The organism is Corallococcus exiguus (assembly GCF_009909105.1).
Classification (GTDB): Bacteria; Myxococcota; Myxococcia; order Myxococcales; family Myxococcaceae; genus Corallococcus; species Corallococcus exiguus.
Window position 1 is genome coordinate 57,672 of sequence record NZ_JAAAPK010000019.1, and the last position, 46,350, is coordinate 104,021.

Here is a 46,350-nt window from a genome sequence, read left to right on the forward strand (position 1 = left end):
TCCTGCCTCCGGACCTGGCGGACGCCATCCTGGGGACATTGGACAGCCGCCCCGCGCTGCTCATTGGACTGTCATTGCTGGCATGGCACCACCGCATGTTGTTGTCTCGGTTGTTCGGACGCCGGCCGCTCCCTCGCAAGAGCCTGGTGCTGCTGGAGCCCGGGGTTCATGAGGCGGAGTCTTGGAAGTCAGGCCGGGGCCTGCCCGCGGGCGCTGGCATCCAGGTGGTGCAGGCGGAAGCGGGCGCGGTCGCCGAGTCGCTCGGCACGGGGACGCAGGGAGGTTCGCGATGAACGGCCTGGTGAATCCCTTCCTCGGGCCGCAGCCCTACCGCGCGGCGGACCGCGAGCGCTTCTTCGGCCGCGAGACCGTGACGCAGCGGCTGGTGAATCGCATCCTCGCGCACCCGTGCCTCACGCTCTTTGGCCCCTCGGGCGCGGGGAAGTCGTCGGTGATGCAGGCCGGCGTGATTCCGCTGTTGGAGGAGGCGCACGAGTTCCGCACGGTGCGCATCGACGGGTGGCTCGCAGGGGAGGCTCCGCTGGCGCGGCTCGTGCGCACGATGCACGCGGAGCTGGAGCTGGGGCCACCACCGGAGCAGGCGGGGACGGTGGAGGCGCTGGACTCGGCGCTGGAGCTCGCGTCGCAACGCTCGGACCGGCCGGTGCTCATCTACCTGGACCAGTTGGAGCAGCTCTTCCTTCCGGGGCGCGACGTGGAGGCGACCGGCGCGCTGCTGAAGGGGCTGGACGCGCTGGCACGCAAGCCGGTGCGCGGGCTGCAGCTCGTGCTGGCGATGCGCGAGGACTACCTGGGGCGCTTCCGTGACCGCGTGCGGGGCCGGCGCGAATTGCTGGAGCAGGGCTTCCGGCTGGGGCCGCTCACCGTGGGCGAGATGGTGCGGGTGTCGTGCCGGCTGGCCGCCGAGAAGGGCCTGCCCGCGCAGCCATGGTCCGAGCAGGAGGTGCGCGCGCTGATGCGGCAGGTGCGCATGGCGGGACAGGGCGAGCAGGACGATGACGCCGAGGTGCAGGCCGCGTTCGCGCAGATCGTCTGCCGGGCGCTGTGGGACGAACGGGCGCGGGGCCAGGCCGTGGAGCCTGTCGCCGCGGAGCCGATGGTGCACCGCTACCTGGAGGCGACGCTGGATGCGCTCGGCTCCGACAAGAAACGGGCGGCGCGCCGGTTGCTGGAGCAGCACCTCATCGCGAGCGACGGCAGCCGAACCCTGCTGACGGAACAGGAGGCCCGCGCCGAGCTGCCACCCGAGCATGCGGACGAGGTGCTGACGCACCTGGAAGCGGCGGCGGTGCTGCACGCGGAGCAGCACCAGGGCAGCCGGTACTTCGAACTGGGACACGACTGGCTCGCGCGCAAGGTCTTCGACCTCAAGCAGCAGCGCATCGAGCGTGAGTCCGCGCAGCGACAGCGCCGGCGTGAAGCGGCCGAGCGGCGCAGGCTCATCATCCTGGCCTCGGTGGCGGTGGGCGTGGCGGCGCTGATGGCCCTGCTGCTCATCTGGGCCTGGACGGAGCGAACCCATGCGGAGCGGGCGAAGACGGCCGCGGATGGCGCGAAGCAGGAGGCCGTCAAGCAGGCGCGAGACGCGCGGGGATTGGCGTTGATGGCGGGGGCTCGCGACCTGCAGGGCCGCGGCTACGCCGCGATGGCCACGAAGCTGCTGCTCGAAGTGCCTGAGCCCGAGCAGGCGCGGTGGTGGACACAGTTGGCGCATGACGTCCTGAAGGAACCCCTCCCGGAGGTGACGTTCCAGGGAACGGCTCCGCTGAACGTCGCGGCGTTCAGCCCGGACGGCCTGCGGGTGGCGGCGGCCTCCCGGGAAGGGCCGGCGTGGGTATGGCGCGTGGACGGGACGGGCACCCCCGTGGCGTTGACGGGCCATGAGGGCATCGTCGACTCCATCGAGTTCAGCCCGGACGGGCAATGGGTCGCCACCGCCAGCCGGGACGCCACCGTCCGGGTGTGGCGGGCGGATGGGACGGGCACGCCCGAGGCGCTCTGGAAGTACGAGGACACCGTCCACTCCGCGAGGTTCAGTCCGGATGGCCAGTGGCTGGTGACGGCTTCGGCGGACATGAGCGTGCAGGTGCGGCGGGCGGATGGAACCGGCGAGCCCGTGATGCTGGGCGAACACCAGGCCTCGGTCCTGTCGGCGCGCTTCAGCCCGGAGGGGCGGCGCGTGGTGACCGCCTCCTGGGACAGGACGGCGCGGGTATGGCGGGCGGATGGGAAGGGCCCGCCCATCGTGCTCAAGGGGCACACGAAGCCCGTCTTCTCCGCCGAGTTCAGCCCGGATGGACAGTGGGTGGTGACGGCTTCCGAGGACAAGACGGCGCGCGTGTGGCGAGCGGATGGGAAGGGCTCGCCCGTCGTGCTCAACGGGCATGAGGGGAGCGTGAACTCCGCCACGTTCAGCCCCGATGGCCAGTGGGTGGTGACGGCTTCCGAGGACAAGACGGCGCGGGTGTGGAAGGCGGATGGGACGGGCTCTCCCACCGTCCTTAATGGCCATACAGACCCCATCACCTCCGCGGAGTTCAGCCCTGATGGCCAGTGGGTGGTGACCACGTCGTTCGACGGGACCGCAAGGGTGTGGAGGGCGGATGGAAGAGGCCCCCCCCGGGTGCTCCAGGGGCACCAGGGCTGGGTCGCGGACGCGCGATTCAGTCGGGACGGTCAGCGGATCATCACCGCGTCCAGTGATGGAGCCCTCCGGGTCTGGAAGGCGGGCGAGCCGGAGCTTCCCGTGGTGTTCCAGGGTCCCGGAGAGGCGGCCGACGCGGTCCGGTCCGCGCGGTTCAGCCCGGATGGGCAGCGGGTCGTCACGGCGGGCGCCGACGGAGCGGCACGCGTCTGGCGCACGGAGGGGACGGGCGCCCCCGTGGTGCTCGATGGGCGCGCGGGCCCCGTCTTGTCGGCCGCGTTCAGCCCGGATGGACACCAGTTGGTGACTGTCTTCGAGAACGGGAGTGCGCGGGTGTGGCGGACGGATGGGATGGGCCCTCCGGTGATGCTGAAGAATCCGCTCAGGCCCATCGGGTCCGCGGAGTTCAGTCCGGATGGCCAGTCGGTGTTGATCACGTCCGGGGGCGAGCCCCAGGTGTGGAGGGCGGACGGGAGCGGGACACCGCGGGTGCTGAAGTCCGACGATGCACGCTCCGCCCGGTTCAGCCGCGACGGTCAGTGGGTCGTGTCCGCGTTTGTCCGGGTCCCGAAGGTGCAGAGGACGGATGGAACCGGCACGCCCGTGCTGCTCCAGGGCCATGAGCGCCGCGTCCTCTCCGCCGAGTTCAGCCAGGACAGCCAGTGGGTGGTGACGGCGTCCGAGGACCAGACCGCGCGGGTGTGGAAGGCGGACGGGACGGGCACACCCGTCGTGCTCAAGGGGCATGGAGGTGACGTCTATTCCGCGAGCTTCAGCCCGGATGGCTTGTGGGTGGTGACAGCGTCCGCTGACAAGACCGCGCGGGTGTGGAGGGCGGACGGAACGGGCACGCCCGTCGTGCTCAAGGGACACCTGAACGTCGTCAATTCCGCGAGCTTCAGCCCGGATGGCCTGTGGGTGGTGACGACCTCGGTTGATCAGACCGCGCGGGTGTGGAGGGCGGACGGAACGGGCGTGCCCCTGGTGATCCAGGGCTGTGAGTCGGAGGTCGCATCCGCCGAGTTCAGTCCGGCCGGGCAACAGCAGGTCCTGACGGTGTGCGCCGATGGACAGGCACAGCTCTGGCCCCTGGATGTCTCGGAGCTCCAGCGGCGGCTTCGGGCCGTCAACAAGGACTGCCTTCCTCCGGACGTCCGTCGCAGCTACCTGGATGAAAGCGAGGAGCAGGCGCGCAGCGGCTATGCGGAATGTGAGCGGGCCCAGGGACGGGATCCGCTCGTGACGCCGCCCCCGACGCTACGGCTGCTGCCCTGAAAGCCTTGCAGCGGGGTCTCCGAGCAACACATAGCCGCGTAAGTCATTGCGCTGCATCCACTGATGACCCTGTCGCTTCGGGTCGACAGGATCCGGAATGCCATACACCTGCGCGTCCTGCCGCGCCCGGTAGCCCGCCAGCAGCGCGTCGTTGACGCCCCGGTACGCGCTCATCAGCGCGTCCAGGGCGACGCCCGCGCGGCTGCCGTTGGACAGGATCTGGAGCGCGGAGAGGACACGCGAGGCACGGCCGCGCGTCATGTCCTCCGAGTCCAGGAACCCGAGCGTCCACGCCAGGTCGCTGTGGCCGATGATGCCCAGCGGGCCGCGCGGATTCGCCAGCAGGGCCTGGGGCAGCGCCGCCACGAAGGGACGCTCCCCTGCCCTGGGCAGGCTGTGCAGCACGGAGTCAGGACGGCCCGCGAACCCGCCAGCCGCGGCGATCTGCGCGAGCCATGCATGGAACGCGCTGTCCGGTGGAGTCGCCGCGCCGAAGCACGCCACGCTGAACCACATGCCTCCGGGCAGGAAGGGCGTGTCCCTCAGCATTGCTCCCGTGAGCGGTGGGCCTCCGCCCAGCGTCAGCGCGCCCTGCATGGCCCGCTGCTCCCGGGCAGAAGCCCAGCCCTTCGAGGGCCGCCCCAACCCATGCGCCACCGTGAGCATCACCGCCGAGCGCGCACCGGCCGCGGCCTCCAGGAGCGCGTCCGCGTCCCCGTAGTCATAGGGAACCTCCTGGACCTTCAACGCGGGCCGCTTCTGCTTCCACCGCGTCTCCATGACCTGCCGGCAGGGCTCCACCAGCAGGTGGTGTCCGGAGGTCGTGGCCGTCGTCCCGTCCCTCGCCGTGTACAGGAGCATGTCGGGGGCCTCCGGAGGCGCGCCCTGCTTCTCGGCCGCGATCACCTTCCCCGCGTAGGACGTGTAGCCCGCGAGGTCTGGTTCACCGTCGGGCAGCCCCACGTGAAGCCGTCCCACGAACGCGCCATGCGCGAGCACGTGCTGCAACTCCATGGACACGTCGGGCAGGTCCCCGAGCAGCAGCAGGTACCTGGGACGCTCCTCCTCGGGGACGTCCTCGGCCCGGTGCACCGACTCCTTCCAGCGCACCGCCGCGTTCGCGTCCATGCCGGGAGGAACGCGGTAGCGCATCACCGCGGCGCCCTGCTCCTGCTCGCGGTGCTGGATGAGCGGCTCGATGGCGCGAAGCAGGGCGTCGCCCGCCGTGCCCAGGGGCGCGATGACACCCCAGCGCTGCGCGGGCAGGTCATTCGGGTTCGCGTCGGGCCGCTCCAGCGTCATGCCCTCGGCACGGCGAGGAAGCGGCGCGGGCCTGGGGGCATCCCGGGTGGAGTCCGCGGGAAGCCCGTCCTCCAGCACCGGCCGGCGGTCGTCAGCGCGCGCGAGCAGGAGCTGGAGTGATTCATCCTTCACGGGCTCGGGCATCTTTCGGCTCCCGGTGGGACCTGCGTTCTATTGATTCACGGCCCGCGGACGCGGCGGGGTACGGCCTTTTTTCGTCCAGATTCCGGAGACGGGTCCAGGAATTGGAAAACGGGCCCATCCTCGCTCGCCCCCCTCCCTTCCAATCCCTTGCAATGACTGGAATGGGCGTGTGACACCCTGCGCGGCACAACAGCTGCACTGTTGTTACGCCTGAAGCCAGGCTGATGGGTGGGATGGCCTCCGCCTGGCGGTCCGGAGGGCCCGAGCGCCCGAGCGGTGCGTCAATGCCGTGAAAACCCCGAGGGCCCTGGCTATCGAAGGGCTTTTCCGCCCCCGTGGCGCGAGGGTCCCCCCGATGATCCCCTTCTCCGTCCTCGACCTGTCCCCCGTCATCTCCGGGGGCGACGCCGGCCTCGCCCTCCACAACAGCCTGGACCTGGCCCGCCACGCGGAAGCCCTGGGTTACAAGCGCTTCTGGCTGGCCGAGCACCACAACATGACGGGCATCGCCAGCGCGGCCACGTCGGTGGTCATCGGGTACGTGGCGGGGGGCACGAAGACGATTCGCGTGGGCGCGGGCGGCGTCATGTTGCCCAACCACGCGCCGCTCATCATCGCGGAGCAGTTCGGCACGCTGGAGACGCTCTATCCCGGCCGCATCGACCTGGGCCTGGGCCGCGCGCCGGGGACGGATCAGCGCACCTCCGCCGCCCTGCGCCGGGGCCTGGGGGGGGCGGACAGCTTCCCGCAGGACGTGGTGGAGCTGCAGAACTACTTCAAGGACCCGGTGCCGGGACAGGCCGTGCGCGCGGTGCCGGGCGCGGGCCTGCACGTGCCTCTGTGGCTGTTGGGCTCCAGCACCTTCAGCGCGCAGCTGGCCGCGGCCCTGGGGTTGCCCTTCGCGTTCGCGTCGCACTTCGCGCCCGCGCAGATGATGAGCGCGCTGCACCTGTACCGCACGCAGTTCCGCCCGTCGGACGTGCTCCAGAAGCCGTACGCGATGATTGGCGTGAACGTCTTCGCCGCGGACACGGACAAGGAGGGGCAGCGCCTCTTCACGTCGCTGCTCCAGGCCTTCATCAACCTGCGCCGGGGCCGGCCGGGCCCGCTCTTGCCGCCGGTGGACAGCATGGACGGTCAGCTCAACGAGATGGAGCTGGCGGAGATCGAACACATGCTGGCGTGCACCGTGGTGGGCTCGCCGGACAGCGTGCGCGACGGCCTCCAGTCCCTCATCGAGCAGACCGGGGCCGACGAGCTGATGGTGACCGCGCAGATCTTCGACCACGCGGCGCGCCTGCGCTCCTACGAGATCGTCTCGCAGGTGCGCGACCAGCTCACGGCCGCTGACACGCGGCCCGCACCGTCCCCGCAAGCCGTGCGATGAGCTGGGCGTCGTGGCTGCCGAAGACGCGGCGCGAGCCGCCCGGCAGCCCCAGCACCAGGTAGTGGGTGTCCTCCACCACGAGCAGCGCGGCCATGGACGCGAAGAGGCCCAGGGCGGTGAGGACGAGCCCCGCCTCGTACGCGCCCCTCAGCGCCGTCACGCTGACGGACAGCCAGGACAGGAGCGGCAGCCCCAGCGCCCCGGCCAGGCCCACCGCGAGCAGGTAGGGCCACACCTTCGGGGTGCGGCGCGCGGTCTCCACCTGGAGCACGTCGCGCAGCGCCCAGCTCTGGCCGCCCACGACGAGCCGCTCGGCGGTGACGCGGACCTGGCCGGCCTGGAAGAGGGAGGGCTCCCCCGAGTCCAACACCGGAGCCACCGGGCGGCGCTCCACTTCACGCAAGGGGACAACGGGACGCAGCACGGTGACGACGGCCATCGGTTCACCCATGGGTGGTCTCCAACAGAGGAAAGTGCGAGCGCAGGAGGGCGCGAAGCTCATCGAGTGGGCTGCCCAGCGCGAAACATGCCCGGGCCCCCTGACACAGGGCGCGGGACACCAGGCGCTCGTCCGCGAAGGGCAGGAGGACGACGACGGGCGCGGTGGCGGCGCAGTCCCGAGCGCGCGTCATCACCGGGAGGATGGCCTCCCCGCGCTCCACGTGCGCCAGCACCAGGTCCGGCCGGGCCGCGTCCCCCGCGTCCAGGAACAGGGCGATGCCCAGGTCGCCCAGCACGTCCGCCAGCAGCGAGGCCAGGGACTCATCCGCACCGAGCAGCAAGGCCCGGGTTGTGCGCAGGGACACCACGGTCCCACGTCACAGCAAGCTACATGCCGGAACCACCGTCCCCCGGGGCCACCGAGTGATCACCCGTGGACCGTGGCAATCCGCCAGCCCCCCGTGGCGGATTGCCACGCGGGCCTAGTTCAGGGGGCTCGTGCCTGGAGCGTCGTGCGGCGGCGGGGAGACGTCCCAGGAGGAAGAGCCCGCCCGCGGCAGCTCGAACCAGAACGTGCTCCCCTTTCCGCGCGTGGACGTGACACCCACCCGGCCCCCGTGCCCTTCCACCAGCTTCTTGACGGTCGCGAGCCCCAGCCCGAGCCCTTCGGCGATGGCGCTGCTCCCCTTGACGCGGAAGTACGGCTCGAACAGGGAGGGCAGGAGCTCCGGCGTGATGCCCGGCCCCGTGTCGCTGACACGGGTGCGAATGAAGGCCCCCGTGTCCTCCACGCGGAGGGTGACCCGCCGGGTCGTCGCATCGCCCATGTACTTGATGGCGTTGCGGATCAGGTTGCCGAGCAGGCTCAGGTAGACGCCGGTGCTGCAAGCCACCAGGACCGGCGGAACGGGCTCGTGACGCAGCTCGATGCCGGCCTGCTCCGTCTCCGCCGCGAAGCCGCCCAGCAGGTCGGTGATGATCGCCCGGGGTTCGGCCCGGGCACCGGGATCCGGCCGGGCTCCGGAGCGGGCGAAGTCCAGGAGCGCGCCGGTGATGGCATCCGCCCGTGAGAGGCTCCGGATGATGCGCTTGAAGGGCGCGCGAGAGGACTCCTCCGGGGTCTTGCGCAAGCCGAGCTCGGCGGCCATCCGGGCCGAGGACAGCGGGTTGCGGATGTCGTGCGCGACGCGGCCCGCGAACTGCTCCAGCTCCTCCGCTCGCGCTTCGACGGACTTCGTGTACGCGTCCGCGAGCGCGCGGCGTCCTTGCAGCTCGCGATGGAGCAACCACGCCACCACCCCGGCCAGGATGCCGCACACCGCGTGGAGGCTCGCGCTCAGCCACACGGCTTCGCGGCGCGCTTCACGGATGCGCTCCGCCAGCTCCCGTCCCCTGACCGCGTTCCATTCGATGGAGCGCGTGATGTTCTCGAGGAGGTGCCGGGCCGGGGGTTCGACGTCCTGTTCGAACAGCGCCCCCTCCGCCCCCTCCCGCCTGGCTACCGCGTCCGCGCGGGCCTGCGTGACCGCGGCTTCGAAGCGCGACCACGACTCCTGCACGTCCTGCCTCACTGCCTGCTCGCCCGGGAGCGCCGTGAGGTCCAGGTACTCGCCAATTCCCGCCCTCGTCTCCGACAAGGCCGTCTCCAGCTCCCGGTCCAGCGCCCCCCGGTGCGTAGGCTCGTTGATGAACCGGGCAAGGACCAGCTCGGCCTCCAGCACGGACCTGCGGACGAGCGCGAGGTGCTCGATGCTCGGCGCCGAGTTGTAGATGATCTCCTTGGAGAGATCGCTGATGACCGCGGACGATCGCTGGACGATCAGGGTGGTCACGAAGAAGCTGCCCACGACGGCGGCGAAGGCGACGAGGAGCAGCTTCCACGACACTTCGGTCCCGGCGGGGCGTGGCGTGGGCATGCCCATTCCATGGTCTCCCGCTGCCCCCGCGGCAACGCGGCGGAGGCTGTCCCCCGGACGTTCGTGCGGCCGCCCGGATGTCAGCCCGCGCGAGGAGAAAGCCCGCTCACCGCTCCCTCTCGCGGCGATGGATGGTGGACACGTCGATGCCCAGCAGCTCCGCGGCCCGGGTCTTGTTCCCGCCGCAGTGCTGGACCATCCAGTGGATGTACTCCCCCTCCAGCTTGCGCAGGGTCCACACGCCCTCCCGAGCCTGGGCGAAGGGCGTGGCCTCCTCCGCCGAGGGCACCGGCGCGTGGGGCCGCAGGTCCTCCAGCGTCACCGTCTCCCGGGGGACGAGCACCGCCAGCCGCTCCACCAGGTTCTCCAGCTCGCGCACGTTGCCCGGCCAGGGCATGGCGCCCAGCGCGGCCACCACCTCTGGTGACAGCGACGTCACGCGCGAGCGCGGGTTGCGCGCGCGGGAGCGGGCGGTGAAGTGCTCCACCAGCTGGGGGATGTCCTCCCGGCGTTCCTTCAGTGATGGCACCCGCAGCGTGACGACGTTGAGCCGGTAGAAGAGGTCCGCGCGGAAGCGCCCTTCCCGCACGCGCGCCTCCAGGTCCTGGTGCGTGGCGGCCACCACGCGAACATCCACCGTGCGGCTGGCGTCCGAGCCCACCGCGCGCACCTCGCCGTCCTCCAGGATGCGCAACAGCCGCGCCTGGAGCTCCGTGGGCATGTCGCCAATCTCGTCCAGGAACAACGTGCCGCCGTGCGCCTCCACGAACAGGCCTCGCCGCACGGACGTGGCCCCGGTGAAGGCGCCCTTCACGTGGCCGAACAGCTCGCTCTCCAGCAGCGGCCCCGGCAGCGCGGTGCAGTTGACGGCCACGAAGGGGTTGGACGCGCGCGGTCCCTCGACATGGAGCGCGCGGGCCACCAGCTCCTTGCCGCTGCCGCTCTCGCCCCGGAGCAGCACCGGGGCCGCCGCGTGCGCCACCCGGTCGATGAGCTCGTACAGCCCGCGCATGGGTGCGCTCTTGCCCACCAGCGCGCCCAGGCCGGAGCGCTCCTGGGACGCCTGCTTCAGCGCCCGGTGCTCCGCGCGCAGGCGGCGGTCCTGCAGCGCGCGGCCCAGGTACAGCCGCACCTCGTCCAGGCGGAAGGGCTTGGTGAAGTAGTGGTACGCGCCCCGGCGCATCGCCTCCACCGCGCTCTCCACGCCTCCGAAGGCCGTCATCAGCAGCACGGGCAGCTCCGGGTCCACCGCGCGGGCGGCGTCCAGCACGTCCAGGCCGTCCACCTTCTCCATGCGCAGGTCGGTCAGCACCGCGTCGTACACGCGCGAGCGGATGAGCGTCAGCGCCTCCTGCCCTCCCGTGGCCAGGTCCACCGTCCAGCCCGCGTCGGCCAGCGGCTCCTGGAGCATGCGCCCCATCTCCACGTGGTCGTCCACCACGAGGATGCGCGCGTCAGACGGCAAGTCGCTCGGCATTTCGTTCCTCTGGGACAGCGCGGGCCACCGGCCACAGCACGGTGACGCGGGTGCCCTGCCCCGGTGTGCTCTCCAGCTCCACCCGTCCGCCGTGGTTGCGCACGACGTGGGCCACCATCGTCAGCCCCAGCCCCGTGCCCTGCCCGCGCTTCTTCGTCGTGAAGAACGGATCAAACACCTGGTTGAGGCGCTCCTTCGGAATCCCGCACCCGTCATCGCGCACCGTGAGCGCGACCAGGCCCCACGTGCCTTCCTCCGGGCCCACCAGCGCGGAAGCCGAGACCTCCACCTTGCCGCCCTCGCTGCACGCATCGCAGGCGTTGAGCGTGAGGTTGAGCATCACCTGCTGGAGCTGATCCGCGTCCGCCGCCAGCGCCGGCACCGACTCCGGCACGTCCACGCTCAAGCTCACCCGCCGCCGCTCCGCCTCCACCTGCAACAGTTCGTGCACGCTCCGGGCGAGCGGCCCCAGCGCCACCGGCCGCACCATCGCGGGCTGCAGGCGGGAGAAGTCCAGCAGCTGGCGCAGCGTGCGGCTCACCCGGTCGATCTGTTCGACGATGACGCCCAGCCCCGGCCCTTGCGGATGCGCTGGGCCCAGCTTGCTCTGCACGTACTCCGCCCGGCCGCGCACCACGCCCAGCGGCGTGCCGATTTCATGCGCGATGCCCGCGGCCAGCACACCCACCGTGGCCAGCTTCTCCGCGCGCAACAGCTGCGTCTCCAGCGCGCGCACGTCGCTCAGGTCCTCCACCACCAGGAGCGCGCGCGTCTCCTCCTTCGGGTCCTCCGCGGTCAGCGGCACCGCGTGCAGGTTGTACGTGCCCTCCTCGCCGAAGAGTGCCAGCGGTTCGCCCAGCAGGCTGAGCGGCCGGTCCTCCTGACGCGCGGACGCCACCAGCGCGGACAGCCGCTCCACCACCGGTGCCGGTGCGCTGGGGAACGCGGACGCCAGCGGCGCTCCTGTCACGTTGCCGGGCACGCGCGAGCGCAGGGCCTGGTTGACGGCGCTGATCCGCCCGTCCTCCGTCAGCGCGAGGACGCCCGTGGGCAGATGGTCCAATATCTTCCGCGTCCGGTCATGGAGCGCGGCGAGCTGGGCCGCGTGACGGCGGCTCTCCATCAGCGCCACCGCGCGCCGCCGCGCCAGCACCACGTACACCGCGAAGGCCACCAGGAAGAACGCCACCAGCGCGCCCGCGCCCAACAGCCGCACCACCAGCGACTGCTCGTGCGAACGCAGCGCCGCGGTGGACACCAGCGTCGCCACCGCCCAGTGGCTGCCGCCGCGCATGCGGATGGGCGTGTAGACGGCCACCACCTCCGAGCGCCCCAACCCCAGCCGCTCCGCCTCCTGTTCGGACAGGGGCAGCATGCCGCGCGCGCCGGCCTTCAGCCGGGACACCAGGAACGCGAAGCCCGGCACGCCCGAGTCCTTCTGGCTCGCGCGGCCGAACCACTCCGTCAGGGCCGGGTCGCTCGCAGGCGTGGGCTGACCGTGCGTGCCCACGAGCAGCATCCGCGCCTCCAGGTCCGACGTGACGATGCGCAGCGGCGCGAAGAACGACTCCGTGTCCACCAGCACCGCCACCGCGCCCTCGGGCTTGCCGTCCGTCGCGGGCAGCGCCGTGGCCAGGATGCGCAACCAACCGCCGTTGGCCGCGTCCAGGCTGGGCGACGTGGTGAGGTCGCCCGGCGGACGCTGCAACGCGCGGCGCGCCGTGTCGGCCATCTCCGCCACCAGCCCCTCGCGCGACACCTGCGCGTCCGGCTTGCGGTCCAACAGCAGCAGCCGCTCCGCGCCGTCGCCGTCGTACGCCGCGATGGCCTTGTACTGGCCCACCGCCTCCAGCAGCGCGCGCAGCTCCCGGCGGTGCTCCGCCAGGGTCCCCGGCTGGGACATCAGCTCACCGGCGAAGCGCAGGTTCTTGCCCACCTCCTCCAGCGAGTCCGTGACGCCGCCCACGGCCTCGTCCAACTGCTTCTGCCGGTCCCCCGCGAACTGCTCCACCAGGGTCGTCCGGCTGCGCTTCACGAGGGTCCAGACCCCCACCCCCACGCTCGCCAGCGCGGCGCACAAGAGGAGGATGGGCAGGAGCGTGGACCGCATGGGAGGCCCGCAACCTAACCCGTTGGGTGGTCCCAAGTCCTTGTTTCCAAAAGCCTTTATCCCACCAGCCCTCCGGTACTTGCCCGTTGACGGGCCGCGTCGCCGAGTGCTACCTACCGGTCGGTAGGTGAAGTGACCTACCGGTCGGTAGGTGGTTTCAGCCCGGCAGGAGCAGGCAGGCCGGCGAGGGAAGGCACGCATGACACCCACGGGGCGCAAACCGGACGAGGGCGAGCGGTACAGGGCCATCCTGGAGACGGCGGCGCGGCTCATCTGCGAGCGCGGCTACGAGGGCACGTCGATGCAGGAGATCGCCGCCGCGTGCCGGATGACCAAGGCGGGGCTCTACCACCACATCCAGAACAAGGAGCAGCTGCTCTTCGCCATCATGAACTACGGGATGGACGTGTTCGAGGAGCAGGTCCTCGCGCCCGTGCAGGCTGTAGCGGATCCGGTGGAGCGGCTGCGCCAGTGCATGCGGCAGAACATCCACCTGGTGACGAGCGGCCGCAGCAAGGAGGTCATCATCATCCTCCACGAGCACGCCACGCTCACCGGTGAAGCGCGCGAGTACATCGACCGGCGCAAGAAGCGCTACGTGCGCTTCCTGGAGGACGCGTTCGCGGAGGCCAACCGCCTGGGCCGCCTGCGCGGCGTGGTGGACCCCACGGTGGCGGCGTTCTCGTTCCTGGGGATGATCCTCTGGGTCTACAAGTGGTTCAAACCGGACGGGCGACTCACCGAGGAGCAGATCGCCGACGGCATGGTGGAGCTGCTCTTTCCCTCCGCCGCTTCGGCCGTGAGCGCCCCGGCCCCTTCGGCTGAAGACGCGCCCGCGCTGCGCATGGTGCCGCGCGCCGCTTCCGGTTCCAGCTCCGGTTCCGGAGGAGAGCCCCAGTGAACCGCGCCCGTTGGAGTTCCCTGTCGGAGGCGGTGGCCTCCATCCCGGACGGCGCGTCGATCGCGGCTGGCGGGTTCATGCTCGGCCGCGCGCCCATGGCGCTGGTGCTGGAGCTGGTGGCGCAGGAGAAGCGCGGTCTGCAGCTCATCTCCCTGCCCAACCCGTTGCCGGCGGAGTTCCTGGTCGCGGGCGGGTGCCTCAAGCGCGTGGAGCTGCCCTTCGGCGCGCTGGTGCTGGAGAACCGCGTGCGCCCCCTGCCCTGCCTCAAGCGGGCCATCGAGGCGGGCGAAATCGAATGGCGCGAGCACGACGGCTACCGCGTGGTGCAGCGGCTGCGCGCGGCGTCCATGGGGCTGCCCTTCATCCCCGCGCCGGACGCGGACGTGTCGGAGCTGGCGGAGGTGGACGCGCCGCGCACGGTGGAGGATCCGTTCACGGGCCGCCGCGTGCCGGTGGAGCCCGCGTACTACCCGGACGTGGCGCTCATCCACGCCCGGGCCGCGGACGACAAGGGCAACCTGCTGATCGAAGACCCCACCACGGACCTGCTCGTCGCGGGCGCGGCGAAGCGGATCATCGCCACGGTGGAGGAGCGCGTTCCGAAGCTGTCGCGCGTCACCATCCCCGCCTTCCAGGTGGAGCGCGTGGTGCTCGCCCCCGGCGGTGCGCTGCCCACGGGCTGCCTGGGCCAGTACCCGCATGACGACGCGATGCTCGCGGCCTACCTGGCCGCGGCGGATGCGGGCGACGCGAAGGGCTTCCTCATGTCGCTGCGCGCGACCCGGAGCGCGGCATGATGACGACGACGGTGGACGCGACGCCCGCGGAGACGGTGGTGTCGCTGCTGGCGCGGGAGATTGAAGACGGCTCGGTGGTGGCCACGGGTGTGGCGTCGCCGCTGGTCATCCTGGCCATCGCGGTGGCTCGGGCCACGCATGCTCCGGGCCTGACGTACCTGGCGTGTGTCGGTTCGTTGGACCCGGAGCTGCCGGAGCTGTACCCGTCGTCCGAGGACCTGCGCTACCTGGACGGCCGGTCCGCGGAGGTGAGCATCGCGGACCTGTTCGACCACGCCCGGCGAGGCCGGGTGGACACGGTCTTCTTTGGCGCGGCCGAGGTGGATCCGGCGGGCCGCACCAACATGACGGCGTCCGGCACCTTGGAGAAGCCGCGGACCAAGTTCCCCGGCGTCGCGGGCGCGGCCACGCTGCGCCAGTGGGTGAAGAACCCGGTGCTGCTGGTGCCCCGGCAGTCTCGGCGCAACCTCGTCCCGCAGGTCCAGGTGGCCACGACGCGCGACCCCAGCCGTCCGGTGCGGCTCATCTCCGACCTGGGCACGTATGAGCTGGGCGGGCCCCGTGGGGCGCGGCTGTTGGCGCGTCACCCCTGGGCCACGGTGGACGGCATCTCCGAGCGGACCGGCTTCGAGTTCGCGGTGCCGGACGCCCTGCCCGTCACCTCCCTTCCGGACGCGCGCACGGTGTCGGCCATCCGCGCGCTGGACCCCCGCAACCTGCGCGACGCGCTCGTCGGCGGCTGAAACACATCTCCCCCAATCTTCAAGCAACACGGAAAAGAGGCACCGCATGGAAGCTGTCGTTCTTCGCCAGTTCGGGAGTGCAGAGAACCTGCGTCTGGAGACCGTGCCGGTTCCCCGGCCGGGCAAGGGCGAGGTGCTGCTGAAGGTCCACGCGTGCGGCGTCTGCTACCACGACGTCATCAACCGCCGCGGCAACCTGCCACGCACGCACGTGCCCGCCATCCTGGGGCACGAGGCCGCGGGCGAGGTGGTGGAGGTGGGTCCGGACACGGTGGGCTGGAAGGTGGGCGACCGCGCGGCGACGCTGCAGCGCATGTCCTGCGGCGAGTGCGCGCTGTGCCTCTCCGGCCGCAACAGCCTGTGCAAGACGGACAACCGCTTCTTCGGCGAGGAGCTCCAGGGCGGCTACGCGCAGTTCATGGTCGCCCCGGTGCGAGGCCTCGGCCGCGTGCCGTCCGACCTGCCCTGGGCGGTGGCCGCGACGGTGTGCTGCACGCTGGGCACCGCCGTGCACACGCTGCGCACGCGGGCGAAGGTGAAGGCCGGTGAGACGGTGCTCATCACGGGCGCCAGCGGCGGCGTGGGTCTGGCGGCCGTGCAGCTGGCCAAGGTGGACGGGGCGCGCGTCATCGCCATCACGTCCGGCGAGGCGAAGGTCGCGGCCCTCAAGGAGGCCGGTGCGGACGAGGTGATTGTCTCGCGCGGCCTGGACTTCGGGTCGGAGGCGCGCAAGCGCACGCAGGGCCAGGGTGTGGACGTGGCGGTGGAGATCGTCGGCAGCGCCACCTTTGATCAGACGCTCAAGGCCATGGCGCCCGGTGGACGCGTGGTGGTGGTGGGCAACCTGGAGTCCGGGGTGGTGAACCTCAACCCGGGCCTGGTCATCGTAAAGGAGCTGGAGATTCTGGGCGCGTACGCGACCACGCGCGAGGAGCTGGACGAGTCGCTGCGGCTGACGGCCAAGGGCCTCGTCCGTCCCTTCGTGTCGGAAGAGGTGGCGCTGGCGGACGCGGGCCGCGCGCACTTCCGGCTGGAGAACCGGGAAGTGGCGGGCCGGCTGGTGCTGGTGCCCCCCGCGGCGTGAAGCCGTCTGGATTCGTGACCTTTTGATTTTGAGGAGTTCCCCATGAAGAAGCGGGTTGGAATCGAAGCGCTGGCGGTGGCGGTCCCCCGGCGGTACGTGGACATCGAGGACCTGGCGCGGGCGCGCGGCGTGGACCCGGCGAAGTTCACCGCGGGCCTGGGCGCGAAGGAGATGGCGGTCAACGACCCGGGTGAGGACTCCGTGTCGCTGGCGGCCACGGCGGCCGCGCGGCTCATCCAGCAGCAGGGCGTGGACACCTCCAAGCTGGGCATGCTGGTGGTGGGCACGGAGACGGGCGTGGACCACTCCAAGCCCATCGCGTCGCACGTGCACGGCCTGCTGAAGCTGCCGCGCGGCATGCGCACGTTCGACTCGCAGCACGCGTGCTACGGCGGCACGGCGGGTCTGATGGCGGCGGTGGAGTGGATTGCGTCCGGCGCGGCGGCGGGCCGCTCCGCGCTGGTGGTGTGCACGGACATCGCGCGCTACGGCCTGAAGACGGCGGGCGAGCCCACGCAGGGCGGCGGCGCGGTGGCGCTGCTGGTGTCGGAGACGCCGGACCTGCTGGCGGTGGACGTGGGGCTCAACGGCGTGAGCACCGCGGACGTGTACGACTTCTGGAGGCCGGTGGGACGGCGCGAGGCGCTGGTGGACGGGCACTACTCCATCACCTGCTACCTGGACGCCATGGCGGGCGCGTACCGGGGCTGGCGCGAGCGCGCCATGGAGCAGGGGCTGGTGCGGTGGGATTCGAAGCTGCCCAGCGAGCAGCTGGCGCGCATCCTCTACCACGTGCCCTTCTGCAAGATGGCGCGCAAGGCGCACGCGCAGGTGCGGCTGTGCGACCTGGAGGATTCCGGCAACGGGCCGGCCACGCCCGAGGCGCGCGACGAGGCGGCGAAGTCGCAGGCCAGCTACGACGCGCAGGTGGCGAAGTCGCTGGGGTTGAACGCGAGGGTGGGCAACGTCTACACGGCGTCGCTGTACCTGGCGCTCGCGGGCCAACTGCACGCGGAGGGCGCGGCGCTGGCGGGCCAGCGGATTGGCCTCTTGTCCTACGGCAGCGGTTCCTGCGCGGAGTTCTACACCGGTGTCGTGGGTGAGAAGGCCGCGGAGCGCATGGCCCGCGCGGACCTGGACACGGTGCTGGCGAAGCGCGAGCGCGTGTCGGTGGAGGAGTACGAGCGGCTGATGAACCTGCCCTACGACGCACCGGAGGCGATTGCTCCGGAGCCGGGCACGTTCCGGCTGGCGGAGATCCACGAGTTCCGCCGCAAGTACGCGGGGGCGTAAGACCTGCGCTGTTGATGTGAAGTCCCACGGGCGATGCGCGCTTCGCGGCGTGCATCGCCCGTCTGCTTTTCCTTGGCACGTTGCCGAACCGGCTTGATAGGGTTTGGGGACAGCGCAGGGGCCGGGCTGCCGACACGGGGGTTGTCATTGAATGCAGAGCGATTGCGGCGGCTGTTCGCCAGGGCATTGAAGGCATCGTTGGCCACGCCGCTTGTGATTGCCGGATGCCACGGCGAACGGCACGTGAAGCCGGACGTGCCCGCTGGGCTCCTGGCGACGAACTACCGCCGGATCCGGTGCATGGAGGCTCCTCCGAGAGAGGGATACCCCTTCTTCAACGCGGTCCCCGGGGTCGACAGGGCTTGGATGATGCCCGTGCCGGACTTCGTCGAGTTGAGGCGGTATTCGTTCACCTGGGAGTTCGTCGCCGACACGTCACAGCCCCGGCGGCCCGATGGAGGGCAGGCAGTCCGTGTCGAGCGGAAGCGAATCCCTGGCTTCCAGTCCGTCTTCACTACGGGAAACGCTTGCGAGACGGCCGTCAACCAGGAGGCCTGCGGGGAAGCGCTCCAGGCGCAAGAGGGAGGCATGGGAGGATTTGGAGGTGAGTGTCTCGGCTCTTCCCTTGCCACGTGTACTGCCTATTACGTGGTGACCACCCGGGGCGACGAGGTGAAGACCTACAGGACGAGGGACTCGCTCAGGCAGGTACTGGGCACCATCGACCGGGAGGAAGAGGCCGCACTCCTGGCATTCGCGGCTGGCCACCAGGTCTGCCCCTCCACTGAGTTCCCGTCATCGGTCGGCGTCAATCCCGACGAGGGCTTCACGATCCTGGTGGAGCAGGGCCTTGATTGTGACGAGAAGCAGTCATGGGCGTCCCGGAAGCCGGTGCGGATCTCATCCTCGGGAGAAGTGGTCGAGTACAAAGCCTTCAGGGTCAAGCAAAGCGACACGGGCTGCTATCCCGGCAGAAGGCCCGTGGGCCTCCAGGAGGCACGGGCTGAAGGCCACGAGGACGCCCGGGGCGCCTGGTTCGCCAGTGCCGCGCGCCTGGAGTCTGCGTCCATCCACGCCTTCCTCCGGCTGCGCGAGGAACTGGCCCTGCACGGTGCGGGTCAGTCGTTGCAGGACGCGGCGCTCGCCAGCGCGGAGGACGAGGTCCGGCACGCGGAGGTCACCACTCGGCTCGCGCGTCGCTTCGGGGCCGTGCCTCCCCTACCCTCCGTGGCCGACGTGCCGTTGAGGTCCTTGAGCGAGGTGCTGCTCGACAACGCCGTGGAGGGGTGCGTGCGGGAGACCTACAGCGCGCTCTTGGCACACCATCAGGCGTTGCATGCGCAGGACTCGGAGATCCGCGAGGCCATGGAGGTCATCGCCGAGGACGAGACCCGCCACGCGGGCCTGTCCTGGGACATCGACGCGTGGGCCGCGCCCGGGTTGTCCGAAGAGGACCGCTCCGCCCTTCGGGAGGCCCGGCGCCAGGCGCTGGCCGTGCTGCGCGCGGAGATGGCCGTGCCGCTGGAAGCTCGCCTGGCCGCGGAGGCCGGACTGCCCTCACCGGCGGTTGCACTGGCGCTGTTGGACTCGCTGGAGCAGGAACTCTGGGCCTGAGCCGGGCCATGTCCCAAACCACCGGGGTCGCGTGTCCAAGGGGAGCGGGCCCGGTGCCCGCGCATCGACCTTGAGGGGACCATGAACGTGGATCGGCTGCGGCTTCTCTTCTCCCGTGCCCTGCGGGTCTCCCTGGCCACGCCCCTGTTGCTCACGGGATGTCAGGGAGAGCCCGTCGTGGAGCCGCCGCCGAAGGCAGAGCCCGCGAAGCCAGGGCCCACGAAGCCAGAGCCCGCCGACCTGAGCCAGCACTCGGACGTCGCCTGTGTGGACGGCTTCCCTGCCCTCACGGGCCTGACCGTGGCCCCGGCTCCGGACGTGCTCCAGTTGCGCACCGTCAGACGCTGGGTTCCGCCCTCGCTACCTCCTATCGAGCTCAAGGCGTCCGAGGGCGAGCCCTGCGCGACCGCCTCCAATCCCCAGGCGTGCCTGAACCAGCTCGATGCGCTGGACGTCACGCGCGGCTTCCCGAGGATTTGTGGCTACAGCATGGAATGCGCCGAGGGATTCCTCGCCACGACCCGCGGCGATGAGGTGGCGACGTACACGACCGCGGACGCCGTCCGGGCTCTGCTTGGCAGCATCGACACCCCGGAGGAGGCCTCGCTCCTGGCCTACGCCTCGGGCTACGCCCTGTGCAGCCATCCGGCCTACGAGCGCGGGAAGGTGCGGGCCCTTCCGGACGGGACCTTCAGCGTCGTCAGCATCCAGGACTACGACTGTGAAACGAACGTGTACGAGACCCGGCACGACCTGAAGGTCACGCAGACCGGTGTCGTGACGGAGGAAGGCACGTTCCCTTTCAAGGAGGGCAAGCCCGACTGCGTCGTCGGCCGCAGGCCCGTGGGACTCCAGCGCGGCCGGGCTGGGGACTGCGAGGACGCCCGGGGCGGTTACTTCGCGAACGCAGCCCGGCTGGAGGCCGCCGCCATCCATGCATTCCTGCGCCTGCGCGATGAACTGGCCCTGCATGGTGCGAGCAATGAGTTGCAGGACGCAGCGCTCGCCAGCGCGCAGGACGAGGTCCGCCACACCGAAGTCACCCTGCGGCTGGCCCACCGCTTCGGCGCCACGCCGGTGCCTCCCACAGTCACCGCCCTGCCGCTGCGGTCCTTGAGCGAAGTGCTGCTCGACAACACCGTGGAGGGCTGCGTGCGTGAGACCTACGGCGCGCTGGTGGCCCACCATCAGGCGCTGCACGCGTGCGACCCCGGGATCCGCAAGGCCATGGCACGCATCGCCGACGACGAGACCCGACACGCGGGCCTGTCCTGGGACATCGACGCGTGGGCCACGCCCAACCTGCCCACCGAGGCACAGGCCGTCCTCCACGCGGCCCGGCGGCAGGCCATCGCGGTGCTGCGCGCGGAGGTGGCCGTGCCGCTCGACCCCGAGCTCACCGCCGACGCCGGACTGCCCTCGCCCGACGTCGCCTCGGCGCTGCTCGACTCACTGGAGCAGTCACTCTGGGCCTGAGGCGCTCACAACCCCAGGAAGGTGAGCACCGCCGCCAGGTCCTCGTCCGACAGGGCCTCCCGGCTGTAGAGCGGCATGGTGCCGCCGACGCCGAAGAAGCTGCCATGACGCAGCTTCTCGATGACCACCAGCCGTCGGGGAATGCCGGGGAAGAGCGCGTCGTAGTCGTCCGTCACCTCCGGCAACACCGACGCGAACGTCGTCAGCCGCCCCTCCCCTGTGTGCGTGGCCCCATGGCACGTCTGGCAGGCGGCCCGGTACACGGCGCCTCCCCTTCCGGCATCACCGGCTGGCACGTCCTGGATGTCCTTCACCACCGTGAAGGGCAGCGCGGGTGCGTCCGCGTCCGGGCTGATCCGCACCAGGTATTCGTACAGGGCTCGCGCCTTGGGATCCTCCCGCGTGAGCGGGGACACGCCGCGCATGAAGCCCAGGTAGCAGAAGTTCACCGCGCTCAGCAGGTCCGTCTCGTAGCCGCCCCACCACGTCTCGCGGAACGCCACGTTCTTCAGCGGGTAGCCCGCGAGCATCCGGTCCGGATCAGGCGTGGCGCTCGTGGCGTGGCAGGTGGCGCAGGAGAAGCTGTTGAACTGACTGTCCGACAGCCGGGCATCCTGGAACAGCGTCTCACCGAACTCCGCCGCGGGCGTCGCGCCGCCACAGCCCGCCAGCAGCGCGCCCAGCACCCAGAGCCACCTCATGGCCGGCTCCGCAGCAGCGCCACCGAGTCCGGGAAGAGCCCCACCTGGACCGTCTTCACCACCCGCCGCTCCTCCAGCGACACGACGTGGAGCGTGCCCGGCCCCACGTGGTCGCCCTCGCAGACCACGAGCGCATGGCGCTCATCCGGCGTCAGCATCAGCTGGTGCACGTTGAGGCAGCCGCTGGGCGCCAGCGGAATCTCCCCGGGCACCGCCTCCGGATCGGCTGCATCGATGATGGCGATGGAGTCCACCGACTGGTACGGCATGTAGAGCGTGCGTCCGTCGGACGTGAAGGCACCGAACATCGGCGCGCCCTGCAGCCACACCGTGCGCTGGGGATCCATCGTGAGCGTCACCGGATCCAGGTACTGCACCGCGCGGCTCGCGAGCGAACTGACCCACACCGCCCCCGTCGTGGGCGACACCGTGAGCGCATAGGGCTGATGAAGGGGCCGCAAGGCCGTGCCGGTGTTGGCCGCCACCTTCACGCGACGCACCGGGCGGTCCGCCTGCTCCAGGTCCACGATGGCCACCTCGTCGGACCAGCAGGCGACGTAGGCACGGCGCCCATCCAGTGACAGCCGGACCGCGTGGGGCGCGGGACAGACGGGCACCATCGCCGTGCGCGTCATCGTCCGCGCGTCCAGGATGGCCATCCGTGAATCCATCTCCGCCTCCGTGCCTCCCCGCCGCGCCACCTCCGCGATCTTCAGCAGGTCGAAGTGCGTCTGGAAGAGCGTCCGCCCGTCCGCGCTGAGGATGACGTCGCCCGGGTTGGGATCCACGCGCACGGACCCCACGACGGCGTGGGTGGCCGCGTCCAGCTTGAGGCAGTAGCCATCCGCCTTCCCCGAACCATGCGTCCCGTGCGGTCCGGAGCCGGAGCCGGGCACATAGTTGGAGATGCCCACGTAATAGAAGTCACCCTCCGGCGAGACGACCGAGAGGTGCGGCCCCTCCAGCTCCACCGGGTTGAGCCCCACCGGGACGCGCGCCAGCTCACCCCAGGAGGGAGACTCCATCCCGTCCAGGTCCAACAGGCTGAGGGTGTCCTCCAGGTTGTTGGTGATGATCAGCCGCCCGGCGGGCCCCACGGGCGGCAGCGGCGCGGACACCGGCCACGGCGCTTCGACGCCGTACTCCAGCTCCGGCACCTGGAGCGGCCCCATGTCCGTCTCACCACAGGCCCCGAGCACGCCCACCGACAGGGCAAGCAGCAGCCAGGACCGCGCCCCGACAGCGCGCCTCGTCCAAGGCAGTGAGGCCGTCATGACCGGCGGCTCCGCGCCAGCGCGTCCCTTCGGGAACGGCGCCCCCACACCGTCGCGAGCACCAGGAGCGCGCCCGGCACCAGGCCCGGCGACGCGGCGCAGCCATCCGGGGACGCTGGCGCCACGGGCTGCTCGGAAGGGCCGGCGTCCTGCGTGGGTCCCACGCCCCCGTCCGGAGCCGCGCCGTAGAGCTGCGCCAGCTGCGGCCACAGGGCCGGGCAGCGCTGCTGCACGGGCGTCGCGGCGGGACACAGGTGCGCGCCCTGCACGTCGCCGAGCTTGAACATCGGCTCCCAGGTCGTGCCTTCGTCCGCGCTCTTCGCCAACGCCCAGCCGCCCGTCCAGCCCGAACCACAGCCATAGAGCGTCCCGTTCCGCTTCAGCGCGCAGGCGTTCCCGTTCGGCTCCGCGAGCTCCGTGAAGGCCCCGTCATCCTGCCCCCGGAAGAGGCGGGTCGTCGTGGAGACCCAGACCGTGCGCCCGTCCGGGGACGCCTCCACGCTGGAGATGCGCTCGTAGGTGTCCATCACCGACGTCAGCGTGACGCCACCGTCCGTGCTCTTGAGCAGCCAGTCGCGCCCCTGGGCGGAGATCTTCGCCCACAGCACGTCCGGTGACGCGTCGCTCACGCGCAGCAGCACCAGGTCATACGGGAGCTTCAACGCGGTGAGCGGCTGGGGCAGCCGCGTCCAGACACGCCCGCCGTCATCGCTGCGCGCCAGGAACTGGCCTTCCGCGTCCTGGCCCGACGCGTAGAGGCGAAGCGGATCCGACGCGGCGATGCGGATGGACGAGTAGCGAGAGCCCGGCGTCGGCGCCAGCGCCTGCACCCAGGACTCCCCGCCGTCCTCGGAGCGGTACAGCCCGTTGTTCAGGGACGGCCGCCCCGTGCTGACGTACAGGAACCGCTCGTCCGTCGGGTGCACCGCCAACCCGGTGACCCACGTGTCTTTGAAATAGGTATGCGGCGCCCACGAGCAGCCGCTGTCGTCGGAGCGGATCAGCGCGCTCCCCGTGGCGGCCATGATGGCCCCGCCAGACAGCCAGAAGTAGCGCTCCGGACGCCAGATGGCGATGCCCATGCCCTCCGGGCAGATCCACCGCCAGGTCGTCCCCTGGTCGCGGGAGATGAGCGCGCCGGAAGCGTCACCCATGATCCAGTCGTCCTCGTGCCCGCGGCGCACGCTGATGCTGCTCGCCTCGTCGGGCATGCCCCAGTGCGCCCCGGCCGGAGCCGCCCACAACGACAGGAGCAGCGGCAGCCTCCAGGACAGGAGGATGGATGTCTTCTTCACGGTGAGGCTCCAGCGCGGAGAGGAAACAACGAGCGGCCGCTCCCGGATGCGCTCCGGGGCACGGCCGCTCGCATGGGGGGACCGACTAGTTGGGCGCGTTGCGGTACTCGAAGTCCTCGAGCGTCATCAGGTAGTCCTTCTTGTCCTCGCGGTACCGGAAGCAGTAGCGCGTCGGGTAGAGGCCGGAGGCCTCCATCGCCGGAGGCGCCTTGATGGGGCGGCAGTCCTCGGCGGGCTTGCTCTTGGCGAAGCCGCCCTCGACGACGGTCTCGAAGTACGTGATGTGGCCGTCGTAGGCGCCGTAGACGAACGCCTGCGTGAAGGGCTCGCCGTTGAAGGGCGACTCGGCGATGTCCGCCAGGTGGTTGCCCATGCGCGCGGACACGCCCTTCTGGTTCTCGAAGCCCGTCGGGTAGAAGGGCGCCGGCGGATCCTTGATGGCCTTCGCGTAGTCGTTGCAGTCCGTGTAGACGCCGCACGGGCCGGTGCGGATGAAGTTACGCGTCACGAAGTCCTGCATGAAGAAGTGCAGGTCGAAGTGCCCCTTGTCGAACGCGCCGATGGGGCCGTGGCCCCGGCCCTGCCAGTTGAACATGATCCACTGGAAGGGGACGTCCTTCATCTTGGGGAACCAGAGCACGCGCTCGTGGCCGCCGTTGCACTCCTTCTCCGGGTCCGTCACGCCGTCGTTGTTCATGTCCCAGCACGTCTGCCCGTCGTTCGTCGGCAGGTGGGGCAGCATGGGCAGCGTGTCCATGGCGGCCTGATCCACGGTGACGCCAATGGCCTTCACGGAGCCGTCCGCGTTCTTGTGGATGATGGACTGCACGTAACCGTCGCCAAACGACACGCGGTTCTCCATCAGGTCGCACGTGCCGCGGTACGCGCCGTCCTTCAACCGCTTGGACAGCTCCTTCTCGGAGACCTTCTGGACCTTGTTGTCGACACAGGCGTCGACGGTCTCCCCTTCATCGGAACAGCCGGCCATGCCCAGCAGGGCCGCACCCAGGATCCACGGACTCAGACGATGAAACACGGTTGCACTCCTTGTGAACGAAACGAGATGAACGAAGCAGAAGCCCTGGCTCAGGCGCGCAGGGCGGACGACAGCGAGCCCACGAGCGCGTCGAGCCCGTGGCTGAACAGGGTGTAGTGATTGCCTTCCAGCTCCACGAGCTGGCCGCCCGAGGTGAGCCGCAGCCACGCCTCCGCGTTCTGCCGCGAGGCGCCTCCGGGCTGCGCGCCCCGGCAGAACCAGACGCGGCCGGCGTAGGGCCGGGCCTGGTACGCGGTGAGGGCGCGCATGTTCGCCTTGAACACCTCCGCGTGCGCCCCCAGCGTCGCGCGGTCGAGCTCCGGAGCGATGGCCTCCTGCGCCCGCAGGTCCTCCACCACGCGCTCCAGCACCGCGTCCGCGGGCAGGGCCCGCAGCGCGCCGGCATCCACCGAGACGCGGCGGGCCGACAGGGCGCCCAGGTCCTCGGCGAAGCGCGCCATCAGCGCCGCCTCGTCCATGACGTCCCCGCCCTGCCCCGCTGGCGGGACGAGCACGTCGATGAGCGCGAGCGTGGAGACGGTGTCCCCCGCCGCCTGGAGCTGGCGCGCCATCTCGTAGGCGACGACGCCGCCCATGGACCACCCGCCCAGGTGATACGGACCGCGCGGCTGCACGTCGCGCAGCGCCTCCAGATACGCGGCGGCCATGGCCTCGATGGACCGGGCCGGCGCGCCGGGCGGCACCTGGATCCCGAAGACGGGCTGATCCGTCCCCAGCTTCCGCGCCAGCTCCGCGTAGCAGAGGACGCTGCCTCCCACCGGGTGCACGAGGAAGAGCGGAGGCCGCGTGCCCGAAGGCTGGATGGGCACCAGCGCGCCACGCCCCTCGCGACGCGGCGCCTCCGGCCCGGCCAGGGACTCGGCGAGCAGCGCGATGGTGGGCATCTCGAAGAGGGTCGCCAGCGGCAGCTCCCGGCCCAGCTCCTGACGCAGCCGCGCCATCAGCCGCACCGCGAGCAGCGAGTTGCCGCCCACCTCGAAGAAGTTGTCGTGGACGCCCACGGGTCCCGGCAAGAGCCCTTCCCAGAGGCCGGCCAGCGTCTTCTCCAGCTCGGTGCGCGGCGGCACCTTGACGCCGGTCTGCTTCGGCTGCTGCGTGCCCTCCAGGGCCGGCAGCGCGCCGCGGTCCACCTTCCCGTTCGCGCTGAGCGGCAGCGAGTCCAGCGTCACGAAGGTCTGCGGCACCATGTACTCCGGCAGCTTCGTCCGCAGCGCGTCGCGCAGCGCGTCCAGCGCCGGGGGCGCCTCCGCGTCCAGCACCACGTAGGCCACGAGCCGCTTGTTGCCCCGCTTCTCTCCCACGGCGGACGCGACGGCGGCGCGCACGCCCGGGTGCTGGAGCAGCGCGTTTTCAATCTCGCCCAGCTCGATACGGAAGCCCTGGACCTTGACCTGGAAGTCCTCGCGGCCCAGGAACTCGATGTCGCCGGACGGCAGGAAGCGGCCCAGGTCTCCCGTGCGGTACAGCCGCTCGCCCGTCAGCGGGTGGCGGATGAAGCTTCCGCGGGTCTTCTCCTCGTCCCGCCAGTAGCCGCGCGCGACGCCCACGCCGCCGATGAAGATCTGCCCCGGCACCCAGGTGGGGCACGGCATCAGCGCGTCGTCGAGCACCAACATCTGCTGGTTCAGCATCGCCTTGCCGTAGGGGATGCTGGGCCAAGCGGGGTCCACGTCGCCAATGGGGTACACGATGGACCAGATGGCCGCCTCGGTGGCGCCGCCCATGCTGTAGACGGCGGCATTCGGCGCCACGGCGTGGATGCGCTCCGGCAGCGACACAGGAATCCAGTCACCGCTCATCATCACCGTCTTCAGCTGGGGCCACGCCTCGCCCAGGCCCGCCAGGTGGTCGGCCATCATCTCCATCAGCGCCGGGACGCTGTTCCACACCGTCACGCGGTGCTCGCGCACCAGGTGCAGCCAGCGGCCGGGCTCGCGCAGCTCGCCGGGCTCCGGGATGACCAGCGCGCCACCCGCGGCCAGCAGGCCGAAGACGTCCCACACCGACAGGTCGAAGTTCATCGCGGACAGCGCGAAGCCCCGGCTGTCCGCGCCGACGCCGTAGCGCGTGTTGACGTCCAGCAGCGTGTTGAGCGCCGACCGGTGTTCAATCATCACGCCCTTGGGGTGCCCCGTGGAGCCGGACGTGTAGATGACGTAGGCCAGGTCGTCCGGACGCTGCACGCTCGGCAGCGCGTCCGCGGACGGCCGCTGCGCCTCCGACCCGTCGATGGCCAGCACCGCGCTGGGGTCCACGCCCGCCAGCTCCAGCTTGAGCCAGGACTGGGTGAGCACCTGCCGGGCTCCCGTGTTCTCCAGGAGGTAGCGCAGGCGCGCCGGAGGCAGGTGCGAGTCAATGGGCACATACGCGGCGCCGGACTTGAGGACGCCCAGCGCGGCGACGACCTGCTCCCAGCCCTTCTCCATCACCAGGGCCACGAGCGCGTTGGGCCGGGCCCCCTGCTCGCGCAGCCAGTGCGCGACGCGGTTGGAGGCGGCGTCCAGCTCCCCATAGGTGAGCGTGCGGCGCGAGGTGATGACCGCGGGCCGGTCCGGCTGGAGGGCGGCGGCCCTCACGAACGGCTCGTGCATCAGGCCCTGCGCCACGGGCGCGGCCGTCGCGTTGGCCTCCCGGCGGACGTCCAGCTGCTCCGGAGGCACCAGCAGCCGGGTGCGCTCCGTCCATGCGGCGGGCTCCGCAGCCAGCCGCGTCACCAGGCCCGAGTAGGCCTGGAACATGGCGTCGATCATCCCCGCCGGGAACAGCTCCTCCACCACGTCCCAGTTGAGGACGAGTCCACCGCCGTCCTCCACCACCTGGTGGTCCAGGAACACCTGGGGCGTGCGGATGCTGCTGTGGATCTCCTCGCCGCCCGTGCCCATGGTGAGCAGGTGCTGGGCCAGGCCGGCCGGAGCGGCGTCGCCTTCGCGCGAGTGGAAGTTGATGGTGCTCGCGTAGACGACGGGCATGCGGGCGCGCCGCATGTCGCCGTCTCGCCGGTTGAGTTCACGCAGCACGCGCACGCCGCTGAACGACGCGTGGTCCAGGTCGTTCCACAGCTGCTGCTGGAGCCGCTGCGCCCGCGAGGAGATGGACTCCGCGCGCTCCACCTGCACCTCCAGCAGCGTGGTGGCGCTGAAGTTGCCGAGCACCCGGTCCACATGCGGGTGCAGCGGCACGCGGTTGAAGAACAGCACGTTGAGCGTGAAGGCGCGGCTGCGGCCCCAGGTGGCCAGCACCTCGGAGTAGGCCGCGCACATCACCATGGAGGGCGTGACGCCCGCCTCGCGCGCCAGCTCCTTGAAGCGCGCCCACTGCGCCTTGGGCAGCCGGAACGAGCGGTGCGTGAAGCGCGGCAACTCCAGCGTGCCCGGGTGGCGGGCCATGGGGAGCTCCGGCGCGGGCGGCAGCTTGGGGACGCGGTCGAGCCAGTACTTCTCCGCGGCGGCGTACGCGGGGCCAGACTCAAGCGCCTGCACGCCCAGCACATAGTCGCGGAAGGTGATGTCGATGGGCCGCAGCGCACCGGCGCCCTCGCGGTACACGGCGGACCATTCCTTGAAGAGCAGCGACGTGCTCCACGCGTCCACCACCAGGGCGTCGAAGCCCAGGTGCAGCCGCGTGCGCTCACCATCCAGCCGCGTGGCCCGGACGTCGAACAGCGGGAAGCGGTCCGTCTGGAAGACCTGGGTGGCCATCTCCGTGCGCAGCGCCGCGAGCGCGCGCTCGACCTGGGACGCGTCCTGGCCCCGCAGGTCCACCGTGCGGATGACGAAGGAAGGCACCGTGGACAGCACCCGCTGCTGCCCGTCCGGCGTCACCACCGCGCGCAGCATGTCGTGGCGCTGGATGACGACGTCCAGGCTCGAGCCCAGCCGCTCCAGGTCCACGCCCAGCAGGTCCACCTCCAGGAAGAAGTAGGTGGACACGCCGCCCAGTTCGAAGGAGCGGGTGCGGCCCAGCAGGTACGCCTGCTGGAGGTCCGTCATGCCGAAGGGCTGGTGGCGCCCTTCCCCGTCATGCACGAGCACCTCCACCGGGGCCGGCTCCGCGCTCGCGGTCCGCGCTGGCTCCGCCGCGCTGCTCGCGGGAGGCGCCTCCAGCGACAGCTGACCGAGGATCTCCGAGCAAAGGGCCTTGAGGCTCGCGCCCGCCAGGAGCCCGCCGAGCGACAACGCCACGTTCAGCTCGTTGGCGACCGCGCTCTTGAGTTCCAACGCCATCAGCGAGTCGAAGCCCGCGTGCGCCAGTGGCGCGTCCACGTCCACGTCCGCGGCGGACGCGCGCAGGATGACGGCGACCTGAGCGCGCAGCCACTCCACGAGCCGGGGCGTGCGCTGCGCCACCGGCAGGCGCGCGAGCACATCCCTCAGGCCCGACGAAGCGGGACGGGCGGCGCTCGCCGTCGGCGATACTTCCGCGCGCGTCACCTTCTGGAGCGCCTGGACCGTCGTGCGCTTGAGCAGCGCTCCTTCAGCGCGCAGGAAGACGCGGCCCTGCGCGTCCGCCACGTCCACGTCCGCGACAATCGTCGTGTCCCCGTCTTTCCAGGGGCGCAGCCGCACGTGGGCCCGGGTCGCGGTCGCCGGGGTGGCGGGACCGACGACGAAGCGGGCGACCTCGACGATCATGTAGATGGCGTCCTCGGGCACGTTGCCCGGCAGGCACGCGAAGACCGCCTGGAAGAGCGCGTCCACCAGGCCCGGGTGGACGCGGTAGCCCTCCGCCTCCTTCGCGTCGGGCGCGCGCATCGTCGCGAGCGCCTCGCCCTCGCGGAAGCGGACCTGCTCAATCCATCGCGCCGAGTGCCCGAGCACCAGCTGGCGCTTCTCCATGCGCGCGTAGAACTCCGCGCCGTCCAGCGTCCGCGTGCACCGCGCGAGGATGGCGTCCGCGGACTCCAGGCCCTTCTCCTCCTGGGCCTCCGCGAGCCGTCCCTCCACGTGCACCGCCCAGGCGCTGGAGTCCTCCGAGGCCCCCGGCGGCAGGCTGTGGAGCGCGAAGCCACGCTCACCCTTCGCGTCCAGTGGCTCCACCACCAGGTGCGCGACGCGCGTCTCGTCGTCGTCCATGAGGAGCCCGCGCCGGACCGACAGGCCCTCCACACGGCAGGCTCCGGCTCCCGGCGTCAGCGCGTGCCAGGACTGAAGCGCGGCCTCCAGGAAGACGCCCACGTTCACCACCCGCATCCCGCCCATCCGGCAGTCCGCCAGACACGGGTGCTGGGCCGCGTCGTACCGCACGCGGAACTGGGCCGCGGGCAGCGGCGACGGCAGCCGGTTCCCCAGCAGCGTCGTCGAGGCGGTCTCCTCCCGCACCGGTGCCGAGGACCGGGCCGCCGCACCGGGCGCGGGGGCGGCGTACCAGTACCGCTTCCGGTCGAAGGTGTACGTCGGCAGCGGGACCCGCCGCGGCTCGAGGCCCGCGTGCAGGTGGTCCCACTCCAGGTCGGCGCCGCGCGTGTACAGGGCTCCAGCGCTCTCCAGCATGGAGCGCTGGGCGGACAGCCCCTTGCGCATCGAGGGCAGGAAGGCGCGGTCCCCCGCGGGCGCGTAGCGCTTCACCATGCCGATGAGGTGGGGCGCGGGGCCCACCTCCACGAAGGTGTCGAAGCCGTTCTCGAACAGCCACTCCATGCTGGCCTGGAAGCGCACGGCCTCGCGGGCGTGGTCGCGGAAGTAGCGCGGCCCCAGCGTGCCGGCGTCCACGGGCCGGCCCGTCAGATTGGAGATGAGCGGGAGGGACGGCTCATGGAACGTGAGCCCGGACGCGGCCTGCTCCAGCGCGTCCAGCATCGGATCCAGCAGCGGCGAGTGGAACGCCTGCGAGACGTTGATGCGCTTGTGCTTGTGGCCCTGCGCCATCAACGCCTGGAGCACCTGCTCCACGGCGTCCACCTGGCCGGAGATGACGATGTTGTCCGGCGCGTTCACCGCGGCCACGGACACGCGGTCGGCCTTCCCCTCCAACGCCGCTCGCACCTGGGCCTCGCTGGCGAAGACGGACGCCATCGCGCCCGCTGCCGGGAGCGCCTGCATGAGCGCGCCGCGCACGGCGAGCAGCGCCACGGCGGCGTCGGGCTCGAAGACGCCCGCGACGCAGGCCGCGACGTACTCACCCACGCTGTGGCCCAGCACCGCCGAGGGGACGACGCCCCAGCTGCGCCAGAGCATGGCGAGCGCGTACTCCACGGAGAAGAGTGCGGCCTGGGTGTAGCGGGTCTGATCCAACAGCCCCGCCGTGAAGCCCTCCCCGCGCAGGAGCGTGAGCAGCGGCACGTCCCAGTGGGACTTCAGCGCCTCCGCGCAGCGGTCCAACGCCTGCCGGAACACCGGCTGCGAGGCGTGCAGCTCCACCGCCATGCCCGGGAACTGGCTGCCCTGGCCGGTGAAGAGGAAGGCCACCTTCGGCCCCTGCCCCACCTGCGCGCGGCCCAGGGACGCACCCGCCGGCAGCTCCCCCGCCGCGATGGCGGACAGCGCGTGCTGGAGCGACTCCAGGTCATCCACGGGCAGCGCCACGCGCTCCGCGAACCGGGCCCGGCCGGTGTTCACGCTGAAGCACACGTCTTCCAGGAGCAGGTCGCGCTTCGCCGCCAGGTGCAACGCGTGCCGGCCCGCCAGCCGCGCCAGCACCGCCGGACTGCGCGCGGACAGGGTGAAGAGCTGCGTGCCGGGCTCGAAGGCCCGCGCCGGGCGCACCACGGCCGGGGCCTCCTCCACCACCAGGTGGGCGTTGGTGCCGCTCGCGCCGAACGAGCTCACCCCCGCGATGCGCGGACGCTCCGCGCGCGGCCACGCCTCCGGCCGGGTGGAGATGGCCACCGGCAGCGCCTCCAGGTCGATCTCCGGGTTCAGCTCCCGGAACTGGACCTGGGGCGGCAGCTCCTCGTTCTGGAGCGCGAGGATGACCTTCATGAGGCCCGCGGCCCCCGCCGCCGGCTCCAGGTGCCCGATGTTGGCCTTGATGGACCCGATGTGGATGCGGTCGCCTTCCGCGCGACCCTCGCCCAGCGCCGCGCCCAGCGCGCGAACCTCTATCGGGTCGCCGAGCGGCGTCCCCGTGCCATGCGTCTCCACATAGCTGACGCGGTCCGCCCCCACGCGCGCGGCCTTGAGCGCACCGCGGATGACGTCCTGCTGCGCCGCGGGGTTGGGCACCGTGAGCCCGCCGCTGCGGCCGTCCTGGTTGACGCACGAGCCGCGGATCAGCGCGTGGATGTGGTCCTTCGCCGCCACCGCGTCCGACAGGCGCTTGAGCACGAAGACGACACAGCCCTCGCCGCGGGTGTAGCCGTTGGCGTCGCGGTCGAACGTCTTGCAGTAGCCGTCCGGCGACAGCATGCCCGCGCGCGACAGCACCACGAACCACTCCGGTGACAGCAGCACGTTGACGCCGCCTGCCAGTGCTAGCGAACACTCCCCCGCGCGCAAGCTTTGACATGCCTGGTGCAGGGCGACGGCGGAAGATGAACAGGCCGTGTCCACGGACAGGCTGGGACCGCGCAGGCCCAGCCAGTACGACAGGCGCCCGGCCGCGAACGTGGACGCGTTGCTGGTGAGGCAGTAGGCGTCCAGCTGATCAATGGGCGTCTCCTGCATCAGCTTCTGGCAATAGTCGTAGTTGGTGATGCCCACGAACACGCCGGCCATGCTCCCCTCGAGCTTGTCGAAGGGCTGCGCCGCGTTCTCCAGGGCCTCCCAGCTCACCTCCAGGAACAGGCGCTGCTGGGGATCCAACGTCGCGGCCTCGCGCGGGGAGATACCGAACACGCCCGCGTCGAACCGGTCGACATGCTCCAGGAACCCGCCCTTGAAGAGCTGTCCGTCCGGGGTCGCCGCGGCGCCGCGCTCCTGGGGGAAGGTGCGGATGCCGTCGCCTCCGGAGCGCAGGAAGCGCCACAGCGTGGAGGGGTCGTCATTGCCGCCCGGCAGGCGGCAGGACATGCCGACCACGGCGATGGGCTCCGAGCGCTGGGACTCGACGGCGTCGAGCTTCCCGCGGAACTCACGGATGCGCTCCAGGGCACGCTGGAGCAGTTCGTCGCGGTTGGACGCTTCGGTGGAAACCGGCGGGGTGCTCATGACAGGTGGTCCTTGCTGGAGATGGAGGAGGTCTCTTCGAGTTCCCGCGCCAGCAGGTCGGCGATGCTGTCAGTGCCGCCTCCCGTCGCCGGGGACAGGCCCTGGGACGCCAGGGGCTGCGGCTCACGCGGCGGGGTGGCGGGTGCCGGGGGTGGCGTGACGAACGTGCCCAGCTGCCGGGACAGCCGCTCCACGGTGGGGTTCTCGAAGATGACGGTCACGGCGAACTTGCGCCCCAGCTGCTGCTCCAGCCGGTTGCGCAGCTGTCCGGCCATCACGGAGTCCATGCCCATCTGGAAGAAGCCACCCTTGGGGTCGAGCCGGGCGGCGTCGAACTTCAGGATGCGCGCCACCTCCGCGTGCACCAGGCTCCGCAGCTTCGTGGCGCGCTCGCGCTCCGGCAGCTCCGCCCAGCCAGCCAGCTGCGGCGAGGCCGGGGCGCGAACTTCAGCAGGGCGGCGGACGGGTTCCGGGGGCGTGTCACGCACCGCCGCGCGGGGCAGCTCCAGGCTGGTGGAGCGCACCGACGCGAGCATCGTGACGGGCCGCTCCTTGAACCAGAAGGACTCGCGCTCGAAGGGATAGGTCGGCAGGCGGAGGAAGTGCCCGTGGGGCGCGAGCAGCCGCTCCAGGAGCAGGCCCAGACCCGCCGCGTGGAGCGCCGCCACGGACGTCAGCATCGCCCCCAGCGCATCCTGGCTCCCACGGAGACAGGACACCGCCAGCACGTCCGTCAGTCCCTGGCGCGCGGCGGCCTCCTCCACCGGCGCGGTCAGCACCGGCTCCGCGCCCAGCTCCACGAAGAGCACGTGGCCCGCGCGCAGCGACTCCTCGATGCCCGGCAACACCTGCGCGGGACGGCGCAGGCACCGCGTCCAGGCGCCGGCGCCCAGGGACTCGCCGTCCAGCACCGTCCCGTCCTCCGAGTACAGGGGCACCGCCGTGGGCCGGGGCATCAGTCCCGCCAGCGCCGCGCTCAGCGCTCCGGCCGCCGCGTCTCCCTTCGCCAGCAGGGCGCCGCACTCACGGGCGACGCGAGCGGCGTCCTCCAGCGACAGCGCTCCCGCGACGTGGGCCGCGGCGATCTCCCCCACTCCCTGCCCGAGCACCGCGCCCGGCTCGACGCCCCACGAGCGCCACAGCTCGGCGAGCGCCACCTGCACTGCGAAGTGCTCACCCACCCCGTCCGCGCCCTGCCCCAACTGGAGCGCGCCGCGACAGCGCTCCAGGGCCTGGGCGAACACCGGACAGTCGCGGCCCAGCGCCGCGAGCCGGGCCCCTGACAACCGGGGCTCCGCGGGGAAGAGGAACACCGGGCGTCCCGGCCTTCCGGCGGTGCCCGTCCATGCGCCCGGAGGCCGGACGTCCTGCTGGAGCGCGCGCAGCTGCTGGAGGGCCTCCTCGCGGGTGCGGACGACGAGCCCCACCCGGTGGTCGTGGTGCGTCCTGCGCAGCGCGGCCGTGGCGCAGACGTCCTCCAGCGTTTCATGCTGGCCGGCGCCGCTCGTCAGGTGGTCCGCCAGACGCCGGGCCACGTTCGACAGCGCCTTGCGGCTGCGGGCGGAGAGCACCAGCAGGTGGGCTCGCTCCGCGCCAGACACGGAGGGCCGTGCTGCGGCCTCCGGGCGCGCGGACTCCAGGGTGCCCAGCACGACGTGCGCGTTGGTGCCGCCCGCGCCGAACGAGCTGACCGCGCCGTAGCGGCGCTCCGCCGGATCCGTCCACGGCGTCGACTCCGTGGGCACGTAGAGGCGCGTGCCATCCAGCGAGATGTGCGGGTTGAGCGCCTGGAAGTGCAGGTTCGCCGGGATGACGCCGTGCTTGAGCGACAGCGCGACCTTGAGGATGCCGACGATGCCGGCGCCCGCCTCCAGGTGCCCGATGTTCGTCTTGATGGAGCCGAGCGCGCAGGGCCGCCGCTCGCCCTCCGCGGCGCCGTAGATTTCGGAGAGGGCCTCCACCTCGATGGGGTCGCCCAACGACGTGCCCGTCCCGTGCGCCTCGACGAGCCCCACCTCCGAGCCGGTGAGCCGCGCGCGCTCCAGCGCCTTGCGGATGACGGCGCGCTGGGCCCCACCGTTGGGAGCCGTGAGGCCGTTGCTGAGTCCGTCCTGGTTGACGGCCGAGCCGTGGATGACGGCCCACACCGGATCCCCGGCCGCGATCGCGTCCGACAGGCGCTTGAGCACCACGACGCCGCAGCCCTCGCCGCGGACGTAGCCATCCGCGCGCGAGTCGAACGTCTTGCAGCGCCCATCCGCCGCCAGCGGCAGGCCCTTGGAGTGCGCCACCGACACCACGGGCGACAGCAGCAGGTTGAGCCCGCCCACGATGGCGGTGGAGCTCTCCCCGTGGCGCAGGCTCTGGCAGGCCTGGTGGACCGCGACGAGCGACGAGGAGCAGGCCGTGTCGAAGGCCATGCTCGGCCCGCGCAGGTCCAGCAGGTACGAGAGCCGGTTGGGGATGATGCAGTTGGTGCCACCCACCAGCGAGTACGTGCCCAGCACCTGCGGCTCGGAGAGCTGGAGCTGGAGGTAGTCGTTCCCATTGGCGCCCACGAAGACGCCGGTGTCCGTGCCCGCGAGCGCCTTCGCGCTCAGGCCCGCGTCCTCCAGCGCGTGCCACGCCACCTCCAGGAAGAGGCGCTGCTGCGGATCCATCTGCTCCGCTTCACGGGGCGAGATGCCGAAGAAGTAAGGGTCGAAGCGGTCGGGCGCGTCCAGGAACGCGCCGTAGCGCATGTGCATCCGCCCCGGTGTGGCCACGTCCGCGTCGTAGTAGCGCGACAGGTCCCAGCGGTCCGCGGGCACCTCGCTGACGGCGTCCACCTTGCCGCGCAGCATCTTCCAGAGGGTCTCCGGAGTCTCCCCGCCCCCCGGGATGCGGCACCCCAGGCCGATGATGGCGATGGGCTCCCGGCCCCGGGACTCCAGGGCCTCGAACCGGGCCCGGAGGTCCTTCAGCGCGTCGAGGCTGCGCTTGAGCAGCGTGGGATCATTCGCGGTGGGCAGTGGGGCCGTCATGGTCAGGACTCCTTGATGAGCTGGTGGACCTGGACGAGCTCGGCCTCCAACAGCCGCTCGAGCTCCAGGTCGGAAGGCAATGCCGCGTCGGCGGGAACGGCGGGTGCGGCGGGCACGGGCGCTGGCGGGACGACGCGCGCCGGAGCGGACCGGGCCGCTGGCGCGGACGAGGCCTGGCTCAGGACGAACCCCGTCAGCGCCTCCACCGTGGGGTGATTCCAGAGCGCGGTGGCGGAGAGCCGGATGCCGGTGCGCGCCTCGATGCGGTTGCGCAGCTCCAGCGACATGACGGAGTCCATGCCCAGGGTGCGCAGCGGCTGGTCCACGGGGACGCGCGCCGGGGCCAGCTTGAGCACCGTGGCCACCACCTGCCGCAGCTCGTCCTCGGCGCGGGCCCGCCGCCGCGAGGGCTCCAGCGCGCCCAGCTCGTCGAACAGCGTCCGGGACGGAGCGGCGGCCGGGCGGGCCTCGTCATTCCGGGCGACGGCGGGCCGAGCCACGTCGAGCACGCGGACCTTCAGCCCGTCGACGTGGAACAGGGGCTCGCCCGCGTCGGTGAACGCCACCACGTCCACCAGGAACACCGGGCCCTCACCGCCCGGACGGCGCTGCGCGTGGACGTGGAAGGCCCCCTCAGGGAGGCGGTGGACCGCGAAGCCGTCCACCCCGACGCTGATGAGCTGCCGGCCCCGGAACACGAGGCTGGGCGGCAGCGTGGCGATGGAGAGCTGGAGCGCGGAGTCGATGCAGGCCACATGGGCCAGCTCCGGGTCCACGGAGGCCGCGGGCGGAAGGATGCGCCCCAGCGCCTGCGCCTCGCGGGACCAGACGCAGTCCACGCCACGGAAGGCGGCGCGGTACTCCAGCCCGCAGCCCGCCAGCAGTTCGTAGTACCGCACGGAGTCCAGCAGCATCGCCGCGGAGCCACGCAGCGAGTCCCGGAGCGCCAGCGCCTCCTGCGCCCGCTCCCGGCCCACCGCCGCCGCGGGCCCCGTGTCCACCAGGGCCCGAGCGTGGGGCACCCACGTGCGGCCCTCGCCCTGGGAGAACACCTGGAGCTCGCGCTGCGCGTCGCGCACGGAGAGCACGGTCTGCACGCGCGGCGCGGGCTCGGAGCCCAATATCAGCGGCTGCGGGAAGGCGATGTCCCTCAGCGCCACGGGCGCGGCCCCCAACGCCTCCTTCGCGGCCCCCAGCGCCATGGACAGGAAGACGGCGCCGGGAACCACGGCGTCACCGCCCACGCGGTGGTCGGCGAGGAAGCCGGACACGTCCGCGCCCCACTCGGCCTGCCAGTGGTGCAGCCGCGGCTCCAAGGCGGACGGGAAGTGGCTGCCCAGGAGCCCCTCAACGCTCGGACGGCTGGCGGCGACGGGGGCACGGACCGCGGGCGCCGCTTCCAGCCAGAAGCGCTCGCGCTGCCAGGGGTAGGAAGGCAGCGGCACGCCGGGGCGCCCCGCGCGGGTGACGGCGCTCCAGACAGGCTCCAGGCCTCGCGTGTAGAGCGCCGCCACGGAGCGCAGCAGCGTCTCGCGCTCGGACTCGTTGCGCCGCAGCGACGGCAGCACCTCGCCCGGCTGATCCACGTCCGCCAGCTCCTGCTCCACGGCGGGCAGCAGGATGGGATGCGGGCTCATCTCGATGAAGACGTCGTGTCCCGCCTCGCGCGCGCGCCGGACCGCCGAGGCGAAGAGGACGGGGTCGCGCAGGTTGCGCACCCAGTAGCCCGCGTCGAAGTCGCGGCCGTCCGTCACCGCGTCCAGGACCGTGGAGTGGATGGGCACCGCCGACGGCGAGGGCTGCACGCCCGCCAGCACCTCCAGCAGCTCGCCCTTCAGCGCGTCCATCTGCGGGCTGTGGGAGGCGACATCCACCTTGACCCAGCGCCAGAAGACGCCGCGGGCCTGGAGCGCCTGGGAGATGACCTCCAGCGCCTGTGGCTGGCCCGACAGCACGGTGGAGCGGGAGCTGTTGCTCACGGCCACGGCGACCTGCGCCTCGTGGCCGCGCAGGACCTCCCGGGCCTCGTCCAGCGTCAGCTCCGCGGCGAGCATCGCGCCCTGCCCGCTCACCCGGCGGAGCAGCTGACTGCGGCGGCAGATGATCCGCGCGGCGTCCGCCAGGTTCAGCGCGCCCGCGACATACGCCGCCGCGACCTCGCCCATGCTGTGGCCGATGACCGCCTTCGGCCGCACGCCCCACGAGCGCCAGAGCGCGGCCAACGCCACCTCCACGGCGAAGAGCACCGGCTGCACCACGTCCACCCGGGCCATCCGCGACGCGGCCTCGGACGCCTCCAGCTCCTCCAGCACGGACCAGCCGGTGAGCGCGTGGATGGCGGCGTCGCACCGCCCGAGCTCCGCGCGGAAGGCCGGCTCGTCGCGCAAGAGCTGCCGGGCCATTCCGTGCCACTGCGAGCCCTGCCCCGGGAAGACGAACACCACCGAGGGCGCCTTCGCGAGCGCCGGAGTCACCAGCCGCTCATGGGGCTCGCCCCGGGCGAACGCGTCCAGCGCCTGGGCCAGGTCCTCCCCTCCGCGCGCGACCACCGCCAGCCGCTCCGCGTGGTGCGTCCGGCGCAGCGCGGCCGTGGCGGCGACGTCCTCCACCTGCGTCCAGGGCGCGTGGCGAAGCGTCCCGGCCACGCGCGCCGCCAGCTCCCGGAGCGCCTGCGGGGTATGGGCGGACAGCGGCACCAGCGAGTCGCGGGCGACGGGGGCAGCCGCCCCCGCGCATCCCAGACGGAACAGCGTGGCGCGCGCTTCGTACAGGGCCAGCCGCTCGTCCTCGTCCCGCGTGGTGGACGGCAGGACGACAGGGGGCGGCTGCCGGCCCTCGGCGGCCTGCTGCAGGGCTCCCACCAGCACGGGGTGCGGGCTGAGCTCCACCAGCGCGTCCACGCCGTCGGCCACCAGCGACGCGAGCACCGGGGCAAGCCACACCGGCGTGCGCAGGTTCTGGCCGAAGTAGCGCCCGTCCACCTCCGGCCCCTCCACCCGCCGCCGCAGCGCGGTGGAGATCATCGGCAGGCGCGCGGGCTTCGGACGGAGCCCGGCGAGCACCGTCTCCAGCTCCGGGAGGATCTCGTCGATCTGCGGGCTGTGCGCGGCGACGTTCACGCGGATCCGCGCGCACAGCTCCTTGCGGCGCTTGAGCTCCGCGAGGAGCGCATCGAGCGCGGCCGGGTCTCCGGACAGCACGGTGGACCGGGGACCATTGTGGCCGGCCAGCACCACCGCCCCACCCGTGGCCTCCAGGAGCCCGGTCAGCGCGTCGGGCGGCAGGTTGACCACGGCCATGCCGCCCCGGTCCGCCAGCAGCTTCTGCAGGCGGCTGTAGTGGTGGATGACGAGCGCCGCCTCCTCCAGGTCGAGGATGCCCGCGATGTGCGCGGCGGCGATCTCCCCCAGGCTGTGCCCCACGACGACGTCCGGGGTGATGCCCCAGGCGCGCCACTGCTCCGCCAGGGCCACCTGGAACGCGAAGAGGAGCGGCTGCACCACGTCCACGTCGTCGTAGCGGGCAATGCCCTCCGCCTTGAACAGCTCCTCCCGGAGCGACTGGCCGGAGTGGACCGCCAGGGCCGCGTCCACGCGCTCGAAGGCCGCGCGGAAGGCGTCCTCCGTGAGCAGCATGCGCCGGCCCATGCCCACCCACTGGCCGCCCTGCGGAGCGCAGACGAAGGCCACCTTCGGAGGCCGGCCAGGCGCCGTCCCCAGCGTCACCGTCCCCGCCACGCCGTCCAGGAACCCGCTCAAGCGCGCCACCAGCTCGCCCCGGGTGCGCACGCACACGGTGAGCCGCTCCGGGCCGGAAGCCTCCGGCGCCAGCACCGCGTGGAGCGCGTCGAGCGGCACCCCGGCCCGCAGGGCGTCGAGCGCGCGGCGGGCCTCGTCCTTCAGGGCCTCGGCTCCGGACGCCGCCAGCCCCACCCAGGTGAGCCGCGACGGCGGGGCCTCCTGGAGCACGACGTGGGCGTTGGTGCCGCCCCAGCCGAACGCGCTGACCCCCGCCACGGCCAACCCGTCCGGCACCGGCCACGCGCGGGTCTCACGCGAGACCTCCAGCCGGAGTTCCTCGAAGGGGATGAGCGGGTTGGGCCGCGTGAAGTGGAGGCTGGGCACCACCGTGCGCTGCTCGACGCACAGGCAGGCCTTGAGGAAGCCGGCGATGCCCGCGGCCCCCTCCAGGTGGCCGATGTTGGTCTTCACCGAGCCAATGACCAGCGGCGGGCCCGCCCCGCGCGCCTTCGCGAACACGGCCCCGAGCGCGCCCGCTTCAATGGGGTCTCCCAGCGCCGTCCCCGTGCCGTGTGTCTCCACGTAGCCCACCGCGCCGGGCGCCACGCCCGAGCGCGCGTGGACCCGCCGCAGCAGCTTCTCCTGGGCCTCCGGGTTGGGCGCCGTGAGGCCGTTGCTCGGCCCATCGTTGTTGCTGCCCGTGGCGCGGATGACGCAGCGGATGGTGTCGCCAGCGGCGAGCGCGGCGGAGAGTGGCTTGAGGACCACCACGCCCCCGCCCTCTCCGCGCCCGAAGCCGTCCGCGCTCGCGTCGAAGGCCTTGCACACGCCGTCCGGCGACAGGCCACCGAAGCGGGACAGCGCCACCATGGTGTGCGGCGAGGCCATCACGCTGACGCCGCCGACGATGGCCGTGGTGCTCTCCCCCGCCCACAGGCTCTGGCAGGCCAGGTGGACCGCCACCAGTGACGACGAGCACGCCGTGTCGAGGACGAGGCTGGGCCCCTGGAGGCCCAGCACGTACGACAGCCGGTTGGCGATCATGTTGAGCGCCTGCCCGGTGGCCGTGTGCGGCGTGATGCGCCCCGGCTCCGCGCCGCCCAGCTCCGCGTAGTCACGCCAGATGGCGCCGACGAACACGCCCGTCGCCGTCGCGTGCAGCTCGCGCGGGACGATGCCCGCGTCCTCGAGCGCCTCCCACGCCAGCTCCAGGAACAGGCGCTGCTGCGGATCCATCTCCGCCGCCTCGCGCGGGGAGATGCCGAAGAACAGCGGATCGAACCCCGCGATGTCTGGCAGGAACCCGGCGCGGCGCGGCACCGGCGCGCTGCCCCCGCCGCGATCCGCCTGCTGCAGCCGCCCGTCCGCCCAGCGCCCGGAGGGGACCTCCGACACCGCGTCGCGCCCGGTGCGCAGCAGCTCCCAGAACGCGGTGAGGTCCGCCGCGCCCGGAAGGCGGCAGGCCATGCCCACCACCGCGATCGGCTCGTCGCGGGCCACGGAAGGCCCGGCGGCCTCCACGTGAGCCGTGGCGTCCGCGTCACCCGTGGACAGGTGCCGCAAGAGCGCGTCCACGCTGGGGTGGCGCCAGAAGACCGTGGGAGACACGTCGCGTCCCGCCAGCTCCGACAGCGCCCGGCCGAGCGCCACCGCACCCAGCGAGTCCAGCCCGTAGTGGCTGAAGGGCCGGCGGGAGTCGATCTGCTCTGGCGACAGGCCGTTGCGGCGCGCCAATGCCTCCAGCAGGTGTGACCTGAGCGCGGACAGCACGGACGCGTCCGTCACAGGATCAGAGATCGTCGGCGCACCCATGGCATTTCCCCCTGTCAGCCCTTCCCCAAGGGCCCGGTTTCCACGTCAGCGCAAGGCAGACCCCACCCGCGCCTGAAGCCACTCAAGACACGACAAGACCGTCACCGCGAACGCGGACTCGCGCGCCAGCGCGAAGGGCCTGGGCGCGAAACATCGGATGTCTGGGAGGAAGCCCTGGGACCTGGCCCGGGGCCTCCGAGCACTACGCCTGGCGCGCCGCCGCCCCGGACGGGCGGGTCCACGCGAATTCCTTCAGCGCCGGCTCCAGCTCCACGCCGCCCAGGTGGTTCGCGTAGTTCACCAGCACCTGCTGGGAGAGGGCCAGGATGACGTCGAGCGCGTTGGCGCTCGTGAAGCCCTGGGCCGTGAACCGGCTCCAGAGGTCGTCTCCCACGGTCCCCTTCTCACGGACCACCGTCCGGGTGAACTCCGCGAGCAGCTCCAGCCGTGGATCCGGCAGCGTCGTCCCCGACCGGAGCGCGGCCACGAGCGCATCCGGAACCTGGAGCTTGCGACACAAGAAGCTGTGGAAGGCCATGCAGTACGAACAGTCGTTCTCCCAGCCGATGGTCATGATGACCACCTCGCGCTCCACGGCGCCCAGGGAGGACTGGGCCAGCAGCGGCCCCATCTGCGCGAAGGCCTGCGTCACGCCGGGCGACTCCGCGATGAGCCCCAGCAGGTTCGAACGGAAACCGGCGGACTTCTCCACCGCGGCCAGCACCGGACGGGACTGCTCCGGCGCGCTCTCAATCGTATGAATCCTCAGTCGCCCCAAGACTCACCCTCCCCAAAAATGGAATGTTGGATTCAGTTGACAATGCCACCGCGAGAAATCCGTTTCAACAAAGAATCACATCCATTTCAATTTTCCCTTGCGCACTTCGCGCCTGATTTATGGGGATTTTATGTATGATTATTTCTCCATAAATCACACGTGATTTCGTGGACTTACGATTCCCGGAGAAGAATCGACAGGTCCGGCGTAACGCCGGCCTGGGGTCGCGACCTTAATGACTGGCAAGCCGCAATCATGCGGCCTCAGGAGTTCTCAATGTCCCGTCTGAACCTTGTCGACGCTTCGCACGCCACGCTCAAACCCATCAAGGAGAAGCTGGGCGCCAACCTGCCTCCGCCGGTCCGGGTGCTTGCCAATTCGCCCGCGGCGATGAGCGCCTTCTTCGCGCTGCACGGGACGCTGGGCCAGGGGCAGCTGACGCCGCGCGTCCGCGAGCAGATCGCGCTCGCGGTGGGCAACGCGCAGGGCTGCCGCTACTGCGTCTCGCACCACACCCAGCTGGGCCGCAAGACGGGCCTCTCTGATCAGGAGCTGGATCAGGCGCGCTCCGGCAAGGCGCCGGACGCCAAGGTGGAGGCGGCGCTCCAGTTCTCCCGTCAGATCGCGGCGCGGCGCGGCGCGGTGACGGACGCGGAGCTGGCGGCGGTGCGTGCCGCGGGCTGGACCGACGGTGACGTGGTGGAGATCCTGGCGCAGGTCGTCGCCACCACCTTCGGCAACTACCTCAACCACCTGGCCCAGACGGAGATCGACATCCCGCCCGTGGACCTGGTCCCAGCGGCGGTCATCGACGGAATCCACGCGTGACAGCGACCTTCGAGCCCGGGGCCCGCTTTCCCGACCTGGAGTTGCGGGACGGGACAGGCAAGCCCACGCGGCTGGGCGAGGCCATGGGCGGCGAGGCGGCGGTGGTGTTCTTCCTCCGCAACGCCGCCTGTCCGGTGTGCCGCAACCACTTGAAGACGCTGGCGAAGCGCCAGGGCGACATCGCGGCGAACCAGGCGAAGGTGATCTCGGTCATCCCGGATGGGCCCGAGGAGGCGCGGGAGCTGGCCACCTGGCTGGGGGTGCCGGTGCCGGTGCTGACCAGCGGGACGGGCACGCACGCGGAAGCGGGCCTGGAGCCGATCTTCTGGGGCAAGCTGCAACCGAGCGGCACCGTGCTGCTGGCCCCCTCCCGAGAGGTCGTCTACGGGAGGCAGTCCGCCCTGCCGCCGCTGGGCTTCAACGAGAAGGAGCTGATGACCGCGCTCGCGCGTGGGGCGCATCGCCCGGCTTAGGCGACGGCACAAGTCATCATGCGTCATCCGGGTCTTCCGGCCTTCCCCCTTCGGCGGCTTTCGCCGAAGGGGGTTAGGATGGCGGAGCCATGCCTGATGACAGCTCCCCGGACGCCGCCACCGAGCGCGCCCAGTTCCTTTCCTGGATCACCCTGCTCGTCCACCAGCACCGTGCGCGACTGGTGACGAGCGCGAGGCGCCGGGGTCTGCCTCCCGAGGACGCGCTCGATTGCGTCCAGGACGCCTTCGTCACCTTCCTGCGGATGCCGGAGGCCACGACCTTGTCGGCCCGCTCCAGCGAGGTCGAGCGCCTTCTGTCGACGCTGGTGGCCCACGCCGCGTTGAATCAGCGGCGCAAGCTGGCGCGCCGGGCGCTGCCGACCGAGATCGAACTGTCCGAGGTGGCCTCCGACCTGCCTTCAGCGGACACGCTGGTGGCGGAGGCGGAGGCGCGGGTGAGCCTGGTGCGCTGTGTCCAGCAGTTGTCGCAGATGCAGCAGGCGGTGATCCGCCTCCGGCTCCTGGACGAGTGTCCGGGCGAGGAGGTCTCCACGCTGCTGGAGATCTCGCCGGAGAACGCCCGCATCCTCCTGTTCCGCGCGCGCCAGCGCCTGCGGGAGTGCCTGGTGCTGGCGATGAAGGACCCGGGGCCGCCCGACATGGCCGCCGCGGAGACCGCGCCGCGGTCCCTGCAGGACAGTGCCAGCGACCAGCGCCTCCGACAGTCCTGAGCGAGCGCTACAGCACTTCCGCGCGCAGGTCGGGGAACACCTTCCCCACCTTTCCGAGCAGGTAGGCCCCGTACGTGCCCCGGAAAGAGTGCACGCTCTGCCGGTCCCACCGCTCCGCGTGGTCGTCCGCGCCCGCGTCCTTCAAAGCGGGTGAGTCGATGGCCGCGATCTCCGCCGTCCAGTCGGGGTCGAAGAAGAACGGCAGCGACAGCCGGTCACGGCCGGCGCGGTTGAGCACCCGATGCGGCGTGGAGCGGTACACACCGCGCGTCATCCGGTCGAGCATGTCGCCGATGTTGCACACGAACGCGTCCTCCACCGGCGGCGCGTCCACCCACCGCGTGTGCCCGTCCTGGCGCGTCTTCACCTGGAGCCCGCCCGCGTCGTCCTGCTTGAGGATGGTGAGCACGCCGTAGTCGGTGTGCTCGCCCACGCCCCACACCGGCAGACCTTGCGCATCCGCCTCCGGGCCCGGCGGGTAGTTGAAGATGCGGAACAGCACCGTCGGATCCGCCATGTACCGAGCGGCGAAGAAGTCCGCCTCCAGGTCCAGGCTGAGCGCGATGCCGGACATCAACGCGTGTCCCAGCGACGTCAGCGCCGCCATGTACGCCAGCACCGCGCCGCCCAGCCCGTCCGGCTCAAGGGGGAACAGGTTGGGTCCATGCAGCGGAGTGCCGGCGCGCACGCGAGGGTCGTCCGGCGACAGCTCCGTGCCGAAATACAACCCCTCCTTGCGATCCGGCCGGCCCGACGTGAGCTCCCCGCCCACGGGGAAGAAGCCCCGCCACGCCCTCCCCCCGAGCGCCATGCGCACGCGCTGCTTCTCCTCCTCCGGCCGCGCGAAGAAGTCCCGAGCCAGAGCCTCCAATCGGGTTTGAAGCCCCACGTCCACGCCATGGCCCACGACGTAGAAGAAGCCGGTGTTCCGACAGGCCGCGCCCATGCGAGCAGCGACCTCCCTCCGGGCCTGGGGGCTCGACGTGGGGTCGACGAGAGCTCGGACATCGATGAGGGGCACGGTATCCATGGCGCGAACTCTAGCCAGAAGTGCGTTGCCCCACCCTGCGCGGAAGCAAGGCTCCAGCGAATGCTCGACGCAGGCGTCCCCACCACCCCACCCCCCCAGGGTCCCGTGAAGCGGTCCACCCGCCTTTCATTCCGAGCCGCGCGATTGTCCGAGGGAACCGGTAGGTGGATCCGTTGACGGGAGGCCGCTCCCGCCGGACGAAACGCCTCCATCGGCCAACCAGTCAGCCAGGTCGCGCGAAACATCACCCGCCACCTCCCTCACGGCGCCCCCTCCATCGTGTCCACAGGACGCATCCTCTGGGGCGGGAGAAGTCAGCAGCGTCCCGCTGTCGGAATCCAAGGCGGCGGTCTCGCCATGGGGACGGAGTGCAACGCCGAACGCCCCGGTGTCCTCGACGGCCGTCTCAAGGAGGCCGAGGCTCTGCTCGCCCTCGCAAGCCGCTGTCTCCAAAGCATCGTCCAGGGGGGCGACCGGCACGGAGGAACCACGAAGGTCCTCAGGAGCGCATGGAGCCTCGGGGGAAGCCTGCTCCTGGGGAGCGGAGGCGGCAGCGGGAGCGAATGCGTTCAGCACGCGCTCATCGCGCGCCTTAAGCAGCGCTGGCAGCTCATGCTGAAGTGCTTGCACGTCACGCTCATGCAGGATTTCCATTACGCGGAAGGCCCACTCGCGCAGCGCGTCGCCTCCCATGAGCGGCAGCAATTGGGCTGCGCCTCCCAGGAAGGCCCGCTGCAGGGACTGCACGAGGAGCACGTGCCCGGGACGCGCCGCCACCCGCGCCGCATGCCGCAGCAACTCGAACTCCGCCTGCGCGCAGGTTTCCCCCGACTCCCAGCGCGCCGCGTCCTGGAGCTGGTAGCACGTGCTCCCCAGCCGGTCCAAGTCGAGGTCCGAGG

At 71.6% G+C, this 46,350-nt stretch carries 30 protein-coding genes (1 of these 30 cut by a window edge); 14 read left to right on the forward strand and 16 right to left on the reverse strand.

The features are described from left to right. Positions 1–293, forward strand: the end of a protein-coding gene (locus GTZ93_RS41140; RefSeq protein WP_139916342.1) for a CHAT domain-containing protein. 1,741 nt of this gene lie to the left of the window's left edge; the window shows 293 of its 2,034 coding nt (coding positions 1,742–2,034); its start codon lies beyond the left edge, outside the window; it ends in the stop codon at positions 291–293. Continuing rightward, entirely contained in the window at positions 290–3,940 is a 3,651-nt protein-coding gene (locus GTZ93_RS41145) for an nSTAND1 domain-containing NTPase (RefSeq protein ID WP_139916344.1), read from the forward strand. Before GTZ93_RS41140 ends, GTZ93_RS41145 begins: the two co-directional genes overlap by 4 nt. Here GTZ93_RS41145 and GTZ93_RS41150 read toward each other — a convergent pair. Then, complete coding sequence (locus tag GTZ93_RS41150; RefSeq protein WP_139916346.1) at positions 3,923–5,386, reverse strand: hypothetical protein; 1,464 nt, start codon at positions 5,384–5,386, stop codon at positions 3,923–3,925. The genes GTZ93_RS41145 and GTZ93_RS41150 overlap by 18 nt on opposite strands. A gap of 355 nt (positions 5,387–5,741) precedes the next feature. On the opposite strand from GTZ93_RS41150, the gene GTZ93_RS41155 reads away from it, so the two are divergent. Next, positions 5,742–6,773 (forward strand): LLM class flavin-dependent oxidoreductase, encoded by a 1,032-nt coding sequence (locus GTZ93_RS41155; RefSeq protein ID WP_139916348.1) that lies wholly within the window; start codon positions 5,742–5,744, stop codon positions 6,771–6,773. On the opposite strand, the gene GTZ93_RS41160 is transcribed toward GTZ93_RS41155, so the two are convergent. From GTZ93_RS41160 to GTZ93_RS41180, 5 genes are all read right to left on the reverse strand, one after another. Beyond that, complete coding sequence (locus tag GTZ93_RS41160) at positions 6,724–7,224, reverse strand: DUF6232 family protein (RefSeq protein ID WP_139916350.1); 501 nt, start codon at positions 7,222–7,224, stop codon at positions 6,724–6,726. The genes GTZ93_RS41155 and GTZ93_RS41160 overlap by 50 nt on opposite strands. Further along, a complete protein-coding gene (locus tag GTZ93_RS41165) occupies positions 7,217–7,579 on the reverse strand; it encodes a DNA-binding response regulator (protein WP_257979054.1) in 363 nt (120 codons plus the stop codon). Before GTZ93_RS41165 ends, GTZ93_RS41160 begins: the two co-directional genes overlap by 8 nt. Before the next feature lie 117 nt (positions 7,580–7,696). Beyond that, a complete protein-coding gene (locus GTZ93_RS41170) occupies positions 7,697–9,130 on the reverse strand; it encodes a sensor histidine kinase (protein ID WP_161663352.1) in 1,434 nt (477 codons plus the stop codon). 106 nt (positions 9,131–9,236) lie between these two features. Then, the gene (locus tag GTZ93_RS41175; protein ID WP_390625033.1) at positions 9,237–10,607 is read right to left on the reverse strand and encodes a sigma-54-dependent transcriptional regulator; all 1,371 of its coding nucleotides are present in this window, start codon (positions 10,605–10,607) and stop codon (positions 9,237–9,239) included. Continuing rightward, positions 10,585–12,717, reverse strand: a complete 2,133-nt coding sequence (locus tag GTZ93_RS41180; RefSeq protein WP_139916357.1) for a sensor histidine kinase — start codon at positions 12,715–12,717, stop codon at positions 10,585–10,587. Before GTZ93_RS41180 ends, GTZ93_RS41175 begins: the two co-directional genes overlap by 23 nt. 199 nt (positions 12,718–12,916) lie before the next feature. On the opposite strand from GTZ93_RS41180, the gene GTZ93_RS41185 reads away from it, so the two are divergent. From GTZ93_RS41185 to GTZ93_RS41205, 5 genes are read left to right on the forward strand one after another with little or no spacing between them, the layout of a single operon-like run. Then, positions 12,917–13,618 (forward strand): TetR/AcrR family transcriptional regulator, encoded by a 702-nt coding sequence (locus GTZ93_RS41185; protein WP_121752906.1) that lies wholly within the window; start codon positions 12,917–12,919, stop codon positions 13,616–13,618. Further along, positions 13,615–14,415 carry a CoA transferase subunit A gene (locus tag GTZ93_RS41190; RefSeq protein ID WP_126933726.1) on the forward strand — a complete coding sequence of 267 codons (801 nt, stop codon included), beginning with the start codon at positions 13,615–13,617 and terminating at the stop codon, positions 14,413–14,415. The genes GTZ93_RS41185 and GTZ93_RS41190 overlap by 4 nt, the downstream gene beginning before the upstream one ends. Beyond that, a complete protein-coding gene (locus GTZ93_RS41195; protein WP_139916375.1) occupies positions 14,415–15,158 on the forward strand; it encodes a CoA-transferase subunit beta in 744 nt (247 codons plus the stop codon). The genes GTZ93_RS41190 and GTZ93_RS41195 overlap by 1 nt, the downstream gene beginning before the upstream one ends. Before the next feature lie 46 nt (positions 15,159–15,204). Next, entirely contained in the window at positions 15,205–16,242 is a 1,038-nt protein-coding gene (locus GTZ93_RS41200) for a zinc-binding dehydrogenase (RefSeq protein WP_139916359.1), read from the forward strand. Positions 16,243–16,284: 42 nt separating this feature from the next. Beyond that, complete coding sequence (locus tag GTZ93_RS41205) at positions 16,285–17,535, forward strand: hydroxymethylglutaryl-CoA synthase family protein (RefSeq protein ID WP_120562774.1); 1,251 nt, start codon at positions 16,285–16,287, stop codon at positions 17,533–17,535. A 281-nt stretch (positions 17,536–17,816) separates the two neighbouring features. On the opposite strand, the gene GTZ93_RS43145 is transcribed toward GTZ93_RS41205, so the two are convergent. After that, complete coding sequence (locus GTZ93_RS43145; RefSeq protein WP_257979055.1) at positions 17,817–17,969, reverse strand: hypothetical protein; 153 nt, start codon at positions 17,967–17,969, stop codon at positions 17,817–17,819. A gap of 214 nt (positions 17,970–18,183) precedes the next feature. Here GTZ93_RS43145 and GTZ93_RS41210 point away from each other — a divergent pair, with 214 nt between their 5' ends. Together GTZ93_RS41210 and GTZ93_RS41215 are read left to right on the forward strand one after the other, a co-directional pair. Continuing rightward, positions 18,184–19,149, forward strand: coding sequence for a ferritin-like domain-containing protein (locus GTZ93_RS41210; RefSeq protein WP_257979056.1), 966 nt, complete (start codon positions 18,184–18,186; stop codon positions 19,147–19,149). 81 nt (positions 19,150–19,230) lie between these two features. Next, entirely contained in the window at positions 19,231–20,625 is a 1,395-nt protein-coding gene (locus GTZ93_RS41215) for a ferritin-like domain-containing protein (protein WP_139916363.1), read from the forward strand. 5 nt (positions 20,626–20,630) lie between these two features. On the opposite strand, the gene GTZ93_RS41220 is transcribed toward GTZ93_RS41215, so the two are convergent. The 8 genes from GTZ93_RS41220 to GTZ93_RS41255 form a co-directional block, all read right to left on the reverse strand. Beyond that, positions 20,631–21,326 carry a c-type cytochrome gene (locus GTZ93_RS41220; RefSeq protein ID WP_139916365.1) on the reverse strand — a complete coding sequence of 232 codons (696 nt, stop codon included), beginning with the start codon at positions 21,324–21,326 and terminating at the stop codon, positions 20,631–20,633. Further along, entirely contained in the window at positions 21,323–22,600 is a 1,278-nt protein-coding gene (locus tag GTZ93_RS41225; RefSeq protein ID WP_180946023.1) for a beta-propeller fold lactonase family protein, read from the reverse strand. The genes GTZ93_RS41220 and GTZ93_RS41225 overlap by 4 nt, the downstream gene beginning before the upstream one ends. Continuing rightward, positions 22,597–23,895 carry a WD40/YVTN/BNR-like repeat-containing protein gene (locus GTZ93_RS41230; protein WP_139916367.1) on the reverse strand — a complete coding sequence of 433 codons (1,299 nt, stop codon included), beginning with the start codon at positions 23,893–23,895 and terminating at the stop codon, positions 22,597–22,599. The genes GTZ93_RS41225 and GTZ93_RS41230 overlap by 4 nt, the downstream gene beginning before the upstream one ends. 85 nt (positions 23,896–23,980) lie before the next feature. Next, on the reverse strand, positions 23,981–24,931 hold the full coding sequence (locus GTZ93_RS41235) for a hypothetical protein (RefSeq protein WP_139916369.1): 951 nt from the start codon (positions 24,929–24,931) through the stop codon (positions 23,981–23,983). Positions 24,932–24,981: 50 nt separating this feature from the next. Further along, positions 24,982–33,036 (reverse strand): non-ribosomal peptide synthetase/type I polyketide synthase, encoded by an 8,055-nt coding sequence (locus GTZ93_RS41240; RefSeq protein WP_139916371.1) that lies wholly within the window; start codon positions 33,034–33,036, stop codon positions 24,982–24,984. Then, a complete protein-coding gene (locus GTZ93_RS41245; RefSeq protein WP_161663353.1) occupies positions 33,033–36,059 on the reverse strand; it encodes a type I polyketide synthase in 3,027 nt (1,008 codons plus the stop codon). The genes GTZ93_RS41240 and GTZ93_RS41245 overlap by 4 nt, the downstream gene beginning before the upstream one ends. Positions 36,060–36,061: 2 nt before the next feature. Further along, the gene (locus GTZ93_RS41250) at positions 36,062–41,611 is read right to left on the reverse strand and encodes a type I polyketide synthase (protein WP_139921766.1); all 5,550 of its coding nucleotides are present in this window, start codon (positions 41,609–41,611) and stop codon (positions 36,062–36,064) included. Between the two features lie 202 nt (positions 41,612–41,813). Beyond that, positions 41,814–42,389 (reverse strand): carboxymuconolactone decarboxylase family protein, encoded by a 576-nt coding sequence (locus GTZ93_RS41255; RefSeq protein WP_126933717.1) that lies wholly within the window; start codon positions 42,387–42,389, stop codon positions 41,814–41,816. A gap of 276 nt (positions 42,390–42,665) precedes the next feature. On the opposite strand from GTZ93_RS41255, the gene GTZ93_RS41260 reads away from it, so the two are divergent. The 3 genes from GTZ93_RS41260 to GTZ93_RS41270 all read left to right on the forward strand — a co-directional run bounded on the left by GTZ93_RS41260 (position 42,666) and on the right by GTZ93_RS41270 (position 44,421). Then, on the forward strand, positions 42,666–43,217 hold the full coding sequence (locus GTZ93_RS41260; RefSeq protein WP_120553475.1) for a carboxymuconolactone decarboxylase family protein: 552 nt from the start codon (positions 42,666–42,668) through the stop codon (positions 43,215–43,217). Then, a complete protein-coding gene (locus GTZ93_RS41265) occupies positions 43,214–43,690 on the forward strand; it encodes a redoxin domain-containing protein (protein ID WP_139921768.1) in 477 nt (158 codons plus the stop codon). The genes GTZ93_RS41260 and GTZ93_RS41265 overlap by 4 nt, the downstream gene beginning before the upstream one ends. An 89-nt stretch (positions 43,691–43,779) precedes the next feature. After that, entirely contained in the window at positions 43,780–44,421 is a 642-nt protein-coding gene (locus GTZ93_RS41270; protein ID WP_120577151.1) for an RNA polymerase sigma factor, read from the forward strand. A gap of 7 nt (positions 44,422–44,428) precedes the next feature. On the opposite strand, the gene GTZ93_RS41275 is transcribed toward GTZ93_RS41270, so the two are convergent. After that, a complete protein-coding gene (locus GTZ93_RS41275) occupies positions 44,429–45,451 on the reverse strand; it encodes an isopenicillin N synthase family dioxygenase (protein WP_161663354.1) in 1,023 nt (340 codons plus the stop codon). A gap of 357 nt (positions 45,452–45,808) precedes the next feature. Here GTZ93_RS41275 and GTZ93_RS43355 point away from each other — a divergent pair. Beyond that, a partial coding sequence (locus tag GTZ93_RS43355) for a hypothetical protein (RefSeq protein WP_222595370.1) occupies positions 45,809–46,350 on the forward strand: 542 nt, incomplete at its 3' end.

Bases quoted from the DNA above. Each gene is read 5' to 3' on its own strand.
- GTZ93_RS41260 (WP_120553475.1), top strand. From the start codon at position 42,666: ATGTCCCGTCTGAACCTTGTCGACGCTTCGCACGCCACGCTCAAACCC.
- GTZ93_RS41225 (WP_180946023.1), bottom strand. From the start codon at position 22,600: ATGACGGCCTCACTGCCTTGGACGAGGCGCGCTGTCGGGGCGCGGTCC.
- GTZ93_RS41220 (WP_139916365.1), bottom strand. From the start codon at position 21,326: ATGAGGTGGCTCTGGGTGCTGGGCGCGCTGCTGGCGGGCTGTGGCGGC.
- GTZ93_RS41275 (WP_161663354.1), bottom strand. From the start codon at position 45,451: ATGGATACCGTGCCCCTCATCGATGTCCGAGCTCTCGTCGACCCCACG.
- GTZ93_RS41175 (WP_390625033.1), bottom strand. From the start codon at position 10,607: ATGCCGAGCGACTTGCCGTCTGACGCGCGCATCCTCGTGGTGGACGAC.
- GTZ93_RS41245 (WP_161663353.1), bottom strand. From the start codon at position 36,059: ATGACGGCCCCACTGCCCACCGCGAATGATCCCACGCTGCTCAAGCGC.
- GTZ93_RS41160 (WP_139916350.1), bottom strand. From the start codon at position 7,224: ATGGGTGAACCGATGGCCGTCGTCACCGTGCTGCGTCCCGTTGTCCCC.
- GTZ93_RS41195 (WP_139916375.1), top strand. From the start codon at position 14,415: ATGACGACGACGGTGGACGCGACGCCCGCGGAGACGGTGGTGTCGCTG.
- GTZ93_RS41180 (WP_139916357.1), bottom strand. From the start codon at position 12,717: ATGCGGTCCACGCTCCTGCCCATCCTCCTCTTGTGCGCCGCGCTGGCG.
- GTZ93_RS41185 (WP_121752906.1), top strand. From the start codon at position 12,917: ATGACACCCACGGGGCGCAAACCGGACGAGGGCGAGCGGTACAGGGCC.
- GTZ93_RS41150 (WP_139916346.1), bottom strand. From the start codon at position 5,386: ATGCCCGAGCCCGTGAAGGATGAATCACTCCAGCTCCTGCTCGCGCGC.
- GTZ93_RS41145 (WP_139916344.1), top strand. From the start codon at position 290: ATGAACGGCCTGGTGAATCCCTTCCTCGGGCCGCAGCCCTACCGCGCG.
- GTZ93_RS41170 (WP_161663352.1), bottom strand. From the start codon at position 9,130: ATGCCCACGCCACGCCCCGCCGGGACCGAAGTGTCGTGGAAGCTGCTC.
- GTZ93_RS41200 (WP_139916359.1), top strand. From the start codon at position 15,205: ATGGAAGCTGTCGTTCTTCGCCAGTTCGGGAGTGCAGAGAACCTGCGT.
- GTZ93_RS41240 (WP_139916371.1), bottom strand. From the start codon at position 33,036: ATGAGCACCCCGCCGGTTTCCACCGAAGCGTCCAACCGCGACGAACTG.
- GTZ93_RS41250 (WP_139921766.1), bottom strand. From the start codon at position 41,611: ATGGGTGCGCCGACGATCTCTGATCCTGTGACGGACGCGTCCGTGCTG.
- GTZ93_RS41155 (WP_139916348.1), top strand. From the start codon at position 5,742: ATGATCCCCTTCTCCGTCCTCGACCTGTCCCCCGTCATCTCCGGGGGC.
- GTZ93_RS41270 (WP_120577151.1), top strand. From the start codon at position 43,780: ATGCCTGATGACAGCTCCCCGGACGCCGCCACCGAGCGCGCCCAGTTC.
- GTZ93_RS41205 (WP_120562774.1), top strand. From the start codon at position 16,285: ATGAAGAAGCGGGTTGGAATCGAAGCGCTGGCGGTGGCGGTCCCCCGG.
- GTZ93_RS41215 (WP_139916363.1), top strand. From the start codon at position 19,231: ATGAACGTGGATCGGCTGCGGCTTCTCTTCTCCCGTGCCCTGCGGGTC.